This is a genomic window from Streptomyces sp. NPDC043854 (assembly GCF_056436005.1).
This window is the reverse complement of record NZ_JBWKDK010000024.1, coordinates 1-55817: the sequence shown is the minus strand read 5'-3', so window position 1 is coordinate 55817 and position 55817 is coordinate 1. Positions and strand designations below refer to the sequence as shown.

Annotated in this window: 56 protein-coding genes and 2 riboswitches (1 of these 58 running past the window's edge); of the genes, 39 read left to right on the top strand and 17 right to left on the bottom strand. The window is 72.6% G+C overall.

Annotation, left to right across the window (positions count from 1 at the left end; genetic code table 11):
* Together AC068A_RS22125 and AC068A_RS22120 are read right to left on the bottom strand one after the other, a co-directional pair.
* On the bottom strand, window positions 1–96 hold the start of the coding sequence (locus tag AC068A_RS22125; RefSeq protein ID WP_478587340.1) for a hypothetical protein. It extends 1371 nt beyond the left edge of the window; only the first 96 of its 1467 coding nucleotides appear in the window; it begins with the start codon at window positions 94–96; the stop codon falls past the left edge of the window.
* Window positions 97–177: 81 nt separating this feature from the next.
* Complete coding sequence (locus AC068A_RS22120) at window positions 178–402, bottom strand: hypothetical protein (RefSeq protein ID WP_478587338.1); 225 nt, start codon at window positions 400–402, stop codon at window positions 178–180.
* Window positions 403–534: 132 nt separating this feature from the next.
* Between AC068A_RS22120 and AC068A_RS22115 the strand changes: the two genes are divergently transcribed.
* Window positions 535–1512, top strand: coding sequence for a carbohydrate kinase family protein (locus AC068A_RS22115; protein ID WP_478587336.1), 978 nt, complete (start codon window positions 535–537; stop codon window positions 1510–1512).
* Window positions 1513–1640: 128 nt separating this feature from the next.
* On the opposite strand, the gene AC068A_RS22110 is transcribed toward AC068A_RS22115, so the two are convergent.
* A complete protein-coding gene (locus AC068A_RS22110; protein WP_478587335.1) occupies window positions 1641–3020 on the bottom strand; it encodes an aminotransferase class V-fold PLP-dependent enzyme in 1380 nt (459 codons plus the stop codon).
* A 283-nt stretch (window positions 3021–3303) separates the two neighbouring features.
* On the opposite strand from AC068A_RS22110, the gene ctaC reads away from it, so the two are divergent.
* The 4 genes from ctaC (at window position 3304) to AC068A_RS22090 (ending at window position 7766) form a co-directional block, all read left to right on the top strand.
* Window positions 3304–4275, top strand: coding sequence for an aa3-type cytochrome oxidase subunit II (gene ctaC, locus AC068A_RS22105; RefSeq protein ID WP_478587334.1), 972 nt, complete (start codon window positions 3304–3306; stop codon window positions 4273–4275).
* Complete coding sequence (gene ctaD / locus AC068A_RS22100; protein ID WP_478587333.1) at window positions 4272–5996, top strand: aa3-type cytochrome oxidase subunit I; 1725 nt, start codon at window positions 4272–4274, stop codon at window positions 5994–5996. Before ctaC ends, ctaD begins: the two co-directional genes overlap by 4 nt.
* Complete coding sequence (locus AC068A_RS22095; RefSeq protein WP_189808830.1) at window positions 5993–6391, top strand: cytochrome c oxidase subunit 4; 399 nt, start codon at window positions 5993–5995, stop codon at window positions 6389–6391. The genes ctaD and AC068A_RS22095 overlap by 4 nt, the downstream gene beginning before the upstream one ends.
* A 127-nt stretch (window positions 6392–6518) precedes the next feature.
* Entirely contained in the window at window positions 6519–7766 is a 1248-nt protein-coding gene (locus tag AC068A_RS22090; RefSeq protein ID WP_478587331.1) for a L,D-transpeptidase, read from the top strand.
* A gap of 96 nt (window positions 7767–7862) precedes the next feature.
* Here the strand turns inward: AC068A_RS22090 and AC068A_RS22085 are convergent, their stop codons facing one another.
* Complete coding sequence (locus tag AC068A_RS22085; protein ID WP_360632573.1) at window positions 7863–8264, bottom strand: hypothetical protein; 402 nt, start codon at window positions 8262–8264, stop codon at window positions 7863–7865.
* 187 nt (window positions 8265–8451) lie between these two features.
* Between AC068A_RS22085 and ctaE the strand changes: the two genes are divergently transcribed.
* The 7 genes from ctaE (at window position 8452) to AC068A_RS22050 (ending at window position 16321) form a co-directional block, all read left to right on the top strand.
* Window positions 8452–9072, top strand: a complete 621-nt coding sequence (ctaE, locus tag AC068A_RS22080) for an aa3-type cytochrome oxidase subunit III (RefSeq protein WP_478587330.1) — start codon at window positions 8452–8454, stop codon at window positions 9070–9072.
* A 77-nt stretch (window positions 9073–9149) separates the two neighbouring features.
* Window positions 9150–9959, top strand: a complete 810-nt coding sequence (gene qcrC, locus AC068A_RS22075) for a cytochrome bc1 complex diheme cytochrome c subunit (protein WP_478587328.1) — start codon at window positions 9150–9152, stop codon at window positions 9957–9959.
* Window positions 9956–11014: a cytochrome bc1 complex Rieske iron-sulfur subunit gene (gene qcrA, locus AC068A_RS22070; RefSeq protein WP_478587326.1), complete on the top strand. Its 1059-nt coding sequence runs from the start codon at window positions 9956–9958 to the stop codon at window positions 11012–11014. Before qcrC ends, qcrA begins: the two co-directional genes overlap by 4 nt.
* The gene (gene qcrB / locus AC068A_RS22065; RefSeq protein ID WP_478587325.1) at window positions 11011–12636 is read left to right on the top strand and encodes a cytochrome bc1 complex cytochrome b subunit; all 1626 of its coding nucleotides are present in this window, start codon (window positions 11011–11013) and stop codon (window positions 12634–12636) included. Before qcrA ends, qcrB begins: the two co-directional genes overlap by 4 nt.
* Window positions 12637–12783: 147 nt before the next feature.
* Window positions 12784–13848, top strand: a complete 1065-nt coding sequence (trpD, locus tag AC068A_RS22060; RefSeq protein WP_478587323.1) for an anthranilate phosphoribosyltransferase — start codon at window positions 12784–12786, stop codon at window positions 13846–13848.
* An 89-nt stretch (window positions 13849–13937) separates the two neighbouring features.
* A riboswitch (SAM riboswitch) is annotated at window positions 13938–14054 on the top strand.
* A gap of 243 nt (window positions 14055–14297) precedes the next feature.
* Window positions 14298–15716: an aminotransferase class V-fold PLP-dependent enzyme gene (locus tag AC068A_RS22055; protein WP_478587322.1), complete on the top strand. Its 1419-nt coding sequence runs from the start codon at window positions 14298–14300 to the stop codon at window positions 15714–15716.
* Window positions 15717–15730: 14 nt separating this feature from the next.
* A complete protein-coding gene (locus AC068A_RS22050; RefSeq protein ID WP_478587321.1) occupies window positions 15731–16321 on the top strand; it encodes a ferredoxin in 591 nt (196 codons plus the stop codon).
* Between the two features lie 71 nt (window positions 16322–16392).
* Here the strand turns inward: AC068A_RS22050 and AC068A_RS22045 are convergent, their stop codons facing one another.
* Window positions 16393–16674: an Lrp/AsnC family transcriptional regulator gene (locus tag AC068A_RS22045; RefSeq protein WP_478587319.1), complete on the bottom strand. Its 282-nt coding sequence runs from the start codon at window positions 16672–16674 to the stop codon at window positions 16393–16395.
* The gene (locus AC068A_RS22040) at window positions 16671–17393 is read right to left on the bottom strand and encodes a rhomboid family intramembrane serine protease (protein WP_478587318.1); all 723 of its coding nucleotides are present in this window, start codon (window positions 17391–17393) and stop codon (window positions 16671–16673) included. The genes AC068A_RS22045 and AC068A_RS22040 overlap by 4 nt, the downstream gene beginning before the upstream one ends.
* Before the next feature lie 127 nt (window positions 17394–17520).
* Between AC068A_RS22040 and AC068A_RS22035 the strand changes: the two genes are divergently transcribed.
* The 7 genes from AC068A_RS22035 to AC068A_RS22005 all read left to right on the top strand — a co-directional run bounded on the left by AC068A_RS22035 (window position 17521) and on the right by AC068A_RS22005 (window position 25990).
* Complete coding sequence (locus AC068A_RS22035; protein ID WP_478587316.1) at window positions 17521–17760, top strand: hypothetical protein; 240 nt, start codon at window positions 17521–17523, stop codon at window positions 17758–17760.
* Between the two features lie 42 nt (window positions 17761–17802).
* Window positions 17803–19167, top strand: coding sequence for an NYN domain-containing protein (locus AC068A_RS22030; RefSeq protein WP_478587455.1), 1365 nt, complete (start codon window positions 17803–17805; stop codon window positions 19165–19167).
* A gap of 267 nt (window positions 19168–19434) precedes the next feature.
* Window positions 19435–20460 (top strand): C40 family peptidase, encoded by a 1026-nt coding sequence (locus tag AC068A_RS22025; RefSeq protein WP_478587314.1) that lies wholly within the window; start codon window positions 19435–19437, stop codon window positions 20458–20460.
* 257 nt (window positions 20461–20717) lie between these two features.
* The gene (locus AC068A_RS22020) at window positions 20718–21773 is read left to right on the top strand and encodes a C40 family peptidase (RefSeq protein ID WP_478587312.1); all 1056 of its coding nucleotides are present in this window, start codon (window positions 20718–20720) and stop codon (window positions 21771–21773) included.
* A 25-nt stretch (window positions 21774–21798) separates the two neighbouring features.
* Window positions 21799–22995 (top strand): hypothetical protein, encoded by a 1197-nt coding sequence (locus AC068A_RS22015; protein WP_478587310.1) that lies wholly within the window; start codon window positions 21799–21801, stop codon window positions 22993–22995.
* A gap of 69 nt (window positions 22996–23064) precedes the next feature.
* The gene (locus AC068A_RS22010; RefSeq protein WP_478587308.1) at window positions 23065–24207 is read left to right on the top strand and encodes a glycosyltransferase family 4 protein; all 1143 of its coding nucleotides are present in this window, start codon (window positions 23065–23067) and stop codon (window positions 24205–24207) included.
* Between the two features lie 166 nt (window positions 24208–24373).
* Window positions 24374–25990 carry a GMC oxidoreductase gene (locus AC068A_RS22005; protein ID WP_478587307.1) on the top strand — a complete coding sequence of 539 codons (1617 nt, stop codon included), beginning with the start codon at window positions 24374–24376 and terminating at the stop codon, window positions 25988–25990.
* 52 nt (window positions 25991–26042) lie between these two features.
* Here the strand turns inward: AC068A_RS22005 and AC068A_RS22000 are convergent, their stop codons facing one another.
* Window positions 26043–27839, bottom strand: a complete 1797-nt coding sequence (locus AC068A_RS22000) for an AMP-dependent synthetase/ligase (RefSeq protein ID WP_478587305.1) — start codon at window positions 27837–27839, stop codon at window positions 26043–26045.
* Window positions 27840–28067: 228 nt separating this feature from the next.
* Here AC068A_RS22000 and AC068A_RS21995 point away from each other — a divergent pair, with 228 nt between their 5' ends.
* From AC068A_RS21995 to AC068A_RS21970, 6 genes are all read left to right on the top strand, one after another.
* Complete coding sequence (locus AC068A_RS21995) at window positions 28068–28862, top strand: metallophosphoesterase family protein (RefSeq protein WP_478587304.1); 795 nt, start codon at window positions 28068–28070, stop codon at window positions 28860–28862.
* A 107-nt stretch (window positions 28863–28969) separates the two neighbouring features.
* On the top strand, window positions 28970–29419 hold the full coding sequence (locus AC068A_RS21990) for an SRPBCC family protein (RefSeq protein WP_478587302.1): 450 nt from the start codon (window positions 28970–28972) through the stop codon (window positions 29417–29419).
* Window positions 29420–29424: 5 nt separating this feature from the next.
* Window positions 29425–30648: an ArsA family ATPase gene (locus tag AC068A_RS21985; RefSeq protein ID WP_478587300.1), complete on the top strand. Its 1224-nt coding sequence runs from the start codon at window positions 29425–29427 to the stop codon at window positions 30646–30648.
* A gap of 139 nt (window positions 30649–30787) precedes the next feature.
* Window positions 30788–31267 (top strand): DUF5304 domain-containing protein, encoded by a 480-nt coding sequence (locus tag AC068A_RS21980; protein ID WP_478587298.1) that lies wholly within the window; start codon window positions 30788–30790, stop codon window positions 31265–31267.
* Between the two features lie 61 nt (window positions 31268–31328).
* The gene (locus AC068A_RS21975) at window positions 31329–32270 is read left to right on the top strand and encodes an ROK family glucokinase (protein WP_360632632.1); all 942 of its coding nucleotides are present in this window, start codon (window positions 31329–31331) and stop codon (window positions 32268–32270) included.
* A gap of 72 nt (window positions 32271–32342) precedes the next feature.
* Window positions 32343–33170: an endonuclease/exonuclease/phosphatase family protein gene (locus AC068A_RS21970; RefSeq protein WP_478587296.1), complete on the top strand. Its 828-nt coding sequence runs from the start codon at window positions 32343–32345 to the stop codon at window positions 33168–33170.
* A gap of 169 nt (window positions 33171–33339) precedes the next feature.
* Here the strand turns inward: AC068A_RS21970 and AC068A_RS21965 are convergent, their stop codons facing one another.
* Window positions 33340–33936 carry a hypothetical protein gene (locus AC068A_RS21965; RefSeq protein WP_478587294.1) on the bottom strand — a complete coding sequence of 199 codons (597 nt, stop codon included), beginning with the start codon at window positions 33934–33936 and terminating at the stop codon, window positions 33340–33342.
* Window positions 33929–34711 (bottom strand): alpha/beta hydrolase, encoded by a 783-nt coding sequence (locus tag AC068A_RS21960; protein WP_478587292.1) that lies wholly within the window; start codon window positions 34709–34711, stop codon window positions 33929–33931. The genes AC068A_RS21965 and AC068A_RS21960 overlap by 8 nt, the downstream gene beginning before the upstream one ends.
* 168 nt (window positions 34712–34879) lie before the next feature.
* On the opposite strand from AC068A_RS21960, the gene AC068A_RS21955 reads away from it, so the two are divergent.
* The 6 genes from AC068A_RS21955 (at window position 34880) to AC068A_RS21930 (ending at window position 40212) form a co-directional block, all read left to right on the top strand.
* Window positions 34880–35611, top strand: a complete 732-nt coding sequence (locus AC068A_RS21955; RefSeq protein ID WP_179174475.1) for a lysophospholipid acyltransferase family protein — start codon at window positions 34880–34882, stop codon at window positions 35609–35611.
* Between the two features lie 83 nt (window positions 35612–35694).
* Window positions 35695–36903 (top strand): MacS family sensor histidine kinase, encoded by a 1209-nt coding sequence (gene macS / locus AC068A_RS21950; RefSeq protein WP_478587290.1) that lies wholly within the window; start codon window positions 35695–35697, stop codon window positions 36901–36903.
* 59 nt (window positions 36904–36962) lie between these two features.
* Window positions 36963–37607 (top strand): response regulator, encoded by a 645-nt coding sequence (locus tag AC068A_RS21945; RefSeq protein WP_478587452.1) that lies wholly within the window; start codon window positions 36963–36965, stop codon window positions 37605–37607.
* Between the two features lie 164 nt (window positions 37608–37771).
* The gene (locus tag AC068A_RS21940) at window positions 37772–38800 is read left to right on the top strand and encodes a 6-phosphofructokinase (protein ID WP_478587288.1); all 1029 of its coding nucleotides are present in this window, start codon (window positions 37772–37774) and stop codon (window positions 38798–38800) included.
* Between the two features lie 80 nt (window positions 38801–38880).
* Window positions 38881–39885 carry a 2-hydroxyacid dehydrogenase gene (locus AC068A_RS21935; RefSeq protein ID WP_478587286.1) on the top strand — a complete coding sequence of 335 codons (1005 nt, stop codon included), beginning with the start codon at window positions 38881–38883 and terminating at the stop codon, window positions 39883–39885.
* Between the two features lie 48 nt (window positions 39886–39933).
* Window positions 39934–40212, top strand: coding sequence for a hypothetical protein (locus AC068A_RS21930; protein ID WP_478587284.1), 279 nt, complete (start codon window positions 39934–39936; stop codon window positions 40210–40212).
* Window positions 40213–40266: 54 nt separating this feature from the next.
* On the opposite strand, the gene AC068A_RS21925 is transcribed toward AC068A_RS21930, so the two are convergent.
* Both AC068A_RS21925 and AC068A_RS21920 read right to left on the bottom strand, forming a co-directional pair.
* Window positions 40267–42177, bottom strand: a complete 1911-nt coding sequence (locus tag AC068A_RS21925) for an anthranilate synthase family protein (protein ID WP_478587451.1) — start codon at window positions 42175–42177, stop codon at window positions 40267–40269.
* A 99-nt stretch (window positions 42178–42276) separates the two neighbouring features.
* Window positions 42277–42348: a trp operon leader peptide gene (locus AC068A_RS21920; RefSeq protein ID WP_478587449.1), complete on the bottom strand. Its 72-nt coding sequence runs from the start codon at window positions 42346–42348 to the stop codon at window positions 42277–42279.
* A 118-nt stretch (window positions 42349–42466) separates the two neighbouring features.
* Between AC068A_RS21920 and AC068A_RS21915 the strand changes: the two genes are divergently transcribed.
* Window positions 42467–43822: a class II 3-deoxy-7-phosphoheptulonate synthase gene (locus AC068A_RS21915; protein ID WP_478587283.1), complete on the top strand. Its 1356-nt coding sequence runs from the start codon at window positions 42467–42469 to the stop codon at window positions 43820–43822.
* 180 nt (window positions 43823–44002) lie between these two features.
* Window positions 44003–44251: a (2Fe-2S)-binding protein gene (locus tag AC068A_RS21910; protein WP_478587281.1), complete on the top strand. Its 249-nt coding sequence runs from the start codon at window positions 44003–44005 to the stop codon at window positions 44249–44251.
* 38 nt (window positions 44252–44289) lie between these two features.
* Here AC068A_RS21910 and bfr read toward each other — a convergent pair whose 3' ends face one another.
* Window positions 44290–44769 carry a bacterioferritin gene (gene bfr, locus AC068A_RS21905; protein ID WP_478587279.1) on the bottom strand — a complete coding sequence of 160 codons (480 nt, stop codon included), beginning with the start codon at window positions 44767–44769 and terminating at the stop codon, window positions 44290–44292.
* 173 nt (window positions 44770–44942) lie between these two features.
* On the opposite strand from bfr, the gene AC068A_RS21900 reads away from it, so the two are divergent.
* Complete coding sequence (locus AC068A_RS21900) at window positions 44943–45575, top strand: sulfite oxidase-like oxidoreductase (RefSeq protein WP_478587278.1); 633 nt, start codon at window positions 44943–44945, stop codon at window positions 45573–45575.
* Window positions 45576–45617: 42 nt separating this feature from the next.
* Here AC068A_RS21900 and AC068A_RS21895 read toward each other — a convergent pair whose 3' ends face one another.
* The 5 genes from AC068A_RS21895 to thiO form a co-directional block, all read right to left on the bottom strand.
* Complete coding sequence (locus tag AC068A_RS21895) at window positions 45618–46475, bottom strand: deoxyribonuclease IV (RefSeq protein WP_478587276.1); 858 nt, start codon at window positions 46473–46475, stop codon at window positions 45618–45620.
* A 20-nt stretch (window positions 46476–46495) separates the two neighbouring features.
* Entirely contained in the window at window positions 46496–48421 is a 1926-nt protein-coding gene (gene pknB, locus AC068A_RS21890; RefSeq protein ID WP_478587275.1) for a Stk1 family PASTA domain-containing Ser/Thr kinase, read from the bottom strand.
* Between the two features lie 320 nt (window positions 48422–48741).
* Window positions 48742–49536, bottom strand: coding sequence for a thiazole synthase (locus tag AC068A_RS21885; RefSeq protein WP_478587273.1), 795 nt, complete (start codon window positions 49534–49536; stop codon window positions 48742–48744).
* A 5-nt stretch (window positions 49537–49541) separates the two neighbouring features.
* Window positions 49542–49742 carry a sulfur carrier protein ThiS gene (thiS, locus tag AC068A_RS21880; protein WP_360632675.1) on the bottom strand — a complete coding sequence of 67 codons (201 nt, stop codon included), beginning with the start codon at window positions 49740–49742 and terminating at the stop codon, window positions 49542–49544.
* Window positions 49739–50923, bottom strand: a complete 1185-nt coding sequence (thiO, locus tag AC068A_RS21875; RefSeq protein ID WP_478587271.1) for a glycine oxidase ThiO — start codon at window positions 50921–50923, stop codon at window positions 49739–49741. Before thiO ends, thiS begins: the two co-directional genes overlap by 4 nt.
* Window positions 50921–51033: riboswitch (TPP riboswitch) on the bottom strand. (Overlaps the previous gene by 3 nt.)
* 113 nt (window positions 51034–51146) lie before the next feature.
* Between thiO and AC068A_RS21870 the strand changes: the two genes are divergently transcribed.
* The 5 genes from AC068A_RS21870 to AC068A_RS21850 all read left to right on the top strand — a co-directional run bounded on the left by AC068A_RS21870 (window position 51147) and on the right by AC068A_RS21850 (window position 55647).
* On the top strand, window positions 51147–52418 hold the full coding sequence (locus tag AC068A_RS21870) for an NAD(P)/FAD-dependent oxidoreductase (protein ID WP_478587269.1): 1272 nt from the start codon (window positions 51147–51149) through the stop codon (window positions 52416–52418).
* Between the two features lie 119 nt (window positions 52419–52537).
* Window positions 52538–52903, top strand: coding sequence for an Rv2175c family DNA-binding protein (locus AC068A_RS21865; RefSeq protein ID WP_478587267.1), 366 nt, complete (start codon window positions 52538–52540; stop codon window positions 52901–52903).
* A 78-nt stretch (window positions 52904–52981) separates the two neighbouring features.
* Window positions 52982–53632 (top strand): thiamine phosphate synthase, encoded by a 651-nt coding sequence (thiE, locus tag AC068A_RS21860; protein ID WP_478587265.1) that lies wholly within the window; start codon window positions 52982–52984, stop codon window positions 53630–53632.
* Between the two features lie 69 nt (window positions 53633–53701).
* On the top strand, window positions 53702–54619 hold the full coding sequence (gene metF / locus AC068A_RS21855; RefSeq protein WP_478587263.1) for a methylenetetrahydrofolate reductase [NAD(P)H]: 918 nt from the start codon (window positions 53702–53704) through the stop codon (window positions 54617–54619).
* Between the two features lie 41 nt (window positions 54620–54660).
* Window positions 54661–55647: a hypothetical protein gene (locus tag AC068A_RS21850; protein ID WP_478587261.1), complete on the top strand. Its 987-nt coding sequence runs from the start codon at window positions 54661–54663 to the stop codon at window positions 55645–55647.
* Window positions 55648–55817 lie beyond the last annotated feature (170 nt).

Below are 55817 nucleotides of genomic sequence, written 5' to 3'. Positions count from 1 at the left end.
GCCGCCCGCGAGCAGGACGGCGGCCGCGATCGAGCCGATGGCCCAGGCCGGCCGCCGCCGAGTGCCGCGTGATGTGTCGGGTTGTTCGGTGGTCACCGCATGCTCCTTCGCCCGTACCGCCGTGGCCGGCTGACGCGGGTGTGACGGAACAGAGGCGAAACCGGTTCCGCCCGCGCCCTAATCGCCGTACTGGGCGGTGGCGGCGATGAGCCGGGCCGAGGCGGGCGGAACGCTGATCCCGTGGATCTGCGAGAACGCCACCCTGGCCGGCCGCGGGTCCGCCGGGTCCGCCGGGACCGCCCAGTGCGGGGCCATCCTGGCGCAGTCGCCGAGCAGCCGCGCAAAACCCGGCCGCGTGTCGGATGCATACTCTCCGTAGCCGAATCCATCGGTATAGGTCATGGGGGCACGGTAGGCGCGGGCTGCCGGGCGAAGAAAGACCTACTACGGGGTAGTTTCATGCGGTCGGCGGCGGGGCGGATACCGGGTAGCGTTGACTGTCACCCTTGCCGTCCTCGCAGGAGCATCCACGCCGTGCGTATCGCAGTCACCGGCTCCATCGCCACCGACCACCTCATGACCTTCCCCGGCCGCTTCGCCGACCAGTTCGTCGCGGACCAGCTGCACACGGTCTCCCTCTCCTTCCTCGTCGACAACCTCGACGTCCGGCGGGGCGGTGTCGGCCCGAACATCTGCTTCGGCATGGGCCAGCTCGGCCTCCGTCCGATCCTGGTCGGCGCGGCCGGCTCCGACTTCGACGAGTACCGCGCCTGGCTGGACCGGCACGGCGTCGACACCTCCTCCGTGCGGATCTCCGAGGTGCTGCACACCGCGCGCTTCGTCTGCACCACCGACGCCGACCACAACCAGATCGGCTCCTTCTACACGGGCGCGATGAGCGAGGCCCGCCTGATCGAGCTGAAGGCCGTCGCGGACCGCGTCGGCGGCCTCGACCTCGTCCTCATCGGCGCCGACGACCCCGAGGCGATGCTCCGCCACACCGAGGAGTGCCGCACGCGCGGCATCCCCTTCGCCGCGGACTTCTCCCAGCAGATCGCCCGCATGGACGGCGACAACATCCGCACCCTGATGGACGGCGCGACCTACCTCTTCTCCAACGAGTACGAGAAGGGCCTCATCGAGACGAAGTCCGGCTGGTCCGACGAGGAGATCCTGGCCAAGGTCGGCACCCGCGTCACCACCCTCGGCTCCCGCGGCGTCCGGATCGAGCGGGTCGGCGAGGAGGCCATCACCGTCGGCTGCCCGGACGAGACCGCCAAGGTCGACCCGACCGGCGTCGGCGACGCCTTCCGTGCCGGCTTCCTGGCCGGCCTGGGCTGGGGCGTCGGCCTGGAGCGCGCCGCGCAGGTCGGCTGCATGCTGGCCACGCTCGTGATCGAGACGCTGGGCACCCAGGAGTACACCCTGGCCCGCGCCCACTTCATGGAGCGCTTCACCAAGGCGTACGGCGAGGACGCCGCCGCCCAGGTCCGCGAGCACCTGGCCGCGTAGCCGCACCGCTGCCGCGGGGGCAGCGCCGACCCCCGCGGCAGGGGCGCCGCCCCCGCATCCCCGCGCCCCAACCGCCGGCGGGGCTGGAACTGCCGCCCGGCGGCACCAAGCAGCCCCGCCGGGCCCGGTCAGAGTTCGCGGCGGACGGTGTACGCCGTTCCCGTCGGGCGGGGGGACTCGCCCAGGTAGGTGTGGCCGCGCATCGAGCACCACGCCGGGATGTCCAGCCGGGCCACCTCGTCGTCCGACAGGACCGTGACCGTCCCGCCGACCGGTACGGTGCCGATGGCCCGGGCCAGCTCGATCACCGGCTGCGGGCAGCGCAGGCCCAGGGCGTCGATCTCCAGGGACTCGGCGACCGGGGCCCGGGGCTCCGGCTCGGGCGCGCCGACCGTGGCCCGTACGCCGGCCACCAGGCCCGGCAGTACCTCCAGGAAGCCGTTGACCTCCTCCGCGGTCGTCCCCCGCGGCAGGGAGACCCGCACGTTGCCCTCCGACAGCACGCCCATCGCCCGCAGCACATGACTCGGGGTCAGCGTGGAACTGGTGCAGGAGGAGCCGGAGGAGACCGAGTAGCCCGCGCGGTCCAGCTCGTGCAGCAGGGTCTCGCCCTCGACGTACAGGCAGGAGAACGTGACCAGGTGCGGCAGCCGCCGCACGGGGTCGCCGACCACCTCCACGTCCGGCACCAGCCGGGCCACCCGCCGCCGGATCCGGTCCACCAGCACCCGCAGCCGGGCCGCCTCGGCCTCGGCCTCGGCCTGCACCGCCCGCAGGGACGCGGCGGCCGCGACGATGGCCGGGAGGTTGGTGAAGCCGGGGGAGCGGCCCGACTCGCGCTCGTCGGCGGGGCTTTGGGACGAGAACCGGACCCCCTTGCGGACGACCAGCAGGCCGACCCCCGCCGGGCCGCCCCACTTGTGGGCGCTCGCGGCCAGCAGCGACCAGCCGCTCTCGACCGGGCCCCAGCCCAGCGACTGGGCGGCGTCCACGAACAGCGGCACCCCGGCCGCCGCGCACACCTCGGCCACCTCCGCCACCGGCTGCACCGTGCCCACCTCGTGGTTGGCCGACTGGAGGCAGGCCAGCGCGGTCGCGGGGGTCAGCGCGGAGGCGTACCCCGCCGCCGAGACCGCGCCCGTCCGGTCCACCGGCACCCGGGCGGCGCTGCCGCCGGCCGCCTCGTGCGCCTCGACCGCATGGAGTACAGAACTGTGTTCGACGGCCGATACGACCACATGGCGGCCGATGCGCCGGCGCCCGGCGAGGGCGCCCGCAATGCCCGAGTGAACCGCATGCGTCCCCGAAGGAGTGAACACGAGCTCGTCGGGACGGCAGCCCACCGCCTCGGCGGCCGCCTCGCGCGCCGCGTCCAGCAGCAGCCTTGCCCGCCGGCCCTCCCGGTACAGCCGGGCGGGGTCGGCCCAGCCCTCGTCGAGCGAGGCCTGAAGCGCCTGCCGGGCCACGGGGTGCAGCGGGGCGGCGGACGCGGTGTCGAAGTACGGCATCCGGTCACGCTAACGGCAGCCCGCGGCCGGGGGAGCTCAGGGGCCGTCAGATACGCCCCGGAGCCCGCCATTCAGCGGGTGCCGACCCGTCCCCCGTACGGCGGATCCATCCCTTCGGGGGCAGTGGCGGCGCGTTGGGCACCCTCCCCGCGCGACCCCAAATAGCGTCCAGTAGGGTTTGGTCCGCATAAACATCCAAACCCCTGCCTGCGTCAGGGCCGGCGACCGACCCGAACACGGCCGCGGCCGGCCGCGCGGGCCGAGACTCTCGGGAAGGCGCTACGTGAGTCCCTACGGCTCCGACCGCTCGCCGCGGCGCCCGATGCGGCGGAAGCTGCTGCAGGCGCTGACTGCGGGCGTGGTTCTGGCGACCGCCACTGGTTGCTCGTACAACTGGGAAGACTTCCCCCGCCTCGGAATGCCCTACCCCGTCACGGAGGAGGCGCCTCGCATCCTGTCCCTGTGGCAGGGGTCCTGGGCGGCCGCTCTGGTCACGGGCATCCTGGTGTGGGGCCTGATCCTGTGGAGCGTCATCTTCCACCGGCGCAGCCGGACGAAGGTGGAGGTCCCCCCGCAGACCCGGTACAACATGCCCATCGAGGCGCTGTACACCGTGGTCCCGCTCATCATCGTCTCGGTGCTGTTCTACTTCACCGCGCGTGACGAGTCCAAGCTCCTCGCCCTCTCGAAGCCGGCGCACACCATCAACGTGGTCGGCTTCCAGTGGAGCTGGGGCTTCAACTACATCGAGAACGTCGACGGCGACGCGGCGACCCCGAAGGGCGGCAAGGCTCCCACGCAGCTCGCCTCCATCCCGGACCGCTTCACCAAGGACTTCCCGGCGGGCGCCGAAGGCGTCTACGACAAGGGCATCCCCGGCGACAAGAACCCGGAGACGGGCAACCCGGGACCGACCCTCTACCTGCCCAAGGGCGAGAAGGTCCGCTTCATCCTGTCCTCGAACGACGTCATCCACTCCTTCTGGGTGGTTCCGTTCCTCTTCAAGCAGGACGTCATCCCGGGCCACACCAACGTCTTCGAGGTCACGCCCTCCCAGGAGGGCGTCTTCATGGGCAAGTGCGCCGAGCTCTGCGGTGTCGACCACTCCCGGATGCTCTTCAACGTCAAGGTCGTCTCGCCCGAGGAATACCGGGCGCACCTGAAGGAACTGGCCGAGAAGGGGCAGACCGGCTTCCTCCCGGCCGGCATCAAGCAGACTGACCCGGCCCGGAATGCGGAGACGAACAAACTGTGAGCATCCTCAACGAATCCCAGGGTGCCGCCGCCGACTCGTATGAAAACGAGCTGCCGGTGCGGCGCAGGCAGCCCGGCAGCGTGGTCGTGAAATGGCTGACCACGACCGACCACAAGACCATCGGTACGCTGTACCTGGTCACGTCGTTCGTGTTCTTCCTGATCGGCGGCGTGATGGCGCTCTTCATGCGCGCCGAGCTGGCCCGTCCGGGCACGCAGATCATGTCGAACGAGCAGTTCAACCAGGCGTTCACCATGCATGGCACGATCATGCTGCTGATGTTCGCCACGCCGCTGTTCGCCGGCTTCGCCAACTGGATCATGCCGCTCCAGATCGGCGCGCCCGACGTGGCGTTCCCGCGGCTGAACATGTTCGCGTACTGGCTGTACCTCTTCGGCTCGACCATCGCGGTGGCGGGCTTCCTCACCCCGCAGGGTGCCGCCGACTTCGGCTGGTTCGCCTACTCCCCGCTGTCGGACGCGGTCCGCTCGCCGGGCATCGGCGCCGACATGTGGATCATGGGTCTGGCCTTCTCCGGCTTCGGCACCATCCTCGGCTCGGTCAACTTCATCACCACGATCATCTGCATGCGCGCTCCGGGCATGACGATGTTCCGCATGCCGATCTTCACCTGGAACGTGCTGCTGACCGGTGTCCTGGTCCTGCTCGCCTTCCCGGTCCTGGCCGCCGCGCTCTTCGCGCTGGAGTCCGACCGCAAGTTCGGCAGCCACGTCTTCGACGCGGCCAACGGCGGCGCACTGCTGTGGCAGCACCTCTTCTGGTTCTTCGGACACCCCGAGGTGTACATCATCGCCCTGCCGTTCTTCGGCATCGTCTCCGAGATCATCCCGGTCTTCTCGCGCAAGCCGATGTTCGGTTACATCGGTCTGATCGCGGCGACGATCGCGATCGCCGGCCTCTCCGTGACCGTGTGGGCCCACCACATGTACGTCACCGGCGGTGTGCTGCTGCCGTTCTTCTCCTTCATGACCTTCCTGATCGCGGTCCCGACCGGTGTGAAGTTCTTCAACTGGATCGGCACCATGTGGAAGGGCTCGCTGTCCTTCGAGACCCCGATGCTCTGGACGATCGGCTTCCTGGTCACCTTCACCTTCGGTGGTCTGACCGGCGTCATCCTGGCCTCGCCCCCGATGGACTTCCACGTCTCCGACTCGTACTTCGTCGTCGCGCACTTCCACTACGTCGTCTTCGGCACCGTGGTCTTCGCGATGTTCGCCGGCTTCCACTTCTGGTGGCCGAAGTTCACGGGCAAGATGCTGGACGAGCGCCTCGGCAAGATCACCTTCTGGACGCTGTTCATCGGCTTCCACGGCACGTTCCTGGTGCAGCACTGGCTGGGTGCCGAGGGCATGCCGCGCCGTTACGCGGACTACCTCGCCGCCGACGGCTTCACCGGCCTGAACATGATCTCGACGATCAGCTCGTTCGTGCTCGGCCTGTCGTTCCTGCCGTTCATGTACAACGTGTGGAAGACCGCCAAGTACGGCAAGAAGATCGAGGTCGACGACCCGTGGGGCTACGGCCGTTCGCTCGAGTGGGCGACGTCCTGCCCGCCGCCGCGGCACAACTTCCTCACCCTGCCGCGTATTCGCAGTGAGTCGCCCGCCTTCGACCTCCACCACCCGGAGATCGCGGCCCTCGACCACCTCGAGGACCACGGCGCCAAGGCTGTCACCGGTGCCAAGGAGGCCGGCAAGTGAAGATCCAGGGCAAGATGTTCCTCTGGCTCTCCGCCTTCATTCTGATCATGGCCGTCGTGTACGGCGTGTGGTCGAAGGAGCCCGTGGGAACCACCGCGCTCTTCCTGGCCTTCGGCCTGAGCGTGATGATCGGCTACTACCTGGCCTTCACGGCCAAGCGCGTCGACGAGATGGCCCAGGACAACCTGGAGGCCGAAGTCGCCGACGAGGCCGGCGAGCTGGGGTTCTTCTCCCCGCACAGCTGGCAGCCGCTCTCGCTGGCCATCGGTGGCGCGCTCGCCTTCATGGGCGTCATCTTCGGCTGGTGGCTCATGTACTTCTCGGCCCCGATCATCCTGATCGGCCTGTGGGGCTGGGTGTACGAGTACTACCGCGGTGAGAACCAGAACCAGTAGCAGTCACGGCAGTACCCGGCCGGACGGCCGGTGATCCGGGCCCGGACTCCTCGAACGGAGGAGTCCGGGCCCTCTTTTGCAGTCGCACCGCGCGCCTTTTTTGTCCGATCTTCATAGCGTTGGCCCCATGAAGCACTCACCGCGTCTCTGGCCGGTCGTCGGCTGCTCCCTGCTGGCCGCGTCCCTCGGTGCCGGCGCCACCGCCTGCGGGCCCGGCGACAACCCGCTGTCCGCCCGCCCGTACGACGCGGGCGACGACGTCGCTTTCAACCAGGCCCAGGGCGGCCGCCCGGTCGACCACAACCGCCCCCTCGAGGTCACCGCCAAGGCGGCCGGGGGCGCCCGTATCACCGACGTCACCGCAGTGGACAGCCTCGGCCGGCACCTCGCGGGCGAACTCACCGCCAAGGGCGACCGCTGGCACAGCACCGCCTCCATGGCCGCCGGAACGCGCTACACGGTCACCGTGAGCACGGAGGACGAACGGGGCGCTCCCGGGCAGCGCAGGCTGACGTTCGAGACCACTCCGGCCAAGAAGGTCCTGAAGGTCACATTCGGCCCGGACGACGGCAAATACGGCGTCGGACAGCCCATCACGGCCGAACTCGACGAGGCCGTCAAGGACCGGGCCGCCCGGGCGGTCGTGGAACGGGGCCTGGTCGTCGACACCCCGCCCGGCGTCGAGGGCGCCTGGCACTGGGTGGACGACAAGCACCTGCATTTCAGGCCCAAGGAGTACTGGCCCGCGCACTCCACCGTCTCCGTACGGAGCAATCTGGAGGGGGTCAGGATCTCCGGCGCCATGCACGGGGCCGCCAGCAAGCCGATCAGCCTGCGGATCGGGGACCGCGTCGAGGTCCTCACCGACGCCGCTTCCCACTCCATGACGTTCAAGCGCAACGGAGAAGTGATCAACACCATTCCGGTGACCACCGGCAAGCCGGGCTTCTCCACCCGCAACGGGGTCAAGGTGGTGCTCGGCAAGCAGTACTTCGTCCGGATGCGCGGAGACACCGTGGGCATCGGCGGCAGCGAGAACTACGACCTGCCCGTCTACTACGCCACACGTGTCACCTGGAGTGGTGAATACGTCCACGCCGCCCCGTGGTCCGTCGGCTTCCACGGCTACGAGAACGTCAGCCACGGCTGCACCGGCATGAGCACGGGCAACGCGTCCTGGTTCTACGAGAACATCACCGAGGGCGACCTCGTCCAGGTCGTCAACAGCATCGGCGAGGACATGCCCGTCTTCGGCAACGGCTACGGCGACTGGAACATGGAGTGGAAGGACTGGCGCCAGGGCAGCGCCCTGCTCAAGGACACCCAGGACGGCCGCAGCGGCGTCGACCAGGCCCGCCTGCGCCCGCAGGTCTGAGCCCCGTGGCCGGGGCGGGATCCTTGCGGACCGGCCGACCCGCGGCCGGTGCGCAGGGATCCCCGACAAGGCCCTGCGCACCGCCGCCCCCGCCCGCTACGCGTCCAGGGACAGCCGTGCGCGCAGCAGGCGCGCCAGGGCGTCCGCGAACTCCACCGGGTCGACCGGAAGGGTCACCGCCGCATCCGCGCGGCTCCAGGTGGCCAGCCAGGCGTCCTGCGGACGGCCCATCAGCAGCAGCACGGGCGGGCAGCGGAAGACCTCGTCCTTGATCTGCCGGCACACGCCCATGCCGCCGGCCGGCACGGCCTCGCCGTCCAGGACGCACACATCGATCCCGCCCGCGTCCAGCTCGGACAGGACGGCGGGCAGTGTGGCGCACTCGGTGAACTCCACCGGCGGCAGGTCCGCGGCCGGCCGGCGTCCGGCCGCCAGGCGTACCTGCTGCCGGGTGTTCGCGTCGTCGCTGTAGACCAGAACCCGTGCAGTCGACCGCATTTCGTTCCTCCACGGTGCCGTGAATCACGTTGATGTTGCGCGGGATGCTACTCCTCCCGACCCGCTGTCAACATGGGGTCGGACACCCTTGCGCACGGCCGCCTGATGGGCCGTTCGGGCCCTGCGCGGGGCCCGGACACTCCGAACGGCACCCCCCGGCGTGAGGGCCGGATAAGCGACCGACATAATGTCGGTCGTGGCGACAGCAACGACAGTAGATACCGGGCACGCGCACCCGACGGTCAACCGGCCGAACCTCGTCAGCGTCGGAACCATCATCTGGTTGAGTTCCGAGCTGATGTTCTTCGCGGCCCTCTTCGCGATGTACTTCACCCTGCGATCGGTGACGGGCACCGAGTACTGGACAGAGCAGGCCTCGGCCCTGAATCTGCCCTTCTCGGCGACGAACACCACGATCCTGGTGCTCTCCTCCCTCACCTGCCAGCTCGGCGTCTTCGCCGCGGAGCGCGGTGACGTGAAGAAGCTCCGGACGTGGTTCATCATCACGTTCATCATGGGCGCGATCTTCATCGGCGGCCAGGTGTTCGAGTACACCGAGCTGGTCAAGCACGAGGGCATGTCGCTCTCGTCCGGCCCGTACGGCTCGGTCTTCTACCTGACCACCGGCTTCCACGGCCTGCACGTGACGGGCGGTCTCATCGCCTTCCTGCTGGTCCTCGGCCGGACGTACGCCGCCAAGAGGTTCACCCACGAACAGGCCACGTCGGCCATCGTCGTGTCCTACTACTGGCACTTCGTCGATGTCGTCTGGATCGGCCTCTTCGCGACGATCTACCTGATCAAGTAGCGAACACGTCACCGGGCGAGACCCGGCACCGACAGCCAGAAACACCGACGCAGAAGATCCTGACACCGGGGTAATCCGTGAAAAAGCTCTCCGCACGACGACGCCATCCGCTGGCGGCGGTCGTCGTTCTACTCCTCGCGCTGGCGGCCACTGGGGGGCTGTACGCCGCCTTCGCCCCTGCGGGCAAGGCGCAGGCAGACGAAACCGCCCAGTCCCTCGCCATCGAGGAGGGCAAGAAGCTCTACGCCGTGGGTTGCGCAAGCTGCCACGGGACCGGCGGTCAGGGAACCACTGACGGCCCCAGCCTGGTCGGCGTCGGCTCCGCGGCCGTCGACTTCCAGGTGAGCACGGGCCGTATGCCGGCCCAGCAGCCCGGCGCCCAGGTGCCGAAGAAGCCCAACATCTACTCGCAGGCGCAGATCGACCAGCTGGCGGCGTACATCGCCTCCCTCGGCGCCGGTCCGATCACGCCGACCGAGAAGCAGTACGACCCGGCCGGCGCCGACGTCGCCAAGGGTGGCGAGCTGTTCCGCAACAACTGCGCGCAGTGCCACAACTTCACCGGTGAGGGCGGCGCGCTGACGAACGGCAAGTACGCCCCGAACCTCGAGGGCGTCTCGCCGAAGCACGTCTACGAGGCCATGCTCACCGGCCCGCAGAACATGCCCTCCTTCCCCGACACCACGATGCCGGAGAAGCAGAAGAAGGACATCATCGCGTACCTCCAGAACGTGAACGGCGAGAAGTCGGTCAACCCCGGCGGTCTGAAGCTCGGCGGCCTCGGCCCCGTCTCGGAGGGCCTGTTCGGCTGGATCTTCGGTCTGGGTGCGCTGATCGCTGTCGCCGTCTGGGTCGCGGCCCACACCGCTAAGGCCAAGAAGTCATGAGTAGCCAAGACATTCCCGAAGAAAAGCACCTGCCGAGCGAGCAGGGCGACGAGCACCGCGCCGGTGTAGCGGTCGCGGAAGACCCGTTCGCGGACCCGGGCCTGCCGGTCCACAAGCCGCGTATCCAGGACATCGACGAGCGGGCCGCGAAGCGCTCCGAGCGCACCGTGGCGATGCTGTTCACGGTGTCGATGCTGGCCACCGTCGCGTTCATCGCGGCGTACGTGGTCATCCCGGTCGACAAGATCGTGTTCATCTTCCCGCTCGGGAAGATCAGCGCGCTCAACTTCGCCCTGGGCCTGACCCTGGGCGCGGCCCTCTTCTGCATCGGCGCGGGCGCGGTCCACTGGGCCCGCACCCTGATGTCCGACGTGGAGGTCGCCGACGACCGCCACGCGATCGCGGCCCCGGCCGAGGTCAAGGCGAAGGTCCTGCAGGACTTCGCCGACGGTGCGAACGAGTCGGGCATCGCCCGCCGTCCGCTGATCCGCAACACGATGCTCGGCGCGCTGGCCATGCTGCCGCTGTCCGCCGTCGTGATCATGCGCGACCTGGGCCCGCTGCCCGAGGACAAGCTGCGCCACACCCTGTGGGCCAAGGGCAAGCTGCTCATCAACCAGAACACGATGGAGCCGCTGCGTCCCGAGGACGTCCCGGTCGGTTCGCTCACCTTCGCCATGCCCGAGGGCCTGGAGGAGGACGCGCACGACTTCAACAACGAGATCGCCAAGGCCGCCCTGATGATCGTCCGCATCAAGCCGGAGGACATCAAGGACAAGCAGGAACTCGAGTGGTCCCACGACGGCATCGTCGCCTACTCGAAGATCTGCACCCACGTCGGCTGCCCGATCAGCCTGTACGAGCAGCAGACGCACCACGTGCTCTGCCCGTGCCACCAGTCCACCTTCGACCTCTCCGACGGCGGTCGCGTTGTCTTCGGACCCGCCGGCCACGGGCTTCCGCAGCTGCGGATCGGCGTGAACCGCGAAGGCTTCCTCGAGGCGCACGGCGACTTCGAGGAGCCCGTCGGTCCTGCATTCTGGGAGCGCGGATGAGTACCGCCACTGACACGCAGCGCAAGGCGCCCGCCGGCGAGCGCGTAGCCGACTGGGCGGACGGCCGCCTGGGCATCTACAGCCTCGCCAAGGCGAACATGCGCAAGATCTTCCCGGACCACTGGTCCTTCATGCTGGGCGAGGTCGCGCTCTACAGCTTCATCATCATCATCCTCACGGGTGTGTACCTGACGCTGTTCTTCCACCCGAGCATGAACGAGGTCGTGTACCACGGCTCGTACGTGCCGATGCAGGGCGTCCGGATGTCCGAGGCCTTCGCCTCGACACTGGACATCAGCTTCGACGTCCGCGGCGGTCTGCTCATCCGGCAGATCCACCACTGGGCGGCCCTGATCTTCGTCGCGGCCATGATCGTGCACATGATGCGCGTCTTCTTCACCGGCGCGTTCCGCAAGCCGCGCGAGGTCAACTGGGTCTTCGGCTTCCTGCTGCTGGTCCTCGGCATGTTCACCGGCTTCACCGGTTACTCCCTGCCGGACGACCTGCTCTCGGGCACCGGTGTCCGCTTCATGGAGGGCGCGATCCTGTCCGTGCCGGTCGTCGGCACGTACATCTCGTTCTTCCTCTTCGGCGGCGAGTTCCCCGGCGGCGACTTCGTCGCCCGGTTCTACTCGATCCACATCCTGCTGCTGCCCGGCATCATGATGGGCCTGCTGGTGGCCCACCTGATCCTGGTCTTCTACCACAAGCACACCCAGTTCGCGGGCCCCGGCAAGACGAACGAGAACGTCGTCGGCATGCCGCTGCTGCCGGTCTACATGGCCAAGGCCGGAGGCTTCTTCTTCCTGGTCTTCGGTGTCATCTCGGCCATCGCGGCGATCGCCTCGATCAACCCGATCTGGGCGCTCGGCCCGTACCGCCCGGACCACGTGTCCACCGGTGCGCAGCCCGACTGGTACATGGGTATGCCGGAAGGCCTGATCCGTGCCATGCCCGGCTGGGAGATCAACCTGTGGGGCCACACGCTCGTCCTGGGCGTGTTCATCCCGCTGCTGCTCTTCCCGCTGGTCCTCGGCGCGATCGCGGTGTGGCCGTTCATCGAGTCCTGGGTCACCGGCGACAAGCGCGAGCACCACATCCTGGACCGCCCGCGCAATGCCCCGACCCGCACGGCCTTCGGTGTCGCCTGGATCGCGGAGTACATCGTGCTCCTCATCGGCGGCGGCAACGACATGTTCGCGCAGTACTTCCACCTCTCGATCAACGCCATCACCTGGTTCGTGCGGATCGGCTTCTTCGCCGTCCCGGTGATCGCGTTCATCGTCACCAAGCGCATCTGCCTCGGCCTCCAGCGCCGGGACCACGACAAGGTGCTGCACGGTCGCGAGACCGGCGTCATCAAGCGGCTGCCGCACGGTGAGTTCATCGAGGTCCACGAGCCCCTCGACCAGGCCAAGCTGCACACGCTCACCGCGCACGAGCAGTACAAGCCGCTCGAGCTCGGCCCGACGGTCGACGAGAACGGCGTCGAGCGCAAGCCCAAGATGTCGGAGAAGCTCCGCGTCAAGCTCAGCCAGGGCATGTACGGCGAGGGCAACCAGATTCCGAAGCCCACGGTGGAGGAGTACAAGGAGATCCAGAGCGGCCACGGCCACCACTGATCCCGCATGAGGGTCTGATTTCGGTCAGTCCCGGTGTCGCCCACGGCGAGAGCCCCGTCCAGGGTCTGGACGGGGCTCTTCGCCGTCTGCCCGGCCTGGATAGGCTGAAGGCCTTCCCATTCGACCGTGGACCCTCAGGAGCGGACCATGAACGTTGTGACCCCGGCAGGCGGCGACAGCGTGGCGGCCCGGTCCTGGCCGGCCGTACTGGACGCGCTGCTCTCGGGCCGGGACCTGCACGCGGACGACACCGCGTGGGCCATGGACCGGATCATGCGCGGTGAGGCCACCGACGCCCAGATCGCTGGTTTCGCGGTCGCCCTGCGGGCCAAGGGGGAGACCGTCGAGGAGATCAACGGCCTGGTGCGGACCATGTACGCGCACGCCAACCTGATCGAGGTGCCCGGCCGGACCGTGGACATCGTCGGCACCGGCGGCGACGGGGCCAAGACGGTGAACATCTCCACGATGTCCTCCATCGTGGTGGCCGGCACCGGCGCCAAGGTGGTCAAGCACGGCAACCGGGCCGCGTCCTCGGCGAGCGGCGCCTCCGACGTGCTGGAGAAGCTGGGCGTCAACCTGGACCTGACCCCGGCCCGGGTGGCCCGGGTGGCCGAGGAGGCCGGCATCACCTTCTGCTTCGCGGTGAAGTTCCACCCCGCACTGCGGCACGTGGCCCCCGCCCGCCGCGAGCTGGGCATCCGGACCACCTTCAACTTCCTGGGCCCGCTGACCAACCCGGCACGGGTCCGGGCGCAGGCCACCGGCGTCGCCGACGCCCGGATGGCGCCCATCATGGCGGGCGTGCTGGCGGAGCGGGGCTCCTCGGCCCTGGTGTTCCGCGGCGACGACGGCCTGGACGAGCTGACCACGACCGCGACCTCCCGGGTGTGGTGGGTGCGCGACGGGCGGGTGCAGGAGCAGGCCTTCGACCCGCGCGACGTGGGCATCGACCTGGTGGACGTCGAGGAGCTGCGGGGCGCGGACGCCTCGTACAACGCGGACGTCGCCCGGCGGCTGCTGGCCGGCGAGACCGGCCCGGTGCGGGAGGCGGTGCTGCTGAACTCGGCCGCCGCCCTGGTCGCCGTCGACCCGGGCAGCGGCTCCCTGGAGGAGCAGATCCGGGCGGGCATCGAGCGGGCCGCCGAAGCCATCGACTCGGGCGCGGCACGGGCCGCCCTGGAGCGGTGGGTGACCGCCAGCAACACCTGACCTGACAGATCGTTTCCGGCCAAGGCCCCGGTCCGGCATACGGACGGGGGCCTTGTGCGTGCAGGATCTTGTGGCAGGATGACTGACCAGGTCACGAGTGACAGCGTTCTGGCCCCGGCTTGCTGTCCGGCAACCCTCCTTCCGTGGCGGGGTGCCCCGGGTGATGACCAGGCCGCGGGCAGCGAGGTCCGCGGCAAGCGCGGATCCCTCGATACCAGGGGTCCTGGTCCTCGAGGAGCGTTTTCCGTGAGCAAGCGAATGCGATAGGGCGACTCCGCCCCTTCTTCACCCTCGGAACCAGGGCCCCTTCCCCCCCGCGTACCCGGGCAGCCGCGTGCGCCCCGGCCCGAGCTCCGAGGCATTCCCCGTCCCCCGGCCGGCCGCAGCGCCGTACCCGCGGACGGGTGACATCCGAAGCCATTCCGCCCTGCCTGCCGGGAGATACCGCCATGTCCGCATTCCTGAACGCCGCCGTCGCCGACGCCTCCGTCACCGTCTCCACCGCCGCCGCCTGCGGCGCCGATGCCGGGGGTGCCGACTGCGCCGGGCCGCTGCCCGTCCTCGGCCGGGACGTCACCGTCCCGCTCGTCACCGGCGGCGAGGTCACCTACGCGGCCCTCGACTACGCCGCCAGCGCCCCCGCCCTCCAGCGCGTCTGGGACGACGTGGCCGCCTACGCCCCCTACTACGGCAGCGTGCACCGCGGGGCGGGCTACCTCTCGCAGCTCTCCACCGACCTCTTCGAGCAGAGCCGGGCCGCGGTCGCCGCGTTCCTGGACTGCCGTCCGTCCGATCAGGTGGTCTTCACCCGGTCCACCACCGACTCCCTCAACCTGCTCGCCGCGGCCCTGCCCGCCGACTGCCGGGTCTTCGTCTTCGAGACCGAGCACCACGCCTCGCTGCTGCCGTGGGACGGCGCGCAGGTCACGTACCTCGACGCGCCGCGCACCCCCGACGAGGCCGTGGCCACCCTGGAGCGGGCCCTCGCCGACCGCGAGCCCCACGACGCGGCGCTGGTCTGCGTCACCGGCGCCTCCAATGTCACCGGTGAACTGTGGCCGGTGCGGGAGCTCGCCGCCGCCGCGCACGCCCACGGCGCCCGGATCGTCCTCGACGCCGCCCAGCTGGCCCCCCACCATCACGTCTCCGTCCGGGACCTCGACGTGGACTGGGTGGCCTTCTCCGGGCACAAGCTGTACGCGCCCTTCGGCGCGGGCGTACTGGCCGGCCGGGCCGACTGGCTCCAGCAGGCGCAGCCGTACCTGGCCGGCGGCGGGGCCTCGCGGACGGTCGCCCGCCGCGAGGACGGCGGTGTCGACGTCGAGTGGCACACCACGGCCGCCCGCCACGAGGCCGGCTCCCCCAACGTCATCGGCGTCTACGCCATCGCCTCCGCCTGCCGCGCCCTGACCGAGGCGGGCTTCGACCGGCTCGTCGCCCGCGAGCGCGAGCTGATCGCGCAGGTTCGTGCGGGCCTCGCCGACACCCCGCAGGTCCGGATCCTCTCCCTGTTCGGGGACGACGCCCCGCGCGTCGGCGTCATCTCCTTCGTGGTGGAGGGCTGGAACAGCTCCCACTTCGCCGCCGCCCTGTCGGCCGAGTACGGCATCGGGGTCCGCGACGGCCTGTTCTGCGCGCACCCGCTGGTGCGCACCCTGCTCGGCAGCGCCCCGCAGGAGCCCGGCGAGTGCGGGGCCCCGGAGGCGCAGCCGGGGGAGAAGTCGCTGAACGCGATCCGCGTGAGCTTCGGCGCCGGGACCCCGGACGAGCACGTGGAGCGGTTCGTCCGCGCGGTCCGGGAGCTCGTCACCGAGGGCGCGAAGTGGCAGTACCGCACGGAGGAGGGCCGCTGCGTCCCGGCCGTGTGACAGGCTCGGTGACCATGACGCACACGACCTACTGGGACCCGCTGCCGACCGTCCGGGCAGCCGCCGGACACCCGCTGCCGCAGTGGACCCCCGGCTGCGGTCTCGTCGCCGCGGACTGGTCGGCAGCCGTGCCCGGCCGGTGGGAGAAGCGCAGCTGGCGAGACGTCCCCGGGCCGTTCTACGCGGCCGACACCGACACCTGCTGGACCGGCCGGCTGTGCGCGCCCGGTCACGTGATGTACGACGACGAGTACGGGCAGGAGTTCGTCTACCGCCAGCCGCGCACGCAGCAGGAGACCTACGACCTGCTGTGCGCCGCGGAGTGCGACCCTTTCGCCGGATACGGAGCCGACGGGGACGCGTACTGGACCCCTGAGCTGGTCAGGGACTGGTGGCGGGAACGGGGACGGGTCCGCGAGTGGGCCGCGCGCATCGAGCGCACCTGGTCCGTGTCCACGAACGAGTACGAGCGGGAGGCGGCCGGCGGGGCGCGGGCGTACCTCGCCCACATCGACGGGGACCTCGCGGACTACCTGCGCGGCTACCTGTTCTGGCTCGCCGAGCGCCGCCCGGCAGGGCCCGGGGAGGCCCTGCCGCGGCTCTGAGGCCGGGGCGCGGTCCGGGGGCGGCAGCCGGCGGGCTGGGGCTCCAGCGGCGGCAGCGGCGGCAGGGGCGGCTAGGCGTCCAGGCCGATGGCGAAGGCCGCTTCCAGGTCGTGCTGGGAGTAGGTGCGGAACGCCACGTGCGTGTCCGTCGCCTCCACGCCCGGGATCTTGCTGATGCGGCCCGGGATGATGTCCGCCAGGTCGTCGTGGCGGGCCACGCGCACCAGGGCGATGAGGTCGTACGTCCCCGTGACGGAGTAGACCTCGCTGACGTTGTCCAGCGACGCGATGGACTCGGCGATCTCGGGGATGCGGTCCACGCTGGTCTTGATGAGCACGATCGCGGTGATCATGGCTGGCTGTCTCCCTCGGTGGCCGTCGCTGATCGCCTCACTCTAGTCGTACGCCGGTAGCGCGCCCATGCGTGGACGAAGCCGAGGGAGAAGCCCACCAGGTGCGCCAGGTACGCCACCCCGGGTCCGCTGTCCGCCCGGTGCGCCGCCGCCCACTGGAGGGCGAACCAGAACAGCAGCACGAGCCACGCGGGGAACCGCAGCGGCAGGAAGAACAGGAAGGGGAACAGGCTCGTCACCCGGGCGCGCGGGAACAGGTACAGGAACGCGCCCAGCACCGCCGAGATCGCGCCGGAGGCCCCGACGAGCGTCTCCCCGGAGGCGGCGTTGGCCGCCGCGTACGCCGCCAGCGCGAGGTAGCCCGTGCAGACGTAGAAGCAGAGGAAGGCGGCGCGGCCCATCCGCTCCTCCGCCATCGCCCCGAAGACGTGGAGGAAGAGCAGGTTGCCGAGCAGGTGCAGCCAGCTGCCGTGGACGAACAGGGCGGTCAGCGGGGTCAGCAGCGCCCGCACGGACCCCCCGAACAGTTCGTCCGGGACCACGCCCCAGTGCCGGAAGTACGCGGTCCCCGTCTCCAGCAGCCGCTCGCCGGTCCCGTACGACGGGTTCAGGCCCGAGGCGGGGCCGAGCAGGAACACCGCACAGCAGGCGGCGATCAGCGCATGGGTGACCACCGGGCCCCGGGCGGCCTCGCGCACGGCCGGCCACTTTACGATCATGCGATTGAGCATGACCCGACCGGCCCCTTCCCATGCCCCGGCAGGCCGTAGGGTTACGTGCTGCGGACCGCCGATTCCCGCAGACGGCGGCTTTAATTGAAAGAGCTACGAAGGAGAGTGCGGCCTGATGACGGTTCCCCTGCCGACCGACGGCACACGGTGGCGCTGCGCGCTGTGCGGCAACCTCACGCGTTTCGACGTCACTCGTTCGTCGAAGGTCGTGGAGTACGTCCACCTGGATCTTGCCGGGGAGCCCAAGGTCGAGGAGCGCGAGGTGGTCAGTGAGACCATCGAGTCGGTCCGCTGCCGCTGGTGCAACGCGGTGGACCGGATCGAACTTGTGGACAGGCCGGGCGCGGACTCCTGACGGAGCCGCGCCCCACCGAGAAGAACACGGTAGGGGTGACGGATTGTGGAGCCAGGAAGCGGCGCTGACCCGGCCGGTGCGGCCGGCGACGCCGCCGAGGTGCTCGACCGCCCGCTGCCGGAGGGCGTGCGGCGCCGGGTCGTCGCGCTCGTCTCGGACGCCTTCGGCGGACTGACGGTCGCGGACCTCCCGGGACAGCTGCGCCAGTACGCCCGGTTCACCCCGAGTCGGCGCGCCAAGTTCGCGGGCAACGCCATGGCCGCGGCGGTGGAGACGGACGCCGTCTTCCGCGGGCGCGTCGCCGAGAAGGTGCGCGAGGCCCATGCGGAGCTGGCGGGGGCGCTGGAGTCCGGCGCCCCGCCCGCGGCCGCCGACCCGCTGGACGTGGCCGCCGCCGCGTACATCCTGCGGCCGGCGGGCTGGGTGAAGCTGGTGGCCGCCGCGGGCGAGGAGGCGCAGCGCGCCGACGCCGAGCGGGCGGACGAGGAGGCCCGGCGCGAAGTGGACCGGCTCCGCGAGGAGCTCGCCCACGTACGGGACCTCCAGCGGCACGGCGGTGAGCAGGTGCGCGGCGAGCTGGAGGCGGCCCGGAAGGAAGCCGAATCGCTTCAGCGCAAGCTGCGCAGCGCCCTGAGCGACGTCAAGCGGGGCGAGGCGGCCCTGCGCAAGCTCACCGCCGAGATCGAGGGCATCCGTGCCGAGGCGGCCGCGCAGGTGGCGGCCGCCGAGAGCGAGACGCGCCGGCTCAAGTCCCGCCTGGCGGAGGCCGAGGCGGCGCTGGAGACCTCCCGCCGGGCCGCCCGCGAGGGCCGCAGCATCGAGGACATGCGGCTGCGGCTGCTGCTGGACACGGTGCTGGACGCGGCCCAGGGGCTGCGCCGGGAGCTGGCGCTGCCGCCGGTGTCGACGCGGCCCGCCGAGACGGTGGCCGCGGTGGAGCCGGGGCGCATGAGTCCCAAGGACATCGCGGCGCGGGCGCTGTCGGAGACCGATCCGGCGCTGCTGGACCAGTTGCTGGCGCTGCCTCAGGTGCACCTGGTCATCGACGGCTACAACGTGACCAAGACCGGCTATCCGACGATGCCGCTGGAGAAGCAGCGGCTGCGGCTGCTGGGCGGGCTGTCGATGCTGGCCGCGCAGACCGGCGCGGAGATGACCTGCGTCTTCGACGGGGCGGAGCTGGCCGCGCCGGTGCTGCTCGCGCCGCCGCGCGGGGTGCGGGTGCTGTTCTCCAAGCCGGGCGTCACGGCGGACGAGCTGATCCGCCAGCTGGTGCGGGCGGAGCCGCCGGGCCGGCCGGTGGTCGTCGTCTCGACGGACCGCGAGGTGGCCGACGGGGTGGCGAAGGCCGGAGCCCGGCCCGTGACGTCCGCTTTGCTCCTGAAGCGGCTTTCGCGAGTTTCCTAACTCCTCGGTGGAATGCCCGATTTCGTCGCGTCGCCGGGGAACGTACCGTCAACCCGTCGGCACGGAGCGTGCGCTGAAGGTAAAGAACCTGGTCGGGGGCCGGGTTTTTTCCCGAGGGGGTTTGAAGTGATCACACCGGGCTCACTAGGGTCTGCTCAAACCTTCGTGCGGTAGATCACTCATTCGGGGTGTCGGCGGAGGTGTCGCCGGCTTGCGCGCGCGTGGCGCGCCCCTCCTCCCGGCGGTGCGAGTAAAGGAGCCCGGCTCGTGGCGTCCCACCGTCGACCCAAGCCGCCGAACCGCGCCCGGGTGACCGTGCTCACCGCAACGGCTGCCGCAGCCGTCGCACTCTCCGCGCACAGCGCCTCCGCAGCGCCCAACCAGCCGAGCAAGGACGAGGTCAAGGCCAAGGTCGACGCCCTCTACGAGGAGGCCGAGCAGGCCACCGAGAAGTCCAACCAGGCCAAGGAGCGCCAGGAGAAGCTCGAGAAGGAGATAGACCGGCTCCAGGACCAGGTCGCCCGCGGCCAGGAGGAGCTCAACCAGCTGCGCTCCACGCTCGGTTCCATGGCCAGCGCCCAGTACCGCACCGGCGGCATGGACCAGTCCGTCGCCCTCTTCCTCTCCGGCGACCCCGAGACCTACCTCGACAAGGCCTCCACCCTCCAGCAGCTGACGGGCAAGCAGGTCGAGGCCGTCCAGAAGATCCAGGCCAAGCAGCGCAGCCTCGCGCAGCAGCGCCAGGAGGCCGCCGGAAAGCTCGCCGACCTCGACGCCACCCGCAAGGAGCTCGGCGAGAAGAAGAAGGCCTCGCAGGACAAGCTCGCCGAAGCCCAGTCCCTCCTCAACACGCTGACCGCGCAGCAGCGCCAGCAGCTCAAGGACGAGGACAGCCGCGCCAGCCGGAGCGAGAGCGAACGCGCCGACCTCGGCAGCGTCAAGGCCTCCGGCCGGGCCGGCGCCGCCCTGGAGGCGGCCAAGACCAAGCTGGGCTACGCGTACGTCTCCGGCGCCACCGGCCCCAGCGCCTTCGACTGCTCCGGGCTGACGCAGTGGGCGTACAAGCAGGCGGGCGTCAGCATCTCGCGCACCACGTACACCCAGGTCAACGACGGCACCCGCATTGGCCGCAGCCAGCTCCAGCCCGGCGACCTGGTGTTCTTCTACTCCGACCTGCACCACGTCGGCCTGTACGCCGGCAACGGGACCGTGCTGCACGCCTCGAACCCGCGCGGCGGCATCAAGTACGAATCGATCAACAACATGCCGTTCCAGTTCGGCGTCCGCGTCTGACGCCATCCGGACCCGTCCGGCGCCGACACCGCGTGACCGCGCGCGACACCGCCCGTCCGGGCGAATTGCGCGGCCCCGCCCTGACCGCGCGCCCCGCCCATGACCTGCGTCTGAGGCGGGGCGCGGGCATGTGCGGGCCGCGGCGGTCGTTGGCCGACGGGTAGCCGCGCGGCTACTGTCTGCCAGCGCGGAATCCGGCACGCGGCCGTCCACGGGGGACGGACCCGGTCCCGCGCAGCGAAAGGGAGCGGTTCCGCATGGCGTCCCACCGCCGGTCCGGACCCGGCAGCCTCGACCGGAACACCAGGGTCGGCATGCTGGCCGCGGCCGCCGCCGCAGCGGCCGCCGCCGCCGTCACCGGGGTCCCCGCGAGCGCCGCGCCGGCCCTCCCGAAGGAGCCCTCGGCCACCGTCCGCGCCCAGGTCGACCGGCTCTTCGAGGAGGCCGAGCAGGCCACCGAACGCTTCAACGAGGCGGGGGAGCGCGCCGACCGGCTCCGCACCGGGATCGCCCGCGTCCAGGACCGGCTGGCCCGCGGCCAGGACCGCATCAACACCATGCGCGGCCTCCTCGGCGCCTTCGCCGGAGCCCAGTACCGCTCCGGCGGCATCGACCCCTCCGTCCAGCTGATGCTGGCCGAGGACCCGGGCGAATACCTCGACAAGGCCGCCACCCTCGGCCGGCTGACCGACCACCAGGCCCGCCAGCTCGACGAACTGCGCGAGGAGCAGCGGCGGCTCGGCCGGCAGCGCGGCGAGGCCGCGCAGAAGCTCGCCGAACTCGAGGCCGTACGGGCCGACGCGGCCCGGCAGAAGCGCGTCGTCACCGCGAAGCTCGCCGCCGCCCGGCAACTGCTCAACGAGATGCCCGCGCAGGAGCGGGCCGACTTCGAACGGGCCTCCCGCTCCGACGGCCGCGACGGCACGCTGCCCGACCTGCCCGCGGCCGGCTCCCCCGGCCCCGCCTCCGGCCGCGCCGCGGCGGCCGTGCGCGCCGCCCGCTCCGCCGTGGGCCGGCCGTACATCTGGGGCTCCACGGGCCCCTCCGGCTTCGACTGCTCCGGGCTGATGGTGTGGTCGTACCGGCAGGCGGGCGTCTCCCTGCCGCGCACCTCCCAGGCCCAGCGGTACGCCGGCCGCCAGGTCCCGCTGTCCGAGGCCCGGCCGGGGGACCTGGTGACCTACCGCTCCGACGCCAGCCACGTCGGCATGTACGTCGGCAACGGCCGGGTGGTGCACGCCCCGTACCCGGGGGCCCGGGTGCGCTACGACCCCGTCGGCATGATGCCGGTGTCCTCGGTCACCCGCCCCTGAGCGAGGCCCCGGCTAGGATCGGCGGATGCCCCCGCTCCGCCGAGCCGCCCTACCGCTGCCGCTGTTGCCGCTGGTGCCGCGGTTCGCGCTGCCGGTGGGCGTGCTTCTCTGCGTGCTGGTGTGCGGGCTCGTCGGCGGGCTGCTCGCCGGCTGCACCGCGCCCGCGCCGCGCGACACCGCCGACCGGGACATCCGCGCCGCCGTCGCCGCCTGGGCGCGGCGGCCGCCCGCCGAGCTCGCCGCGATCCCGCTGGACGGCTGGGCGTACCAGGTCACCGGCGTCCGGCGGGACGGGGCGCGGGCGGCCACCGCCGCCGCCGAACTGCGCTACCGGCTCTCCGGCCACGACACCGCCGCGGCCGGCTCCGCCCGAGAAGTACGGCTGAGCCTGGCCGGCGGACGGTGGCGGGTCACCGGCGACGCCCCCGCCCCCGGGGCCCCGCCGCAGCTGTGGGACCAGGGGCCGGTGGCCGTGGTCCGGGGCGCGCACAGCCTCGTGCTCGGCTCCGGCCCGGGCGGGCAGGCCCTGTCCGCGGTCGCGGCCGAGGCCGACCGGGCGGTGCCCGCGGTGAACGCCGCCTGGCCGCGGCCGTGGGCCGGGCGGGTCGTCGTGCTCGTACCCGGCTCGGTGGACGCGATGGCGGCCCTGCTGGGGCGGCCCGCCGCCGAGTACCGGGGCATGGCCGCGGTGACCACCGGCAGCGTCGGCGGCGGCCCCGCCCCCGCCGACCGGATCGTCGTCAACCCGGACGGGTACGCCGAACTCACCGCGGAAGGCCGCGCCGTCGTCCTCACGCACGAGGCCACCCATGTGGCCACCCGCCAGGCGACCTCGGCCACGACCCCGCTGTGGCTCTCGGAGGGCTTCGCCGACTGGGCGGCGTACCGCGGCGCCGACCCCGCCCCCGAACGGGCCGCACCCGCCCTCGGCCGGGCGGTACGGCGCGCGGAGCCACCCGCGCGGCTGCCGCGGAACGAGGACTTCGCCTTCGGCGGCGACCCGGAGGCCCTCGCCCGGGCTTACGAGGGCGCCTGGCTGGCCTGCCGGCTCGTCGCGCGCCGGTGGGGCGACGCGGCCCTCGTCGACCTGTACGCCCGCGCGGGCCGCGAGCCGCTCCCGATCGCCCTGCGGGAGGCCCTCGGCACGGACGAAGCCGCCCTGACCGGGGCCTGGCGGGACTCCCTGCACACCGGTCCGGGCGCGGCCGCCCCGACGCCGTAGGCGGTCGCGGGCCCCGTTCCCGACGGCAGCGGCAGGGCCCGCCGACCGGTCCGGTACTGTCGGCAGGCGATGCACAAGACCCTGATCGTGACCAACGACTTCCCGCCGCGACCGGGCGGCATCCAGGCCTTCCTGCACAACATGGCACTGCGCCTGGACCCCGACCGGATCGTCGTCTACGCCTCCACCTGGAAGCACAGCGCGGAGGGCCGCGAGGCCACCGCCGCCTTCGACGCCGAGCAGCCGTTCCCGGTCGTGCGCGACCGGACGACCATGCTGCTGCCGACGCCGCGCGTGACCCGCCGGGCCGTCGGGCTGCTGCGCGAACACGGATGCGAGTCGGTGTGGTTCGGGGCCGCCGCCCCGCTCGGCCTGATGGGGCCGGCACTGCGGCGGGCCGGGGCGCGGCGGATCGCGGCCACCACGCACGGGCACGAGGCCGGCTGGGCGCAGCTGCCCGCGGCGCGGCAGCTGCTGCGCCGGATCGGCGAGGGCACGGACACCCTGACCTACCTGGGGGAGTACACGCGCTCCCGCATCGCCTCGGCGCTGACCGGTGCGGCGGCTGACCGGATGGTCCAACTGCCGCCCGGCGTGGACGAGAAGACCTTCCACCCCGGGTCGGGCGGCGACGAGATCCGGGCCCGGCTGGGGCTCTCCGACCGCCCGGTGGTGGTGTGCGTGTCGCGCCTGGTCCCGAGGAAGGGGCAGGACACCCTGATCCGGGCGATGCCGCGGATCCTGGCGGCGGTGCCGGACGCGGTGCTGCTGATCGTCGGCGGCGGGCCGTACGAGGCCGACCTGCGGCGGCTCGCCGCCGAGACGGGGATCGCGGAGTCGGTGGTCTTCACGGGGGCGGTCCCGTGGTCCGAACTCCCGGCGCACTACGGGGCGGGCGACGTCTTCGCCATGCCGTGCCGGACCCGGCGGGGCGGGCTGGACGTGGAAGGCCTCGGCATCGTCTACCTGGAGGCCTCGGCGACCGGTCTGCCGGTGGTCGCCGGGGACTCCGGCGGTGCGCCGGACGCGGTGCTGGACGGCGAGACCGGGTGGGTGGTCCGGGGCGGCGACCCCGGCGACGCGGCGGACCGCATCACGGCCCTCCTCCGGGACCCGGAGCTGCGCCGCCGCATGGGCGAGCGCGGCCGCGCCTGGGTGGAAGAGCGGTGGCGCTGGGACCTCCTGGCCGACCGCCTCCGCGACCTCCTCTAGCCATCGCCGCTGCCGCTGCCGCTGCCGCTGCCCGTTCCCGGATCCGGGGCTCCGCCCCGGATCCCCGTTCCGCTCGCACCGAAGCCCCGGGCCGGCAGTGGTCGCTCGCGCAGTTCCCCCTGCCCCCGACGGGGTGCAATGGCCGGACTCCGCCCATAATGCCGGCATGAATCCCGACTTGACGCGCCGTCACTTCCTCGGCGTCGGCGCCCTCCAGACCGCCGCAGCCCTCGGCTTCACCCGCATCGGTTCCGGCTCCGCCGCCGCGGCCGAACCCCCCGCCGCGCAGTACGCCCCCGCCATCGTCGTCGGCTCCGGCTACGGCGCGGCCGTGGCAGCCCTCCGCCTCGGGCAGGCCGGCATCCGCACCGTCGTCCTCGAGATGGGCCGGCTGTGGAACACCCCCGGCCCCGACGGCAAGGTCTTCCCCTCCACCTCGGCCCCCGACCACCGGTCCATGTGGTTTCGCACCCGCACCGAGGCCCCGCTCGCGACCTTCCTCTGGCTCGACGTCGTCAACCGGGACATCAGCCCCTATCCCGGCGTCCTCGACCGCGTGCACCACGGCGACATGTCCGTCTTCGTCGGGCGCGGCGTCGGCGGCGGATCCCTCGTCAACGGCGGCATGGCGCCCACCCCGCGCCGCTCCTACTTCCAGGAGGTGCTGCCCCGCGTCGACGCCGACGAGATGTACGGCACGTACTTCCCCCGCGCCCGCGCGATGCTCGGCGTGAACGACATCGATCCGGCCTGGTTCGAATCCACCGACTGGTACCGCTTCGCCCGGGTCTCCCGCAAGCACGCCCACCGCACCGGCCTGCGGACCGTCTTCGTGCCCAACGTGTACGACTTCGGGTACATGCAGCAGGAGGCGGCCGGCACCGCACCCCGCTCCGCCCTCGCCGGCGAGGTCATCTACGGCAACAACCACGGCAAGAAGAGCCTCGACAAGACCTACCTGGCGGCCGCCCTCGGCACCGGGAACGTCACCATCGAGACCCTCCAGCGCGTGGTCGGCGTACGGCAGGAGCCGGACGGCGGCTACGTGCTCACCGTGCACGGCAGCGACCTGTCCGGGCGGGTCACCCAGGTCCGCGAACTCGGCTGCCGGCAGCTCTTCCTCGGCGCCGGGAGCCTCGGCACCACCGAGATCCTGCTGCGCGCCCGCGAACGCGGCACCCTGCCCGCGCTCAGCGAGCGGGTCGGCCACGGCTGGGGCCCCAACGGCAACGTCATGACCGCCCGCGCCAACCACCTCTGGGACACCGTCGGGGCCTCCCAGTCCACCATGCCCGCCCTCGGCATCGACGACTGGGACAACCCCGCGAACCCGGTCTTCGCGGAGATCGCCCCGCTGCCGATGGGCATCGAGCACTGGGTCTCGATGTACCTGGCCATCACGAAGAACCCCGAGCGCGGCCACTTCACGTACGACCCGGCCACCGACTCGGCGCGGCTGCAGTGGCGGCGCGAGCAGAACACGCCCGCCGTGGGCGCCGTCAAGAGCCTCTTCGACCGGATCAACCGGGCCAACGCCACGATCTACCGGTACGACCTGTTCGGCGAGAACAAGCCCTTCGCCGACACCTTCACCTACCACCCGCTCGGCGGCTGCGTCCTCGGCGAGGCGACCGACGAGCACGGCCGCGCCAAGGGGTACCGGGGCCTGTACGTCGTCGACGGCTCGCTCGTCCCCGGGTCCCTCGGCGTGAACCCGTTCGTCACCATCACCGCCCTCGCGGAACGCAACATGGCCCGGATCCTCGCCGAGGACCCCCGCTGACGCGCAGCGGGCGGACCGGCGGGGACCCGGGCCAAGAGGCGGGGCCGAGGGCTCAGGAGGTGTAGAGCGCCTCGATCTCGTGGGCGAAGTCCTTCGCCACCACGTTGCGCTTCAGCTTCAGCGACGGCGTGATGTGGCCCGACTCCTCCGTGAACTGGGAGGGCAGAATGCGGAATTTCCGCACCGATTCCGCCTTGGAGACCACCGCATTGCCGTCGTCCACGGCCTTCTGGACGGCGGCGACGAGGTCCGCGTCCTCGCGCAGGTCCGCCGCCGTCGAACCGGCCGGCTTGCCGTTCTCCGCGGCCCAGCGGCCGAGGAACTCCTCGTCGATGGTGATCAGCGCCGCCACGAACGGCCGCGCGTCGCCGACCACCATGCACTCCGCGACCAGCGCGTGCGCCCGGATCCGGTCCTCGATCACCGCGGGGGCGACGTTCTTGCCGCCGGCCGTGACGATGAGCTCCTTCTTGCGCCCGGTGATCGTGAGGTAGCCGTCCTCGTCGAGGGTGCCGACGTCGCCGGTGTGGAACCAGCCGTCGGTGAGGGCCTCTGCGGTGGCCGCCTCGTTCTGCCAGTAGCCCTGGAACACCTGCTCGCCGTGCAGGAGCACCTCGCCGTCGTCCGCGATCCGCACCACAGAGCCGGGCAGCGGCTGGCCGACCGAGCCGATCTTCGGCCGGTCCCACGGGTTGAACGCCGTCGCCGCGCAGGACTCCGTCAGGCCGTAGCCCTCCAGCACCGTGAAGCCGATGCCGCGGAAGAAGTGGCCGAGGCGCTCGCCGAGCGGGGCGCCGCCGGAGATCGCGTACTCGCCGCGCCCGCCGAGGACCGCGTGCAGCTTGCGGTAGACCAGCTTCGAGAACAGCTTGTGCTTCAGCCGCAGGCCGAAGGACGGGCCCGCCGGGGTGTCCAGCGCCCGGCTGTACGCGATGGCCGTCTCGGCGGCCGCGTCGAAGATCCGGCCCTTGCCGTCGGCCTGGGCCTTGGCACGTGCCGAGTTGTAGACCTTCTCGAAGACGCGCGGCACGCCGAGGATCAGCGTCGGCCGGAAGGACTGGAGCTCGTCGGTCAGGTTCTTGATGTCCGGTACGCAGCCCAGGCGGATCGGCGCCAGCACGGCCGCCACCTCCACCAGGCGCCCGAAGACGTGCGCGGCCGGCAGGAACAGCAGCACCGAGCACTCGCCCGTGCGGAACAGCGGGCTCAGCCGCTCCACCACGTTGCCGCACTCGGCGAAGAAGTTGCGGTGGGTCAGCACACAGCCCTTGGGGCGGCCGGTGGTGCCCGAGGTGTACACGATGGTGGCCGGGTCGTCGGCGTTCGCCAGCGAGCTGCGCTCGTCGACCTCGGCGTCGGAGATCCCGGCACCCGCGGCCTTCAGCGCCTCCGCGGCGCCCTGCTCGATCTCCCAGATCTCGCGCAGCTCCGGCAGCCGGTCGCGCAGCGAGGCCACGGCGCCGCTGTGGCCCGGGCCCTCCACGATCACCGCGACGGCACCGGAGTCGCCGAGGATCCACTGGATCTGCTCCGGCGAGCTGGTCTCGTACACGGGGACGGTGACGCCGCCCGCGGTCCAGATCGCGAAGTCGAACAGCACCCACTCGTAGCGGGTGCGGGAGATCAGGCCCACCCGGTCGCCGGGCCGGACGCCGGCGGCGATCAGGCCCTTGGCGGTGGCGCGGACCTCGGCGAGGAACTCCTTCGCCGTGACGTCCTCCCACCGGCCGCCGGCCTTGCGCCCCATGACGGCGGTGTCGGGGTGCTGCGCGGCGTTGCGTCGGATGAGATCCGTCAGGTTCCCGTCCGACGGGACCTCGTACAGGGCCGGAAGGCTGAACTCGCGCAAGACAACTGCTCCTCTGGGCGCCATCGCCACCGTGTGGACCGACCGGACGTTACCCACCGGTAGTGGGTTCCGATAGAGGGAACCGGCCAGATGTTCCGTGCGTCACATGACGCGGCACTGCTCTGCCGACATTAGTCGACCGAGTCAACGACTCGGAAGTAACCGCAGGTAGGGCCGCTGGTGACACCCCCTCTACCCGCGCTCCTCCCGCCCCCCTAGGGTGGCCCCATGGGTGGCAGCACAGGTGGCAGGAAAAGCGGTACGCGCGTTCACGTCGTCAGCGACGTCCACGGCAACACCGAGGCCCTCGCGCGCGCCGGGGACGGTGCCGACGCACTGATCTGCCTCGGCGACCTCATCCTCTTCCTCGACTACGCCGACCACTCCCGCGGCATCTTCCCCGACCTCTTCGGCATCGAGAACGCCGACCGGATCGTCGAACTGCGCACCGCCCGCCGCTTCGAGGAGGCCCGCGCCTTCGGCCGCCGCCTCTGGCAGGGCCTGGACCGGGAACGGCTGATCGAGGAGGCGGTGCGCCGCCAGTACGCCGAGATGTTCCCCGCGTTCCCGCAGCCCACGTACGCCACCTACGGCAACGTCGACATGCCGGGCCTGTGGCACGAGTACGCCGGCCCGGGCACCACCGTCCTCGACGGCCAGCGCGTGGAGATCGGCGGTCGCGTCTTCGGCTTCGTCGGCGGCGGCCTGCCCTCCCCGATGCGCACCCCGTACGAGATCGACGAGGAGGAGTACGCCGCCAAGGTCGAGGCCCTGGGGGAGGTGGACGTGCTGTGCTCGCACATCCCGCCGGAGGTCCCCGAACTCTGCTACGACACCGTCGCCCGCCGCTTCGAGCGGGGCAGCGAGGCCCTGCTCGCCGCGATCCGCCGCACACGGCCGCGGTTCGCCCTCTTCGGGCACGTGCACCAGCCGCTTGCCCGGCGGATGCGGATCGGCGGCACGGAGTGCGTGAACGTCGGTCACTTCGCCGCCACCGGAAGGCCCTGGGCCATGGAGTGGTGACCTCCGCACGCACGGTAGCCTGCACGCGGCGGCCGCAGGCCGCACACATCCTCGAAATCCCCCAGCCACCGCTGGGAGGTGCCCCCAGTCCCGGAGGAGCGACCGCGATGGCGGAACACACCAGCTCGAGCATCACGATCGATGCGGCGCCGGCCGACGTCATGGCCGTGATCGCCGACTTCGCCCGCTACCCCGAGTGGACCGGTGAGGTGAAGGAGGCCGAGGTGCTGTCGACGGACTCCGAGGGCCGCGCGGAAAAGGTCCGCCTCCTCCTCGACGCCGGTGCGATCAAGGACGACCACACCCTCGCCTACACCTGGAAGGGCACGGACGAGGTCAGCTGGACCCTCGAGAAGTCCCAGATGCTGCGCCAGCTCGACGGCTCCTACCGGCTCGCCCCGATCGGCGGCGGCACCCGCACCGAGGTCACCTACCAGCTGACCGTGGACGTCAAGATCCCCATGCTCGGCATGATCAAGCGCAAGGCCGAGAAGGTCATCATCGACCGGGCCCTGGCCGGCCTGAAGAAGCGCGTCGAATCGACCGAGTCGGCCTGATCCGCGTGCACACCCTGCTCGTCACCGGCCCCGGCGGAGCCGGGCGGACCACCGTCGCCGCGGCCACCGCGGCCGCCGCCGCCCGGGCCGGGCAGCGGGTGCTGCTGCTGTCCGGCGACCCCGCGCCCTGCGCCGGCTCGGCCGACCCCGTCGCCGCATTCGCCGGGGAACCCGCCGGCGAGCCCGTCGAGGTCGCCCCCGGGCTGACCGCGGTGCCCGCCGGCGGGATCCTGGTGGCCCGCGTCGACTCCGGCGGGGAGTTCCGCGCCGAGCTGGCCGCCCTCCAGGAACGCGGCTCCGCCCTCCTCGGCATGCTCGGCTCCCGCCCGCTCGGGGCCGAGGAGCTCACCGAGCTGCCCGGTGCCGAGCAGTTCGCCCTGCTGCGCGCCCTGCGGCGGGCCGCCGCCGCGCCCGGCACCGACCTCGTCGTCGTCGACCTGCCCCCGCTGCACCAGGCCCTGGCCGCCCTCGCCCTGCCCGGGCAGCTGCGCCGCTACCTGGCCCGGCTGCTCCCCGCCGAACGGCAGGCCGCGCGCGCCCTGCGCCCCGTACTGGCCCAGCTGGCCGGCGTTCCCATGCCCGCCCAGTGGCTGTACGAGGCCGCCGCCCGCTGGGACGAGGAGCTGGCCGCCGTCCAGCGGGTCGTCGAGGCCGACACCACCTCCCTGCGGCTCGTCGCCGAACCGGGACCGGCCGCCGACGCCTCGCTGCGGACCGGGCTGCTCGGGGCCGCCCTCCTCCGGCTGCCCGTCGGCGGGATCGTCGCCAACCGCATGGTGCCGCAGGGCTCGCCGGACCCCTGGCTCGCCGGGCTCGCCGCCGAGCAGGAGAAGTACGCCGCCCAGTGGGCCGCCGACACCGGCCGGCCCCTGGTCCCGCTGCCCCACCTCGGCCGCGCCCCCCGCGGCCCCGAGGACCTGGCGCGGCTCGCCGGGGCCCCCGGGCTCGTACCGGACGCCCCGCCGGCCCGCCGCGACTGGGCCGTCGAGGACCGGCTCGCCGAGGACGGGGTACTCGTCTGGGCGGTTCCGCTGCCCGGCGCGCACAAGCGCGACCTCGACCTGGTCCGGCGCGGCGACGAGCTGCTGATCGCGGCCGGCCCGCACCGGAGGATCGTTTCCCTGCCGTCCGCGCTGCGCCGCTGCACCGTCACCGGAGCCGCCCTCGCCGACGGCGAGCTGCGCATCCGCTTCACCCCCGACCCGGCGCTGTGGCCGCGCCGGCCCTGAACGGCGTACCCCCGTTCGGGTAACGTCGAAAGCAGTGAAAGCAGTGCACGAAAAGCACTACCGAGCAGTACCAAGCAGTACCGAGCAGTACGCACCGCACCGCATCGCACGTCCCGCAGCTGCCGCAGGAGAGTCCGCCATGAGCGAGGCCACCGACCGTCCCACCGACGACGACGCCTGGGCCACGGCCTGCGCCGAGGACCTCGCCGCCGAGGAGGAGCGCCGCCGCTCCCGGCACGGCGGCACCGGCACCCCGTCCGGGACCGGAACCGCCGCCGAGGAGCTGTTCAAGCTGTTCGAGGCCGTCGCCGACAAGGTCTCCGCCCTGAACAACCCGCCGCTCGGAGCCACCGCCCAGGGCGCGGTGCGGCAGATCGTCGACCAGGCGAAGGCCGCCGCCAAGCCCGTCGTCGAACGCAACCCCGAGGTCTTCGGCCACCTCGCGGCAGCCGGATCCGAGCTCCTCGCCGCCTACCGCTCGGCCGTCGAGGGCCACGAGCGCCGCTGGACCCGCGGCGAAACCGCCCCCGGCCCCGGCCCCGACCAGCCCGCGGGAGACGGTTCGGACCCCCGTGACGAGGGCGGAGCGGGCCCGTCCCAGCGCATCGACCTCGACTGAGACGGCACCGCCCTCGGGTACGGTTGGCCGTGGCGGGGTTTGACCGGAAACCGAGGGACTAATGGGACTCACCATCGGCGTCGACATCGGCGGCACGAAGATCGCGGCCGGCGTGGTCGACGAAGAGGGCACCATCCTTGAGACGTACAAGGTGCCCACCCCGCCGACCGCGGACGGCGTGACGGACGCGATCTGCGCCGCAGTGACCGAAGTCAGCAGCAACCACACCATCGAGGCCGTCGGCATCGGCGCCGCCGGCTACGTGGACGACAAGCGCGCGACCGTACTGTTCGCGCCGAACATCAACTGGCGGCACGAGCCGCTCAAGGACAAGGTCGAGCAGCGCATCGGCCTGCCCGTCGTCGTCGAGAACGACGCGAACTGCGCCGCCTGGGGCGAATACCGCTTCGGCGCCGGCCAGGGCCACGAGGACGTCATCTGCATCACCCTCGGCACCGGCCTCGGCGGCGGCATCATCATCGGCAACAAGCTGCGCCGCGGCCGGTTCGGCGTGGCCGCCGAGTTCGGGCACATCCGGGTCGTCCCCGACGGCCTGCTGTGCGGCTGCGGCAGCCAGGGCTGCTGGGAGCAGTACGCCTCCGGGCGCGCCCTCGTCCGGTACGCCAAGCAGCGCGCCAACGCCACGCCGGAGAACGCGGCCCTGCTGCTCGCCCTCGGCGACGGCACCCCCGAGGGCATCGAGGGCAAGCACATCAGCCAGGCCGCCCGGCAGGGCGACCCGGTGGCCGTCGACTCCTTCCGCGAGCTCGCCCGCTGGGCCGGCGCCGGCCTGGCCGACCTGGCCTCGCTCTTCGACCCCTCGGCGTTCATCGTCGGCGGCGGCGTCTCCGACGAGGGCGACCTCGTCCTCGACCCCATCCGCAAGTCCTTCAAGCGCTGGCTGATCGGCGGCGCCTGGCGCCCGCACGCGCAGGTGCTCGCCGCCCAGCTCGGCGGCAAGGCCGGACTCGTCGGCGCGGCGGACCTGGCCCGCCAGGGCTGAGCCCTCCGCCCTGCGCACCCTGCCCGCCGCGCCCCCTGGGGCACGGCGGGCAGGATGGCTATGTTGCGGGGTATGGACCTGACTTCGCGTTCACGTCTGCCCGCGCGGCCTTCGCAGCCCGCCCGCCCCGTGCTGCCGGACCTGCCCGAGTCCCGTACCGAGGCCGACGGCTCCGCCGTCATCCGCGCCCTCAGCTACAACATCCGCTCCCTGCGCGACGACGAGGACGCCCTGGCCCGGGTGATCCGCGCCTGCGCCCCCGACCTGGTGTTCGTCCAGGAAGCCCCGCGGTTCTTCCGCTGGCGCAAACACGCGGCCCGGCTGGCCGCGAAATGCGACCTGGTGGTCCTGTCGGGCGGTGCGACCGCCGCCGGGCCGCTGCTGCTGTGCTCCCTGCGCGCCTTCGTGGAGCGGACCGAGGACGTGCTGCTCCCGCTCACCCCCGGCCTGCACCGCAGGGGCTTCGCCACCGCCGTGGTCCGCTTCGGGGGTGCCCGGGTCGCCGTACTCAGCGCCCACCTGCCGCTGGACGCCGCCGAGCGGCAGGCCCACGCCGAGGAGCTGCTGGCCCGCCTCGGGGATGCCGGTGCGCCCCACGGGATCGCCGCGGGCGATGTCAACGAGACCCCGGACGGGCCGGCCTTCCGGCGGCTCGCCGGAGCCCTCCAGGACTGCCGGGCGGTGGCGCCGTGGGGCGGCGACCACACCTTCGTGCGGGGCGGGCCGCCGCGGCGGATCGACGCGGTGTTCGCCACGCGGGGGGTGGAGGTGCTGGGCTGTGGTGTCCCGGCGGGGCTGGAGGGGGTTGGGGACGCGGACCTCGCCGCGGCCAGCGATCACCTGCCGGTGCTGGCGGCGCTGCGGCTGCCGGTGGATCCGCCGCGGGCCGTTCTCGGTTGATCGCGCAGTTCCCCGCGCCCCCGGGGCACCGCCGTGCGGGCCGGGGTGTGCGCCCCGGGTGCGGGGCGCCGGGGGCTGAGCGCGCAGTTCCCCGCGCCCCTGCCCGTGCGGGTCGTGGGTGACCGCGCAGTTCCCCGTGCCCCTGGGGTCGTGCCCCTGGCGTGCGGGGTCAGACCACTGCGCCGCGGCCCGGGTCGTCGTCCTCGTCGTCGCCCTGCTGCATGCGGGCGACCAGGGTGGCGAAGCCGCCGAGGAAGCCGCCGATGCCCAGCGTCGTGAGCCACCAGGTCATGTCCCACTGGAGCAGGACGGCCACCAGCAGCAGCACCGGCCCGCCCACCACCGCCAGCCACGCGAACTTCGCCGTCGTGTCGGCCGGCGGCAGCTCCGGCTCGGGCTGCACGAAGTGGCCCTCGTCCGCGTCGTCGGCGTCGTCCGGATCCGCCAGGGAGTGGTCCCGCGGCCCGGACCCGCCCGGGCCCACGCCCGGGGCGAACACCACCGAGCTGCCGAGCGGCGCCGGCGGGGCGTCCTCCTCCGGCTCCTTCGGCGCCCTCGGCTCCTTCGAACCCTTCGGCTCCTTGGAATCCTTCGGCTGCAGCGGCTCCACGTCCTCCTCCGGCAGCATCAGGTTCTCGATCGGGCGGAACGGCCGCGCGCCCGGCGGGTCGGGCGGCTCCTGCCCGTACCCGGCGACGATCGCCGCCCACGCCGCTTCCTCGTCCAGCGGGGGAACGCCCCCCGGGGACTCCTCGTGTTCAGCCACCGCTGGCCGCCCCTTCCCTGCCGACGACACCCTGTGCGAGCCGTCCGACGAACGCGTAGCTGTCCTCGAAGATCCGCTCCGCGTCGTGGTCCAACGTCGCCACGTGGTAGCTCTGTTCCAGCAGCGTCTCGGTGACGTCCGTGGACGAGATCCGCGAGAGGATCCGCGCCGAGTCGACTGGCGGGACGACATGGTCCTGCGGGCTGTGCAGCAGCAGCACCGGCTGGGTCACCTGCGGCAGTTCGCCGTCCACGAGCCGGAGGAACTGCCGGAGCGAGTGCGCGGCCCGGGTCGGGACCCGGTCGTACCCGACCTCCTCCGAGCCCGGCTTGGCGATGTCGCTCGCGATGCCCGGCGTCGACCGCACGAAGTGCCGGGCCACCGGAAGGGCGAACGCCAGCGGGTCGTGCACCTTGTTGGCCGGGTTGACGAGGACGATGCCGCTGATGGCGTCACCGTGCTTCGCCGCCAGGCGCAGGGTCAGCGCCCCGCCCATGGACAGCCCGAACACGAAGACCCGGCTGCACCGGTCCAGCAGCTCGCGCAGTGCCCGGTCCACCTCCGCGTACCAGTCCTGCCACCCGGTGAGCTGCATGTCCTGCCAGCGCGTCCCGTGTCCCGGAAGCAGGGGCAGCGACACGGCCAGGCCCCGCTCGGCGAGATACTCGGCCCACGGGCGCAGCGACTGCGGGGAGCCGGTGAAGCCGTGGCAGAGGAGTACGCCGACCTCTCCGCCCTCGTGGCGGAACGGCTCGGCTCCAGGGAGGACGGGCACCGGGGTCTCCTTCGTCAAGGGGGGCACGGGGGTGCGTAGCGCTGTGTGACTTCACCGTACGCGACCGGAGTGGCACCGACCAGGGCCGTCGGGCGCCCCCGGTGCGAGCCACGGGTTAAGGTCTGTTCGACAGGACACAGGAAGGCTTTCGAGTTGATCTACGGCGCAATGAAGTTCTCCATCGGGGGTTCCCTGAAGCTCGCCTTCAGGCCTTGGGTGGAGGGCCTCGAGAACATTCCCGCCGAGGGGCCGGCGATCCTGGCGAGCAACCACCTGTCCTTCTCGGACTCGTTCTTCCTGCCGGCCGTGCTCGACCGGAAGGTGACCTTCATCGCGAAGGCCGAGTACTTCACCTCCCCGGGCGTGAAGGGCAAGCTGACGGCCGCCTTCTTCAAGGGCGTCGGCCAGCTCCCGGTGGACCGCTCCGGCGCACGCGGGGCCGGCGAGGCCGCCATCAAGAGCGGCATCGAGGTCATCGAGCGCGGGGAGCTGTTCGGTATCTACCCCGAGGGGACGCGTTCACCCGACGGCCGCCTCTACCGCGGCAAGCCCGGCGGCCTGGCCCGCGTGGCCCTGGCCACCGGCGCGCCCGTGATCCCCGTCGCAATGATCGACACGGAGAAGATCCAGCCGCCCGGCAAGGTCGTCCCGAAGCTGATGCGCCCGGGCATCCGGATCGGCAAGCCCCTGGACTTCAGCCGCTACAAGGGCATGGACGGCGACCGCTTCATCCTGCGCTCGGTGACCGACGAGGTCATGTACGAGATCATGAAGCTGTCCGGCCAGGAGTACGTCGACATCTACGCGACGGCGGCCAAGCGCCAGATCGCCGAGGCCGAGAAGGCCGAGAAGGAGGCGGCGAAGGCCGCCAAGGCCGCCGCGGACAAGAACGCGGAGTAGCGCAGCGCACACGAGCAGGCCCGGCCCCCGGCCGGGCCGGGCCGGCGGCGAACGGGGCGGGACCGCCCGCAAGGGGTGGGGAGATGGCGAAACGCGAGCGCGTCGTGCGCATGTCGGTCGAGCAGCCGCTGTGGCGGGCGCTGACCGCCTACCGGCTGATCACCATGGTCTACGCGGTCCTGCTGTTCGCCTCGGCGTACCGCGATTTCGACCGGCCCTGGGTCGCGGCCGGATACCTGGCCTGCCTCGCCGCGTGGACGCTGGCCACCCGGCGCAAGGTGGCCGGCGCCGCCGTGTGCACCAAGCGGTTCCTCGTCGCGGACCTCACCGTCGCCCTCGTCGGGATCCTGCTGACCCCGCTCGCCGACACCCACGAGCGGATCACGGCGGGCGGCCCCACCCTGCCCAGCATCTGGACCGCGGGCGCCGTCCTCGGCTTCGCGCTCAAGGGCGGCTGGCGGTGGGCCTGCGTCGCGTCGAGCTTCGTCGCCGCCGCCAACATCGTCCAGCGCGGCGAGCCCAGCCGCGACACCGTGCACAACGTGCTGCTGGTCTGGGTCGCGTCCGTCGCCATCGGATACGTCGTCGAGGTCGCCCGGGCCAGTGAGGCGACCCTGGCCCGCGCCCTGGAGATCGAGGCCGCCACCCGCGAGCGCGAGCGCCTCGCCCGCGACATCCACGACGGGGTCCTCCAGGTCCTCGCCATGGTCCAGCGGCGCGGCACCGAGCTGGGCGGCGAGGCCGCCGAACTCGGCCGGATGGCCGGGGAGCAGGAGGTCGCGCTGCGCACCCTGGTCTCCAGCGGGCTCGTGCACACCTCCCGGGTCTCCCGCGACGAGTCGCTCGGCGCGCTGGTGGACACGTACGAGGTGGAGGAGCCCGGCGCCGACGAGGGCGAGACGGACCTGCGGACCCTGCTCGCCCCGCACGCCGGCGCAAAGGTGAGCTTCGCCGAGCCGGGCTCGCCCGTCCTGCTGCCGGCGTCCGCGGCACGGGAGCTGGCCGCCGCGGTCGGCGCCGCCCTGGACAATGTGCGCAAGCACGCCGGCGAGGGCGCCCGCGCCTGGATCCTGGTCGAGGACTGGGGCGACGAGGTGATCGTGACCGTCCGCGACGACGGCCCCGGCATCCCGGCCGGCCGCCTCGACCAGGCCGAGGGCGAGGGGCGGATGGGGGTGGCCCTGTCCATCCGCGGCCGGCTGCGCGACCTCGGCGGCACCGCCGAGCTGGTGTCCGTCCCCGGGCAGGGCACCGAAGTGGAACTGAAAGTACCCAGGGGGAGGACCCAGTGACCCAGCCGACGCAGGCGACCCGGCCGATCGGGCAGAACGAGCTCGGCGAGATCAAGGTGATGGTCGTCGACGACCACCCGATGTGGCGGGACGCGGTCGCCCGCGACCTCGCCGCCGCCGGCTTCGACGTGGTCGCCACCGCCGGCGACGGCAACGAGGCCGTGCGCCGCGCCCCCGCCGCCGCCCCGCACGTCCTCGTCCTCGACCTCAACCTGCCCGGCCTGCCCGGTGTGCAGGTCTGCAAGGAGCTCGTCGGCGCCAACCCGGCCCTGCGGGTCCTCGTCCTGTCCGCGAGCGGCGAGCACGCCGATGTCCTGGAAGCGGTCAAGTCCGGTGCCACCGGCTACCTGATGAAGTCCGCCGGCGCCCAGGAGCTGATCGACGCGGTGCGCCGCACGGCCGCCGGCGACCCCGTGTTCACGCCGGGCCTGGCCGGGCTGGTCCTCGGCGAGTACCGGCGGCTGGCCACCGACCCGGTGCCCGCCGCCCCCGACGAGCCGACGGCCCCGCGGCTGACCGACCGGGAGACCGAGGTGCTGCGGCTCGTGGCCAAGGGGCTGTCGTACAAGCAGATCGCGGAGCGGCTCGTCATCTCCCACCGCACGGTGCAGAACCACGTCCAGAACACCCTGGGCAAGCTCCAGTTGCACAACCGGGTGGAGCTCGTCCGGTACGCGATAGAACGCGGGCTCGACGACGCGTAAGCGGTGCCGTACGCCGTACCCACGTCCTCGTACGAGTGAACGGGTGGACGCAACGCCCCGCAATTCCACCGGAATTGCCCCTCCCGGAGCCCTTGGTGTGACCTGTGTCACCACTAGCGTGACCGTCATGCGGGCCGCGCGGCCCTGTGGCGAAGGGAGATTCCATGAAGGTCGGAGTGCTGACCGGCGGCGGCGACTGCCCCGGGCTCAACGCGGTCATCCGGGCCGTCGTCCGCAAGGGCGTGCAGGAGTACGGCTGCGAGTTCGCCGGCTTCAAGGACGGCTGGCGCGGCGCGGTCGAGGGGGACGTCGTCCCGCTCGGCATCCCCGCCGTCCGCGGCATCCTGCCCCGCGGCGGAACGATCCTCGGCTCCTCGCGGACCAACCCGTTCAAGCAGGACGACGGCGTCCGCCGGATCAAGGACACCCTCGCCAAGCACGAGGTCGAGGCGCTCATCGCGATCGGCGGCGAGGACACCCTGGGCGTGGCCGCCAAGCTGTCCGGGGAGTACGGCGTCCCCTGCGTCGGCGTGCCGAAGACCATCGACAACGACCTGTCGGCGACGGACTACACCTTCGGCTTCGACACGGCCGTCGGCATCGCCACCGAGGCCATCGACCGGCTGCACACCACCGCCGAGTCGCACATGCGGGTGCTGGTCGTCGAGGTGATGGGCCGGCACGCCGGCTGGATCGCGCTGCACTCGGGGCTCGCGGGCGGCGCCAACGTCATCCTCATCCCCGAGCAGCGCTTCGACGTCGACCAGGTCTGCGCCTGGGTGGCCTCCCGGTTCAAGGCCAGCTACGCGCCGATCGTGGTGGTCGCGGAAGGGGCCGTGCCCACGGACGGGGAGCTGGTGCTCAAGGACGCCACCACCGACTCCTTCGGGCACGTCCGGCTGTCGGGCGTGGGCGAGTGGCTGGCCAAGGAGATCGAAGGCCGTACGGGCAAGGAGGCCCGGACCACGGTGCTCGGCCACATCCAGCGCGGCGGCACGCCGAGCGCGTTCGACCGGTGGCTCGCGACCCGGTTCGGCCTGCACGCCATCGACGCGGTGCACGACGGCGACTTCGGCACCATGGTCGCCCTCAGGGGGACGGACATCGTGCGCGTACCCCTGGCGGAGGCGACGGCGAAGCTGAAGACGGTGGACCCGGCGCTGTACCGGGAGGCCGGCGTGTTCTTCGGCTGAGCCTGGGCGCACGGGCGGGGCATGGGCCGTATCGTGACAGACGGCCCATGGTCCGTCTTCTCCGTGCAGCGGGAGCGAACGTGGAAATCCTGGCATTCGGCGTGCAGAGCGACGAGAAGCCGCTGCTCGAAAGGGCGTTCGCGGGGCAGCACGACGTGCGCTGCCTGGAGGTCGCCCTCGACGAGGACACCGCCCCCATCGCCGCCGGGTACGAGATCGTGTCGTCCAGCGTGAACGGCGACCTGGGCGGCCGGGTCCTGCGGACGCTCGCCGGCGGCGGGACGAAGATGATCGCCCAGCGGTCCACCGGCTTCAACAACATCGACCTCGACGTCGCACGGCGGCTCGGGCTGACGGTGAGCCGGGTGTCGGCCTACTCCCCGTACGCGGTGGCCGAGTTCGCCTGGGCGCTGGCGCTGGCCGTGAACCGGCGGATCGTCCGCGCCTCCCGCCGCACCCGGGACTTCGACTTCCGCCTCACCGGGCTGATGGGCCGAGACCTGCGCGGCCGCACCGCGGGCGTGCTCGGAACCGGCAGGATCGGCGAGGCCTTCACCCGGATCGCCCACGGCTTCGGCATGAACCTGCTCGGCTGGGACGTCGCGGAGAACCCGGCCTGCCTGGCACTCGGCATGAAGTACGCCGACAAGGACGACCTGTTCCGCTCCGCCGACCTGATCAGCCTGCACCTCCCGCTGTTGGAGGACACGCACCACCTCGTCGACGCGGTCGGGCTGCGGATGATGAAGGACGACGCGATCCTGGTGAACACCAGCCGGGGCGGGCTCGTCGACACGGACGCGCTGGTGGCCGAGCTGCGGGCCGGGCGGTTCACCGGGGTCGGCCTGGACGTCTACGAGGCGGAGGCCGGGATCTTCCACACCGACAGGTCCCTGGAGCCGGTGAAGGACGACACCCTGGCCCGGCTGATCACCTTCCCGAACGTGGTGGTCACCTCCCACCAGGCGTACTACACGCACGAGGCGGTCGGCCAGATCATCGACGCGACGGTCCGCAACGTCGCCGACTACCTGACCGGCCGCACCTCCGAGAACACCCTCTGCCCGCCCCCGGACAGCCCCTGACCGCCCCCGGCCGGCGCGCCCCGGTGATCACCCCCTACATTCGGCCACGTGGACATCCCCCTCGCCCTCCGGTGGCTGCTGCTCGCCCTCGCCCTCGTCCAACTCGGGAACGCCGTCCGGGCCCTGCGGCCCGCCCTGCGCGCCGAGCCCGGACAGCGCACCGGCCCGTGGCTGACCTTCACCGACCAGCTGCTGAGCGTGCCGGCCCCCGTCGTCCTCGCCGTCGGCCGGATCGACCTGCTGCCGTACGCCCTGCTGCCGCTGGGCCCGGTGATCGCCTGGCAGATCGTCCGCGACCTGCGCTCCCGCCGCCCGGAGCCGGCATAGGCCTGCCGGCCGCCGGCTTCCGGCCGGGCGGGCGGGTCGGGCGGGTCGGGCGGGTCAGGACCGGGCGGCCCGGTCGCGGACGCCCGACAGGAGCGCGGGCAGCAGCTCCGCGCCGCGGAGGGTCAGCACCGACTCCGGGTGGAACTGGACGCCCGCGAAACCGCGCGCCGCGCACCGCAGGGCGTGCACCTCGCCCGTGGCGGCGTCCCGGGCGACCTCCACCCCGTGCGCGGCCAGCTCCGCCGCGGCCTCGGCGTCGCAGGCCGCCGTGAACGTGTTGTAGAAGCCGACCACCTCACGGGCACCGAACAGGTCGACCGCCACCTGCGCCCCCTGCGCCGGCTCCGCCTTGCGGACGAGCGGCAGCCCCAGCTCGGCGGCGATCAGCTCATGGCCCAGGCACACTCCGAGCAGCCCGCCCGTGTGCCCCGCCAGCAGCTCCCGCGCCAGCCCGCGCAGCAGCCGCATCTTCGGGTCGGCGGCATCCGCCGGGTCGCCCGGCCCCGGGCCCAGCACGATCGGCCCCTCGTGCGCGAGCGCGGCCTCCCGCAGCCCCGGCTCGTCGAAGCGGCGCACCGTCACCGACAGGCCCGCGGCCCGGAGCACGTGGGCGAGCATCGCCGTGAACGTGTCCTCCGCGTCCACCACCAGGCAGTGCCCGGCCGCGGCCGCCGGCTGCTCCTGCATCCGCAGCCAGAACGGCGCCAGGTCCCGGCGGCGGGCGGCCAGCGCCGCCGCGACCCGGGGGTCCGCGGCCGGCCCCGCCCCGGTCCGCGGGTACGCGGGCCGGGGCGGGGCCGCCGGCCGGACCCCGAGGGCGGCCAGCACCCCGGCCGCCTTGGCGTGGGTCTCGGCGACCTCGCCCGCCGGGTCCGAGTGCCGGACCAGCGTGGCGCCCACCGGCACGCGCAGGGTGCCGTCCGCGGCGATGTCCGCCGTCCGGATCAGGATCGGCGAGTCCAGGGTCTGCGCCCCGGCCGCGTCCAGGCCCAGCAGCGCCAGCGCCCCCGCGTAGTAGCCGCGGCCCCCGGCCTCGTACCGCTCGATCACCCGGCAGGCGTTCTGCACCGGCGAGCCGGTGACGGTGGCGGCGAACATCGTCTCGCGCAGCACCTCCCGCACGTCCAGCGAGGAACGGCCGCGCAGCTCGTACTCGGTGTGCGCGAGGTGCGCCATCTCCTTCAGCCGCGGCCCGATGACGACCCCGCCGCGGTCGCCCACCGTGCACATCATCTTCAGCTCCTCGTCGACCACCATCGACAGCTCCTCGGTCTCCTTGCGGTCGCCGAGGAAGGCCAGGAGCGACTCGGTGGTCGGGCCGCCGGCCGGGTAGCGGTACGTTCCGCTGATCGGGTTCATCACGACCGTGTGGCCGGACATCCGCACGTGCACCTCGGGGCTCGCCCCCACGAGGGTGCGCCCGCCCGTGTGGACGACGTACGTCCAGTACGCCCCGCGCTCGCCCAGCAGCAGCCGCCGGAACAGCGCGAGCGCATCGGCCCGCCCGAAGCCGTCGATCCGGCCCCGGAAGGTGCGCCGGATCACGAAGTTGGCGCCCTCGCCGCGGCCGATCTCGTCCTCCACGACCCGCCGGACGGTGGCCGCGTACTCCTCGTCGGGCACGTCGAAGCCGCCGTCCTCGACCCGCACCCCGTGCGCGGGCAGCACGGCCAGCGCCTCGGCGAGGGGGACCTCGTACGCCTCCTCGGCGGCCAGTACCGCGAGCGGGGTGCCGTCGTCGCGGACGTCGAAGCCGCGCTCGCGGATCTGCCGGAACGGCACCAGGGCCAGGCTCGGCAGGGCGCGGACGGGCAGGTCGGCGAGGCGCTCGGCCTCCAGCACCGGGCCGATCAGCACCTCGACGGTGTCGTGGTCGCGGCCGGGGGTGCGCCTGCGCAGCAGGGCGAACGGCGGGCAGTCGTCGCGGAGCAGGCCGAGCAGCCGGCTGCTGGTCCGGTTGTCCATGTCCATGGGTGGTCGGGTCGTCCTTCCGGGAAGGAGGGGCGGCCGGGCCTCGGAAACCACCGAAGGCCGCCCCTCGGGGCGGCCTTCGTGTCGCTCGTGTCAGTGGGTACGCGAGACAGGCGGGCCGCCGGGAGCGGTCCACCACCAGTTCTGGCAGGAGTGCGCGTACACGCCACGAACCCTAGCCCACGCGGGGAGGTGGTGACCGGCGGGCGACACGACAGGAGACGTCTGTCTCACCTGGTGGTCATCCGGCTGGACGCGGGGTGTGAGCCCTTAATGTGTAGGTGTGACCGTGAACGCTGAAACCCACGCCCCCGCCGTCAAGGCGACCTGGCGAGACCTGCCCGCGGCGCAGCAGCCTTCGTACCCCGATGCCGAGGCCCTGCGCGCTGTCGTCGCGGACCTCGAGTCGTATCCTCCGCTCGTGTTCGCGGGCGAGTGCGATCAGCTGCGTGCCCGTCTGGGCGCCGTCGCCAAGGGCGAGGCGTTCCTGCTCCAGGGCGGCGACTGCGCCGAGGCCTTCGACGCCGTGTCCGCCGACCACATCCGCGGCAAGCTCAAGACCCTGCTGCAGATGAGTGCCGTCCTGACGTACGCGGCCTCCGTGCCCGTCGTCAAGGTCGGCCGGATCGCCGGCCAGTACTCCAAGCCGCGCTCGAAGGACACCGAGACCCGCGACGGCGTGACCCTGCCGACCTACCGCGGCGACTCCGTCAACGGCTTCGAGTTCACCGCCGAGGCCCGCGTGCCGGACCCCGAGCGGCTCAAGCGCATGTACCACGCGTCGGCGTCGACGCTGAACCTGGTGCGCGCCTTCACCACCGGTGGCTACGCCGACCTGCGCCAGGTGCACGCCTGGAACCAGGACTTCGTGAAGTCCTCCCCGTCCGGGCAGCGCTACGAGCAGCTCGCGCGGGAGATCGACAACGCGCTGAACTTCATGAAGGCCTGCGGCACCGACCCGGCCGAGTTCAAGGCGGTGGAGTTCTACGCCTCCCACGAGGCGCTGCTGCTCGACTACGAGGGCGCGCTGACCCGCACCGACTCGCGGACCGGCAAGCTCTACGACACCTCCGGCCACATGGTCTGGATCGGCGAGCGCACCCGCCAGCTGGACCACGCGCACATCGAGTTCTGCTCGCAGATCGCCAACCCGATCGGCATCAAGCTCGGCCCCACCACCACGGTGGACGAGGCGCTGACGTACATCGACCGCCTGGACCCCGAGCGCGAGCCGGGCCGGCTGACTTTCGTCGTCCGCATGGGTGCCGACAAGGTCCGCGACAAGCTCCCCGAGCTGGTCGAGAAGGTCACGGCCTCGGGCGCCACGGTGGCCTGGGTCACCGACCCGATGCACGGCAACACCTTCGAGGCGGCTTCCGGCCACAAGACGCGCCGTTTCGACGACGTGCTCGACGAGGTCAAGGGCTTCTTCGAGGTCCACAAGGAGCTGGGCACCCACCCGGGCGGCATCCACGTCGAGCTCACCGGTGACGACGTCACCGAGTGCGTGGGCGGCGGCGACGAGATTTTCGTCGACGACCTGCACCAGCGCTACGAGACGGCCTGCGACCCCCGCCTGAACCGCAGCCAGTCCCTCGACCTGGCGTTCCTCGTCGCCGAGATGTACCGCGACCAGTGACCGGCACATTGTGCCGCCCCGGCGGCTGCCGGTGAGCACCTCGTGACTGTGGGGCGCGGATCGATGTGATCCGCGCCCCACAGTCGTACCCGGGACTTTTCGGCCACCCCGACTTTGGGTAAGGTTAGGTAAGCCTCACCGAATAGGGGATGGCTTTCCGAGGGCATTCCTGACAGGGAGGTGAACCGCGTGTACGTCTGCTCTTGCTTCGGTGTCACCGACCAGCAGGTCAAGGAACACGCGGCTGCCGGGGCCTGCACCCCCCGCCAGATCGCCTCCGCCACCAAGGCCGGCACCGACTGCGGCTCCTGCGTGCGCACCATCCAGGGCCTCCTCGGCCGTGGGGCCTGCCCGCGCCGCGAGCTGCTGGAGAAGGGCCGCCCGGCGTCCGTGCTGGCGCCCGCTCCGGAGCTCGCCGAAGTCGCCTAGACGCGGCTCCGCCGGGCCTAGCCGGCCTCGGGGGCCGCTTAGCTGTCCGGCTGCTCGATCTGCTGGGCGATGTAGAGCGGTTCGCCGAGGGCCTCGATGAGCTCCAGCTGGGTGTCGAGGTAGTCGATGTGGTGCTCCTCGTCCGCCAGGATCTCCTCGAACAGGCGCGCCGACGTGATGTCGCCCTTGCCGCGCATCACCTCGATGCCCCGCTTGAGGCGGTCGATCGCCTCGACCTCCACCTGGCGGTCCGCCTGGAACATCTCGGTCAGGGTCTGGCCCACCCGCACGTGGAAGAGGCGCTGGTAGTTCGGGAGCCCGTCGAGCATCAGGATGCGCTCGGTGAGCTTGTCCGCGTGCTTCATCTCGTCGATGGACTCGGCGCGGGTGTAGTGGGCGAGCTTGGTCCAACCCTTGTTGTCCTGGATCCGGTAGTGGAGCCAGTACTGGTTGATCGCCGTGAGCTCGCCGGTCAGCTGCTCGTTCAGAAACTCGAGGACCTCGGGGTCGCCCTGCATCGCAGAGGCTCCTTCCAGGCAATGTCAGCTAGGTGACGGGTCAGTGCGCGCATCCTTGCACCGTGACCGGGGGCCGTCCAGTAAGTACCTCCTTACTGGGAGTTGCCATGACATGTCCGAATCAGCCGGCGCCCTGGTCATGACCACCCCGCCGCGTCTGTCACCATGGAGTCATGGGTCAGCCGGAAAGCCGGGAATCTCCGGGAGCAGAACAGCCGGAGCTTCCACCGGGGCAGCGGCTTCAGCGGGGCTGGCCGGTCACCCACTACGGGCCCGTGCCCAAGTTCAAGCCGGAGCGCTGGGAGTTCCGTGTCTTCGGTGCGACCGCCGACGGCGAGAAGCACTGCTGGAACCACGAGCAGTTCACGGCCCTGCCCTTCGAGTCGGTCGTGGCCGACCTGCACTGCGTGACGAAGTTCAGCATGGTGGGAGCCGAATGGGGCGGTGTCCTCGCCCGCGAGATCCTCGCCCTCGCCCCGCCGGCGCCGCAGGTCACCCACGTGATGGTGTGGGCGGAGTACGGCTTCAGCTCGAACCTGCGGCTGGCCGACTTCGCCTCGGAGCGGACCGTCTTCGCCACCCACCAGGGCGGTGAACTGCTCACCGCCGAGCACGGCTTCCCGGTGCGGCTCGTGGTGCCCCACCTGTACGCGTGGAAGGGCCCGAAGTGGGTCCGCGGCGTGGAGTACATGACCGCGGACCGCCGCGGTTTCTGGGAGGAGCGGGGCTACCACAACATCGGCGACCCCTGGCGCGAGCAGCGCTACTCCTACCAGGAGGAGCCCGGGGAGGGCCCCGAGCTGTAGCGGCCGTACGCCCCGCGCGGCGCGGGGTCGGTCCCCGCCGGGTCAGTGCAGGGCGCGCAGTTCCTTCAGCAGGGCCACGTCGGCCGCGTGCCCCTCCTTGCCGCCCGGGGTTTCGATGATCAGCGGCACCCCCTCCACCGCGGGGTGCGTGAACAGCTCGGCGAAGGCCTCCCGGCCGATGTGGCCCTGCCCGATGTTGGCGTGGCGGTCCTTGTGCGCGCCCACGCCCTCCTTCGAGTCGTTCGCGTGGATCAGCTTCAGCCGCCCCTCGCCCACCGTGTCCACCAGCAGGTCCAGCGTCTGCTTCACGCCGCCCGGCTCCGCCAGGTCGTGCCCGGCGGCGAAGACGTGGCAGGTGTCCAGGCAGATCCCCAGCTTCGGGTGGTGGTCGAGCGCGTCGAAGTACGGGCCGAAGTCCCAGGTCCGCGAGCACAGCGAGGAGCCCTGCCCGGCCGTCGATTCCAGCAGCAGCATCGGGTCGCCGTCGTGCACCAGCTCGTCCAGCAGCGGCAGCATGTGCTCCCTGACCTGCGCGTACGCCGCCTCGCGCGGTCGGCCCCCGGTCGCCGACCCGGTGTGCACGACCACCCCCAGCGCGCCGATCTCCCGGCCCCGGCGCAGCGAGTGGCGCAGCGACTCCACCGACCGCTCCACCGTCGCCCCGGTGTGCGAGCCGAAGTTGATCAGGTAGGGGGCGTGCACGTAGGCCGGGATCGACCCGGCCTCGCACCCGGCCCGGAACAGCTCGTCCTGGGCCGGGTTCCCCGCCGGGGTGGCCCAGCCGCGCGGATTGGCCACGAAGACCTGCACCGCCTCGGCCGCCAGCTCCCGCGCGTACGACAGCCCCACCGAGGCGAGCCCGCCCGCCACCGGCACGTGCCCGCCCACCGGGTTGCGCATGGCCCGCTCCTCCACGCCCGCTACAGCCCCTTGATCCGCAGGATGATCGTGCTGCCCTCGGCGGCGGTCTGGCCGCCCGCTACCGACTGGGCGTCCACGGTCCTGCTGAGGGACAGGAACGGGCGCTCCACCTTCACCTTGAACCCGGCCGCCTCAAGGGTCTTGCGGGCCACGTCGGCCTCCTGCCCGATCACGTTCGGCACCGGGATCTGGCGCGGCCCCTTGGAGAGCGTGAGCACGACCGTGTCACCGGCCGCGGCCTGCGCGCCCGCGCCGACCGACTGGTTGGCGACCGTACCGGCCGGGAACGGCGAGTTGATCTCGTCGGCCGCCGTCTCCACCTTGAGGCCGAGGTCCTGCAGCGCGGCCCGGGCCTGGTCCACGGGCCTCCCGGCCACGTTCGGCACCGGCACCGGCCGGCCCTTGCTGACCGTGACCGAGACCGCGGTGTCGGGGGCCCGCTTCTGCCCGCCGCTCGGCTCGGTGGAGATCACCGAGCCCTGCGGCACGTCCTGGCTGAACGCCTGCGTGACGATGCCGGGGGCCAGACCGCTCTTGGTCAGCTCGGCCTTCGCCTCCTCCAGCGGACGGCCCTTGACGTCGGGAACCACCACGACCTCCGGGCCGCGCGAGACGGTGAGCACCACCGCGCCGTTGCCGCGGATGCGCTTCGCCCCCTGCGGGTCGGTGGCCATGACCGTCCCCCGGTCGAAGGCGTCGCTGAACTTCCGGTCGACCCGCTTCACACCGAGCCCGGCCTCGGACAGCTCCGACCGGGCCTGCGCCTCGGTCTTTCCGAGCAGGTTGGGGACCTTGGTGAACTGGCCGGCGTTGATGTACCAGACGCCGGTGCCGATGCCGAGGGCCAGCAGCACGGCCGCGACCACCAGCAGCGGACCGCGCCGCAGCCGGGCCCGGCCCGGGGCCGGCTGCGGCGCCGCCTCCTCCGCCGCCGGCTCGGGCAGCAGCGGGGCGGCCAGCAGGGAGGTGTGCTCCACGGGCTGTCGGGCGCCCACGGTACGCGGGATGACGCTCGTACGGTCCTCGGCGGACGACCGCTCCTCGGCACGCGCCTGCGGCGGTACGGCGTCCAGGTCGGCGTCGGTGAGCCGGCTCCGGGCGTCCAGAGCCAGCCCGAGCAGGGCCGCGGCGTCGTAGGGGCGCAGCTCCGGGGTGCGGGCGGTGGCCTGCGCGACCAGCTCGTCCAGCGGGGCGGCCAGCCCCGGGACCGCCGCCGACGGGGGCGGGACGTCCTCGTGCAGGTGCCGGTAGAGCACCTGGGCGGGGGTGCCGCCGGTGTGGGGCTTGTCCCCCGTCAGCATCTCGTACAGCACCACACCGCAGGCGTAGACGTCGACGCGGGTGTCGGTGACCCCGTTCTCGATCTGCTCGGGGGCGAGGTAGGAGACGGTGCCGAGGACGGCGCCGGTGGTGCTGGTGACCGTGTCCACGGACCGGACCAGGCCGAAGTCGGCCACCTTGACCCGGCCGTCGTCGCCTATCAGCACGTTCTCGGGCTTCATGTCCCGGTGCACGAACCCGGCCCGGTGCGCGGCGCCGAGCGCGGCGAGGACCGGCTCCAGGATGTCCAGCGCCGCCCGCGGCTGGAGCGCGCCGCGCTCGCGCAGCACGTCGCGCAGGGTGCAGCCGGAGACGTACTCCATGGCCAGGTACGTGTACGGGCCGTCGGTGCCCTGGTCGAAGACGGCCACCACGTTGGGGTGCGCGAGGCGGGCCACGGACTTCGCCTCGCGGATGAACCGGTCGACGAAGGCGGCGTCCGCGGCCAGCGCCGGGTGCATCACCTTCAGCGCGAGGATGCGGTCGAGACGGGTGTCCAGGGCCCGGTAGACCGTGGCCATGCCGCCTGCCGCGATGCGGGCGTCGATGCGGTAGCGGCCGTCGAGCGTCTGCCCGACGAGCGGGTCATCCAGGGTCGTGTCCACCCGGCGATTCTATTGGCGCCGGGTGGGGCCCTGCCCTGCCCGCCCCGGCTTGCAGCACAGCTGTGACGCGGATCGCGGCCCCCGCCGCTGCCGCTGCGCGGAGCCGTTCGCCACCCCGCCCCTTCCCGAAACTGTGGGCTCCGCCCCCAGACCCCCGCGCCTCAAGCGCCGGCGAGGCTGGAATTTCCGGCCCGCGCGGCGTTTGAGCGCACCGGGCGCGAAGCGCCCGGGACGGGGCCCGGGCGGAGCCCGGTTTCGGGAAGGGGCGGGGTGGGGAAGGGCTCCGCGCAGCGCCACCCGGCGGCACCCGGCGGCGGAGGTCAGAAGGCCGGGCGTTCCGGGTCGAGGGCGGCGCGGCCCTCGGCCGGGGAGGAGGCGTGCGCGAAGCGGCGCTGCGGGATCCGGCCCGCGCGAAAGGCCAGCCGCCCCGCGGACACCGCATCCCGCATCGCCCCGGCCATCAGCACCGGCACCTGCGCCCGCGTCACCGCCGACGCCAGCATGACCCCGGCGCAGCCGAGTTCCATCGCCAGCGCCACGTCCGAGGCCGTTCCCGCACCCGCGTCCAGGATCACCGGCACGCCGGCCCGCTCCACGATCAGCTCGAAGTTGTGCGGGTTGCGGATGCCCATGCCCGACCCGATGGGCGATCCGAGCGGCATGACGGCGGCGCAGCCGGCGTCCTCCAGCTTCCGCGCCAGCACCGGGTCGTCGTTGGTGTACGGCAGGACCGTGAACCCGTCGTCCACCAGGGTCTCGGCGGCGGCCAGCAGCTCCTCCCCGTCGGGGAGCAGCGTCCGCTCGTCGGCGATGACCTCCAGCTTGATCCAGTCCGTGCCGAGCGCCTCCCGGGCCAGCCGGGCGGTCAGCACGGCCTCGCCGGCCGTGTAGCAGCCGGCCGTGTTCGGCAGGACCGCGATCCCGAGCTTGTCGAGGACGCCGAGGACGGAGCCCTGCACCGCCGGGTCCAGCCGGCGCATCGCGACCGTGGTGAGTTCCGTGCCGGAGGCGGCCAGGGCGTGTTCCAGGACCTCCAGGCTGGGCGCCCCGCCGGTGCCCATGATCAGGCGGGAGGAGAAGGTCCGGCCGCCGAGGACGAATGCGTCGTCCGCCATCGCGTTCAGCCTCCCTGGACCGCGGTCAGGATCTCGACCCGGTCGCCCTCGCCGACCGCGGTGTGCGGCCACTGCCCGCGCGGGACCACGGTCTCGTTGAGGGCGGCCGCGACCCCGGAGGGGGCCGTGGTGAGGGTGGCGACCACCGCGTCCAGGGTGGTGCCGGGCGCGAGCTCGCGCGGCTCGCCGTTGACGGAGATGGTCATGCGTACGACTCCTGACGTGCGGGGGAGAAGCGGCGCGGGGTGAAGGGCCGGGCGGCCTCCGGCAGCGCGCCGGTGGCGAGCAGTTCGGCCATCGCGTCGCCGGTGACGGGGGTGAGCAGCACCCCGTTGCGGTAGTGCCCGGTGGCCAGGTGCAGGCCGGGCAGGGCCGTGGGGCCGAGCAGCGGGGCGTTGTCCGGGGAGCCGGGGCGCAGCCCGGCCCGGGTCTCGGTCAGCGGCAGTTCGGTGATGCCGGGCACCAACTCGTGTGCGTCGCGGAGGAGTTCGTACACCCCGCCGGCGGTGACCGTGGTGTCCCAGCCGAGTTCCTCGCTGGTGGCGCCGATGACGAGCTCGCCGTTCTCCCGCGGCACCAGGTACACGTGGCTGCCGCGCACGACGGCCCGTACCGTCCGCGACAGGAACGGCGCGTACGGGGCCGGCACCGCGAGCCGCAGCACCTGCCCCTTCACCGGCCGGACGGGCGGCAGCGCCTCGGCGGGTACGCCGGCCAGCCGGCCGCTGAGCGAGCCCGCCGCCAGCACCACCTGGTCCGCGGACAGCTCGGTGCCCTCGTCGAGGACCGCGCCGGCCGCCCGGTCGGCGGTGACCACCAGCCGTTCGGCGGCGGCCCGGCGGATGTCCACGCCGGCGCGCCGGCAGGCGGCCAGCAGCGCGGCCGCCAGCCGCCGCGGGTCGACCTGGTGGTCGCCGTCGACGCGCAGGCCGCCGCGTACGCCCGGGGCGAGCATCGGCTCCAGGCGCCGGCACTCGCGGCCGGTGAGCCACTCGGACTCCAGTCCGCAGCGGCGCTGGAGGGCGTGCAGTTCGCGCAGGTGGAGCCGGTCGTCGGCGTCGAGGGCGACGGCGAGCGTGCCACAGGCCCGGTAGCCGATGTCCATCCCGCCGCTGGCGTCGGCGAGTTCGGCGGCGAATTCCGGATAGCGGGCGGCGGAGGCGAGGTTGAGGCCGAGCAGGGTCTCCTCGCCGTAGTGCAGCTCGGTGACGGCGGCGAGCATGCCCGCCGCGACCTGTGCGGCGCCGCCGCCGGGGGCCGGGTCGGCGAGGGCGGTGCGCAGCCCGCGCCGGGCCGCCCGCCAGGCGGTGACCAGGCCGATGATCCCGCCCCCGATGACGAGGACGTCGGACCCCGTGGCTGCCACGGATCCCTTGGACGAGTACATGGGCGTCCAGCCCCTCCCTTCGCCGGCATGACCCGGATCAGGTTCGGACGGTCGGAGGCCGGCCAGCCTCCCTCTCAGCCCGGTGCGCCCGGGCTCCCGCGATAGGTACGGTGGCCACAGTAGCCGTTCCTCTTCGGGGAGCGGGAGAGAGCCGGGACGCGGCCGCCGGTGCACCCCTTCAACCGATCGTCCTGAACCGATCGCGCTGACTAGGGTGGATTGCGTGAGCGAGCAGACCGAACAGACTCAGAGCGGCGTCGTCATCGTCGGCGCCGGAATGGCCGGGGTGCAGACCGCGGTCGCCCTCCGCGAGCAGGGCTGGACCGGGCCCGTGACCCTGCTGGGCGCCGAGCCCCACCAGCCGTACGACCGGCCCCCGCTGTCCAAGGCGGTCCTGCTCGGCAAGGCCGAGGACTCCGCCTTCGACGTCGACTTCGAGGGCCTCGGCATCGAACTCCGGCTCGGCGTGGAGGTGACCGGGCTGCGGGCCGCCGACCGCGAACTGGACACCGAGGCCGGCCCGGTCCCGTACGGGGTCCTGGTCCTGGCGACCGGCGCCGAACCGCTGACCCTGCCCGGCGCCGAGGGCGTCCCCGGCGTCCACCTGCTGCGCACCCTCGACGACGCGGCCCGGCTCCGGCCGGTGCTGGCCCGGACCCCGGCCACCGTCGTCGTCGGCGCCGGGTGGATCGGCGCGGAGTTCGCCACGGCGGCCCGCGAGGCGGGATGCGCGGTGACGGTGGTCGAGGCCGCGGACCGGGTGCTGGCGGGCGCCCTGCCGGCCGAGGTCGCCGCCCCGATGGCCGGCTGGTACGAGGAGGTGGGGGCGGCCCTGCTGACCTCCGCCAAGGTCGCCTCGGTGGAGTCCGGGCGGGTCCTGCTCGCGGACGGCCGGGAGCTGCCCGCCGGAGCGGTGGTCGTGGGCATCGGGGCGCGGCCCGCGACCCGCTGGCTGGCCGGGTCGGGCGTCGAGCTCGGCGCCGACGGCTCGGTCACCGCGGACGCGTACCTGCGGACCTCCCTGCCGGGGGTGTACGCGGTCGGCGACTGCGCCTCGTTCCCCTCGGCGCGCTACGGGGCACGGCTGCTGGTGCACCACTGGGACAACGCGCTCCAGGGGCCGCGGGTCGTCGCGGCGAACATCCTGGCCGGGGCCCGGGCCGAGGCCGGGGACCAGGCCGCCCCCCCGGCCGGGGCCGCGCTCCAGGCCTACGACCCGGTGCCGTACTTCTGGTCCGAGCAGTTCGGGCGGTTCGTCCAGTACGCGGGCCACCACGCGGACGCGGACACCCTGCTGTGGCGCGGCGACCCCGGCGAGCAGGCGTGGTCGGTGTGCTGGCTGCGGGCCGGGTCGCTGGTCGCGATCCTCGCCGTGGGCCGGCCGCGGGACCTCGCCCAGGGCCGCAGGCTGATCGAGACCGGTGCCGCCGTCGACCCCGACCGGGTGGCCGATCCCGGCACCCCGCTCAAGTCGGCCGTGGCCGCCGCGCCGTAGCGCGGCGGGGCGCCCCCTCGTACGGCGCCCGGGCCGCGCAGGGCGCCGTACGGCCGGGGGCGCGCCCGTACGGATCGGCCCGGGTACCGGCGGCGGGTGGGAGGTGGCAGGCTTGTGCCGTGACCGAGATTGACGCAAAGATCGATGCCCTTGTCCCCGCCTGGCTCCACCTGCCCGACATCGCCGAGATGCTGGACGTCGAGGTGACCCGGGTCCGCCAGCTGGTCAAGGAAGGTCAGCTGATCGCCGTCCGCCGGGGCGAGAACCGCACCCTCCAGGTACCCGCCGACTTCATCGACGGCAGCAAGCTGGTCAAGGGCCTGACCGGCCTGCTGACGGTGCTGCGCGACGACGGCTTCTCGGACGAGGAGATGCTGGAGTGGCTGTTCACCGCCGACGAGACCCTGCCCGGCACCCCCGTGCAGGCGCTGCGCGAGAATCGCGGCACGGAGGTCAAGCGCCGCGCCCAGGCGCTCGCCCTCTGACCCGAGCCGACTGATCCATCCGCGGGACGCGGGCCGCCCGGTGCGGCCCGCGTCCGCTGCGCCCACCAGGGGGTACCCATGTCCTCGAACGCCCGGCAGCTCTCCGACGCCAGGCTCTACCTGTGCACGGACGCCCGCAAGCGGCAGGGAGACCTCCCCGAGTTCCTCGACGCCGTCCTCGCCGGCGGGGTGGACATCGTCCAGCTCCGCGACAAGGGCATGGAAGCCGGCGAGGAGCTCGACCACCTGCGGGTGTTCGCCGAGGCCGCCCGCCGGCACGGCAAGCTCCTCGCGGTCAACGACCGGGCCGACGTCGCGCACGCCATCGGCTCCGACGTCCTGCACCTCGGCCAGGGCGACATCCCGGTGCCCGCCGCCCGCGCCATTCTCGGCGGGGACGTGCTGATCGGCCGTTCCTGCCACGCCGAGTCCGAGGTCGACGCCGCTGCCGCCGAGCCGGGCGTGGACTACTTCTGCACCGGCCCCTGCTGGCTCACCCCCACCAAGCCCGGCCGGCCCGCCCCCGGCCTCGGCCTGGTCCGCTACGCGGCCTCCCTGGAGCAGGACCGCCCCTGGTTCGCCATCGGCGGCATCGACGCCGGCAACCTCGACGAGGTCCTCGACGCCGGCGCCACCCGGGTCGTCGTCGTCCGCGCCCTGACCGAGGCCTCCGACCCGGGGGCCGCCGCTGCGGACCTCGCCCGGCGTATCCGGAACCACGTCTCCTAAGTGTCCAAAAACCTGTCCACATCACGGACAGGGCTTCGGGGTGCGCGAACGCGCGTCTAACCTGCCCGTATGGCCCTTGGTACCGCTTCCACCCGAACGGACCGTGCACGCACGGTCCGCGAACTGCTGGCGTCCGGGTACCCCTCGTACTCCTTCGAGTTCTGGGCTCCCAAGACCGAGAAGGGCGAGCGCAACCTCTGGAACGCGCTGCGCCGGATCGAGGCGGTGTCCCCGAGCTTCGTATCCGTGACGTACGGGGCCGGCGGCTCCACCCGGGGCGGCACCGTCCGGGCCACCCAGCAGATCGCCGCCGACACCACGCTGACGCCCGTCGCGCACCTCACCGCCGTCGACCACTCCGTGGCCGAGCTGCGCAACGTGATCGGCCAGTTCGCCGACGCCGGCATCCGCAACATGCTCGCCGTGCGCGGCGACCCGCCGGGCAACCCCATGGGCCCGTGGGTGCCGCACCCCGAAGGGGTGCTCTACGCGGCCGACCTGGTCCGGCTGCTGAAGGAATCCGGCGACTTCTGCGTGGGCGTCGCCGCCTTCCCGGAGATGCACCCGCGCTCCGAGGACTGGGATACGGACATCCGACACTTCGTGGACAAGTGCCGCGCCGGTGCGGACTATGCGATCACCCAGATGTTCTTCGATCCGGAGAATTATCTGCGGCTGCGCGACAGCGTCGAGAAAGCCGGCTGCGACACGCCGATCATCCCTGAGGTCATGCCTGTTGTGGCCATCAGGCAGCTCGACCGGCTGCCCCAACTCAGCAATGCGGTCTTCCCCGAGGCCGTGAAAGAGCGCATGCTCGCCGTCAAGGACGATCCGGCCGCTGTACGCTCCATGGGGATCGAGTTCGCCACGGAGTTCTGCGCGCGGCTGCTGTCCGAGGGTGTCCCGGGGCTGCACTTCATCACGCTGAACAACTCCACGGCGACTCTCGAGATCTACGAGAACCTGGGCCTGCACCAGCGGGCCTGATCGGCCGTACCCCAGGGCGGCCGTACCGAGGGGTGCCACGCATGGGAATGACGGTCCTCTACGTCGCGTTCGGCTTCGTCGCGCTGTGGCTGCTTGCCGAGGTCCTGATGCAGTACAAGGCCCGGCTGCGCTGGCGGCTGCTCGCGTTCGCCGGGTTCCTCGGCGTGGTCGCCGGGGTGGTGCTGCCGTCGGTGCCGGTCATCGCCGCGGGCGCGCTCGCGTTCGCGGTCGGCCAGACGCTGGTGACGCTGTCCTTCCGCAAGGGCTTCGAAGCCGGCTGGGCGCTGCGCCGCGGCAAGGGCGGCAAGGGCGGCAAGGGCGGGGACGCCCCCGCGCCGAAGGGTTCCGCCCGGCGCCGCCGGGCGGGCGGGCCGCGGTCCGAGCCCGCGCTGGAGGTGACCGGGCTGGACTACGACGCCGAGGGCCCGGGCGCGCCCGCGGACGCGGAGGCGGGCGCCGGCGGGGCCGCGGAGTCCGGGAAGACCCCGCAGCCGCGGTTCACGGCCGCGACGGAGGACTTCTACAGCCCCGAGCCGCTGCCCGACGACACCGGCTCGTACGGGATACAGAGCTTCGCGCCCGGCTCCGACGCCGGGCAGACGGCCGCGTTCGCCTCGCCCTTCGCCATGGCCGAGCAGGACGCCCACGGCTACGCCGGCTACCACGACCCGCAGACGCAGGGCGGCTACGACTACCCCGGCGCCTACCAGCCCGGCGGCGAGCAGCAGGTCTACGCCGCCTACTCGGACCCGTACATCGGCACCGGCGGCGGCGTCATCCCGCAGCAGTCGTACGACTACACCGCGTACACCGGCCAGGCCGACCCGTACGCCGGCGGCGGCCCGGCGGGGCAGGACCAGTACGCGATGGACACCCCGCCCGGCGGTGTGTGGGTGCCGCAGCAGCGGGACGTCGCCCAGCCCTACCCGGCCGACGGCCAGGGCGGCGGGGCGTACCCGCAGCAGCCCCAGCAGCCCCAGCAGTACCCGTACCAGGGCTCCGGCGAGTACGAGCAGTACCGCTACTGACGGGCCATACCGCTACTGAGCCCCGCCCCGGGGGGGGGGGGGGGGGGAGGGGGGGGGGGGGGGGGGGGGGGGGGGGGGCGGGGGGGGGGGGGGGGGGGGGGCGACCCCCCCCCGCCCCCGCCGGGCGGCCGCGGCGAACCCCCCAAGCCGTGGTGGCGCTCCGTACCCCG

Excerpts from the sequence above, each read along its gene's own strand:
- AC068A_RS22015 (WP_478587310.1), top strand. The coding sequence starts at position 21,799 with ATGCCCCCGCTCCGCCGAGCCGCCCTACCGCTGCCGCTGTTGCCGCTG.
- AC068A_RS21955 (WP_179174475.1), top strand. The coding sequence starts at position 34,880 with ATGAAGTTCTCCATCGGGGGTTCCCTGAAGCTCGCCTTCAGGCCTTGG.
- qcrA (WP_478587326.1), top strand. The coding sequence starts at position 9,956 with ATGAGTAGCCAAGACATTCCCGAAGAAAAGCACCTGCCGAGCGAGCAG.
- AC068A_RS21995 (WP_478587304.1), top strand. The coding sequence starts at position 28,068 with ATGGGTGGCAGCACAGGTGGCAGGAAAAGCGGTACGCGCGTTCACGTC.
- AC068A_RS21945 (WP_478587452.1), top strand. The coding sequence starts at position 36,963 with ATGGTCGTCGACGACCACCCGATGTGGCGGGACGCGGTCGCCCGCGAC.
- AC068A_RS21975 (WP_360632632.1), top strand. The coding sequence starts at position 31,329 with ATGGGACTCACCATCGGCGTCGACATCGGCGGCACGAAGATCGCGGCC.
- thiO (WP_478587271.1), bottom strand. The coding sequence starts at position 50,923 with ATGTACTCGTCCAAGGGATCCGTGGCAGCCACGGGGTCCGACGTCCTC.
- macS (WP_478587290.1), top strand. The coding sequence starts at position 35,695 with ATGGCGAAACGCGAGCGCGTCGTGCGCATGTCGGTCGAGCAGCCGCTG.
- AC068A_RS21885 (WP_478587273.1), bottom strand. The coding sequence starts at position 49,536 with ATGGCGGACGACGCATTCGTCCTCGGCGGCCGGACCTTCTCCTCCCGC.
- AC068A_RS22085 (WP_360632573.1), bottom strand. The coding sequence starts at position 8,264 with ATGCGGTCGACTGCACGGGTTCTGGTCTACAGCGACGACGCGAACACC.
- AC068A_RS22040 (WP_478587318.1), bottom strand. The coding sequence starts at position 17,393 with ATGATCGTAAAGTGGCCGGCCGTGCGCGAGGCCGCCCGGGGCCCGGTG.
- AC068A_RS22110 (WP_478587335.1), bottom strand. The coding sequence starts at position 3,020 with ATGCCGTACTTCGACACCGCGTCCGCCGCCCCGCTGCACCCCGTGGCC.
- AC068A_RS21980 (WP_478587298.1), top strand. The coding sequence starts at position 30,788 with ATGAGCGAGGCCACCGACCGTCCCACCGACGACGACGCCTGGGCCACG.
- AC068A_RS21970 (WP_478587296.1), top strand. The coding sequence starts at position 32,343 with ATGGACCTGACTTCGCGTTCACGTCTGCCCGCGCGGCCTTCGCAGCCC.
- bfr (WP_478587279.1), bottom strand. The coding sequence starts at position 44,769 with ATGCAGGGCGACCCCGAGGTCCTCGAGTTTCTGAACGAGCAGCTGACC.
- thiS (WP_360632675.1), bottom strand. The coding sequence starts at position 49,742 with ATGACCATCTCCGTCAACGGCGAGCCGCGCGAGCTCGCGCCCGGCACC.
- thiE (WP_478587265.1), top strand. The coding sequence starts at position 52,982 with ATGTCCTCGAACGCCCGGCAGCTCTCCGACGCCAGGCTCTACCTGTGC.
- AC068A_RS21990 (WP_478587302.1), top strand. The coding sequence starts at position 28,970 with ATGGCGGAACACACCAGCTCGAGCATCACGATCGATGCGGCGCCGGCC.
- AC068A_RS22050 (WP_478587321.1), top strand. The coding sequence starts at position 15,731 with ATGACGCACACGACCTACTGGGACCCGCTGCCGACCGTCCGGGCAGCC.
- AC068A_RS22005 (WP_478587307.1), top strand. The coding sequence starts at position 24,374 with ATGAATCCCGACTTGACGCGCCGTCACTTCCTCGGCGTCGGCGCCCTC.
- AC068A_RS22090 (WP_478587331.1), top strand. The coding sequence starts at position 6,519 with ATGAAGCACTCACCGCGTCTCTGGCCGGTCGTCGGCTGCTCCCTGCTG.
- AC068A_RS22035 (WP_478587316.1), top strand. The coding sequence starts at position 17,521 with ATGACGGTTCCCCTGCCGACCGACGGCACACGGTGGCGCTGCGCGCTG.
- qcrB (WP_478587325.1), top strand. The coding sequence starts at position 11,011 with ATGAGTACCGCCACTGACACGCAGCGCAAGGCGCCCGCCGGCGAGCGC.
- AC068A_RS21940 (WP_478587288.1), top strand. The coding sequence starts at position 37,772 with ATGAAGGTCGGAGTGCTGACCGGCGGCGGCGACTGCCCCGGGCTCAAC.
- ctaE (WP_478587330.1), top strand. The coding sequence starts at position 8,452 with ATGTCGGTCGTGGCGACAGCAACGACAGTAGATACCGGGCACGCGCAC.
- AC068A_RS22020 (WP_478587312.1), top strand. The coding sequence starts at position 20,718 with ATGGCGTCCCACCGCCGGTCCGGACCCGGCAGCCTCGACCGGAACACC.
- AC068A_RS21900 (WP_478587278.1), top strand. The coding sequence starts at position 44,943 with ATGGGTCAGCCGGAAAGCCGGGAATCTCCGGGAGCAGAACAGCCGGAG.
- metF (WP_478587263.1), top strand. The coding sequence starts at position 53,702 with ATGGCCCTTGGTACCGCTTCCACCCGAACGGACCGTGCACGCACGGTC.
- AC068A_RS22010 (WP_478587308.1), top strand. The coding sequence starts at position 23,065 with ATGCACAAGACCCTGATCGTGACCAACGACTTCCCGCCGCGACCGGGC.
- AC068A_RS22120 (WP_478587338.1), bottom strand. The coding sequence starts at position 402 with ATGACCTATACCGATGGATTCGGCTACGGAGAGTATGCATCCGACACG.
- AC068A_RS22055 (WP_478587322.1), top strand. The coding sequence starts at position 14,298 with ATGTCCGCATTCCTGAACGCCGCCGTCGCCGACGCCTCCGTCACCGTC.
- trpD (WP_478587323.1), top strand. The coding sequence starts at position 12,784 with ATGAACGTTGTGACCCCGGCAGGCGGCGACAGCGTGGCGGCCCGGTCC.
- AC068A_RS21850 (WP_478587261.1), top strand. The coding sequence starts at position 54,661 with ATGGGAATGACGGTCCTCTACGTCGCGTTCGGCTTCGTCGCGCTGTGG.
- AC068A_RS22045 (WP_478587319.1), bottom strand. The coding sequence starts at position 16,674 with ATGATCACCGCGATCGTGCTCATCAAGACCAGCGTGGACCGCATCCCC.
- AC068A_RS21925 (WP_478587451.1), bottom strand. The coding sequence starts at position 42,177 with ATGGACAACCGGACCAGCAGCCGGCTGCTCGGCCTGCTCCGCGACGAC.
- AC068A_RS21895 (WP_478587276.1), bottom strand. The coding sequence starts at position 46,475 with ATGCGCAACCCGGTGGGCGGGCACGTGCCGGTGGCGGGCGGGCTCGCC.